Origin of the sequence: Pseudomonas sp. SBT1-2, from assembly GCF_028640875.1 — a bacterium.
Classification (GTDB): Bacteria; Pseudomonadota; Gammaproteobacteria; order Pseudomonadales; family Pseudomonadaceae; genus Aquipseudomonas; species Aquipseudomonas chlororaphis_I.
This window is the reverse complement of the sequence record NZ_JAQZAA010000082.1, coordinates 1-55969: the sequence shown is the minus strand read 5'-3', so window position 1 is coordinate 55969 and position 55969 is coordinate 1. Positions and strand designations below refer to the sequence as shown.

The following is a 55969-nucleotide window of genomic DNA, read 5'->3' as shown; positions in this document are numbered from 1 at the left end:
CCATTCGTCATCCGGCCACTGCCAGGCGAATTCCGGGTCGCCCTCGGCGAGGAAGGCCTCGTAGTCCAGCTCGCTGACCGGCTGGCCCTCGCCGTACTCGGGGTCGTCGAGGTCGATCACCAGCGGAGGCTGGTCGAGCATGGCGACGGCGGCGTGGATCACCTCATGGAACTCACGGTCGGCGATCAGCACCTTGGCCTCGCCATGGGCCAGCATGAAGGCGATGGCCTCGGCGTCCAGGCGCACGTTGAGGGCATTGAGCACGGCGCCGATCATCGGCACGCCGAAGTGGGCTTCGAGCATGGCCGGGATATTCGGCAGCATCACCGCCACCGTGTCGTTCTTGCCGATCCCGCGCCCGGCCAGGGCCGAGGCCAGGCGCCGGCAGCGGCTGTAGGTCTGGGCCCAGGTGCGGCGGATCGAACCGTGGATCACCGCCGGGTAATCGGGGTAAACGGCGGCGGTGCGCTCGATGAAGCTCAAGGGGGACAGGGCGATATGGTTGACGGCCGTCGGCGCGAGGCCTTGCTCGTAGATGGACATGGTTCGGGTACCCGGTGGCTGATTGTTAGCTCTATTGGCCGAGAGGCTTTTTGGCCGCGCTCGGTGACTTATCCGGAGGCTTTTATATACTGCTTGGCAATGGGTATGGAAGTACTACCTGAGTTGTATAGTATTTCTACTATATTAATAATTCGCTGATCCAGCCCGCAGGTTTATCGACAATGCCCACCTCCACCCACTTGAGCCGCTGGCTGCACCTGCAGCGTGAAGGCCGGCTGCCGGATTCGCCCTGGCTCGGCCATGACCCGCAACCCAGCCTGTTGCTGGACGCCGAGGCGCGGCCGCTGGACCTGAATCCGGCGCTCCGGCAATGGCTGGATGCCGAGGCGTCGAGCGAGGTCGCGGCGCTGCTGCCGGTCAATCACCCGGCCCTGGTCCGCGCGTGCCTGGAGCAACAGCGTGCCATCGAAGAGGTCGAGGCCCAGTGGGGCGAGCGGGTGTTGCTCTGGAGCTTTATCCCCGACCCGCACCGGCAACGGGTCCTGGCCCGTTGCCGCGAAGCCACGGCGCAGATCCTCGCCGAGCGCGAGTCGGCCACGGCCCGGCGCCTGTACCGGCTGATCACCGAGAACACCACCGACCTGATTTCCCGGCATACCCCGGACGGCACCTTTCTCGACGCCTCGCCGGCGTCCTGGACCCTGCTCGGCTACTGGCCCGAAGAGCTGCGCGGGCGCCTGGCCCGCAGCCTGTTCCACAGCCAGGACCTGGCCGGGCTGACGCAGCGCACCCGGGACGCCCTGGAGCAGGACGGCTACCACACCATGACCTTCCGCATCCGCCATCGCGACGGCCATTACCTGTGGTTCGAGACCGCCTGCCGGGCGATCCGCGAAACCTACACCGGGGCGGTGGTGGAAGTGGTGGCGGTGTCCCGGGACATCACCTCCCGGGTCCAGGCCGAAGAGAACAAACGGCGCCTGGCGGAAGTGGTGGAGGCCAACCCCGACCCGGTGCTGTTCATCCAGCCGGGCGGCGCGGTGACCTACCTCAACCCGGCGGCCCGGCGCACCCTGGGCCTGGAGGCCGGGCAGCCGATGCCGGACCTGGCGAGCATCCTCACCCCGGAGGTGCTGGACAGCCTGCAACGCGAAGGCTGGCACCGCGCCGAACACACAGGCCGCTGGAGCATCGAGGCGCGCCTGCAACCGCCGGCCGGCGGCGCGTCGGTGCCGGTGTCGCTGATGCTGCTGGCCCATCGCGCGGCCAGTGGCGAGCGCTTCTATTCCCTGGTGGCCCACGACCAGAGCGAACGGGAATTGCGCGAGGCCCAGCAGCGCCATCACCAGGACGAACTGGCCCACACCGCGCGCCTGGTGACCCTGGGCGAACTGGCCTCAGGCATCGCCCATGAGATCAATCAGCCGCTGGCGGCGGTGGTCAATTACGCCAACGCCAGCCAGCGCTATCTGCAAGCCTTGGATACTCAACCCCAGGCTGTGCAAAAGGTCGCCCAGGGCCTGGAGCGGATCGCCGAACAGGCCACCCACGCCGCCGAAGTGATCAAGCGCCTGCGGGCCTTTTTGCGCAAGGGCGGGCGCCGGGTCCAGGCCCTGGACCTCGCCGAGGTGGCCCGGGAAACGGTGCGCCTGTGCGCCTGGGAGGCGCAGGCCTGCCAGGTGACGATCGAGCTGCGCCTGGCGGATAATCTGCCGCCGGTGTACGCCGACCGGATCTTGCTCGAGCAGGTGCTGTTGAACCTGTTGCGCAACGCCATCGAGGCCAATCGCGAGGTGCATCCGCAGCAGGGCTCGCAGATCGTCCTCGGTGCCCAGGCCAGCGGCGAAGGCGGGGTCGAGGTCAGCGTCAGCGACCAGGGCCCGGGCGTCTCCGCCGAGCAACTGGCGCAGCTGTTCACCCCGTTCTACACCAGCAAGGCCAACGGCCTGGGGCTCGGGCTGTCCATGAGCCGCAGCATCGTCGAAGGCTTCGGCGGCGACTTGCAGGCCCAGCCCCAGAGCCGCGGCCTGAAGATGTGCTGCCACTTGCCGGCGACGGCCCCGGCGCAAGCCGATTCACCCACCCATCCGACAACAGGAGCAAGGCAATGACGAGTGCGGCGCAGCAGCTGGTGTATGTGGTCGACGACGACCCGGGCATGCTCGACTCCACCGTCTGGCTGCTGGAGTCGGTGGGCCTCAAGGCGGTGCCCTTCACCAGCGGCCGGGAGTTCCTCGAACACTGCGACCCGAGCCTCGACGCCTGCGTGCTGCTGGATGTGCGCATGCCCGGCATGGGCGGGCTGAATGTCCAGGAAGAGCTACGCCAGCGGGATATCCACCTGCCGCTGATCTTCGTCAGCGGCCACGCTGATGTGCCCATCGTGGTGCGGGCGTTCAAGGCCGGCGCCGTGGACTTCATCGAGAAGCCCTACAACGAACAGTTGCTGCTGGACAGCGTGCAGCAGGCCCTCAGTCGCGCCGACGACCGCCACAGCCGCAACGCCGGGCAGGCCCGGGTCGAAGCGCGCCTGGAGAGCCTCACGCCGCGGGAGAAGGATGTGTTGCTGCCGTTGGTGCAGGGCTACAGCAATCGCGAGATCGCCGAGCAGCTGGGGGTCAGCGTCAAGACCGTCGACCTGTATCGGTCACGGGTGATGAAACGCATGCAGGCCGAACACCTGCCGGAACTGGTGGGCATGGCCATCGCCGTCGGGCTGGTGGACCCGCTGCAATTGCGCTGAGGCTCGGGCCACCGCACTTTTTGCGTTTTTGCGGTTCTATTCAGGGCCAGGCCGCGCCGATCCCCCGCGCGGCCAGAGTCCAGAACGGTGCCGATGGTTTATCCGCTTTCTCGTTGTTTTCTGCGCGTGTTTTGCCTGCGCATGCTGCGCCAGCCGTTGTGGCTGGCCGCTGTCTTGATGGTCTGCGCCAGTGGCTGCAGCCAGCAGCAGGGGCGTGACATGGCCCACCAGTTCAGCAATGGCAAACCCCAGGAGTTCTTCCAGACCAGCGTCGACCGCATGGCCACCCTGAGCATGCGCGACAACCTGCAAAGCCTGTACCTGCTGATGAACAAGCTTTACCTGCGCAACCCCAACCAGTGGCGTGAGTGGGGGTATACCGATGCCACCAGCGCCGCGCGGGATATCCGCCAGGCCATCGAGCAGCAGAAGGACTTGCCGGCCCTGGGCAACCGTCGCGACCTGGCGGCACTGAGTTATGCCTTGAGCCCGGAGTTTCGTGGCGACCGGGTTGGGGCCTTTATCTATGCCATTGGCAGCATGCTGGTGACCGCTCATGGCGGGCGTACCGAGTTTTTCATGACCGACACTATCGATCCGCAGTTCGTCAGCAACGCTGCACGCAATATCGAAAAGGCCACCTGGATGCTCAGCCAGCGGCAGGGTGCCAATGGGGAGTTGTTGCTGTTTTCCAATGAGATCTCGGAGGAGGGCAGCAATCTGAGTTTTGCTGTGGAGTTTGGGAAGATTGTGGCGCGTCTTGACCTGCTGACTCAGATGCTTGACGAGCGTTATCGGCGTATTGGCCTGAACTACGCGCAGAGTTTGTTGTTGATGAATTTTTTGCCGGTGCAGTAGGGGGGACATATCCGTTGCTGCGGTAACGGCTGCTGGGCTCCTGTAGGAGCGAAGCTTGCTCGCGATGGCGCCGGTTCTGACACTGCATTTCTTGGACGGTGTACATATCCATTCCTGCGGTAACGGCCACTTAGGGTTCCGCCCTTACGGCGGGTCACTTTGGAAGATCCGGAAGCCGGCCCAGTCCAAAGTAACCAAAACGCTTTGCCCCACCACTCGGTCCCTCACCTAGGCTCGGCATGCCCTCACTCCGGCATTGATCCGTGGGCCGCCGCCACAGGCCATCCATGGCCTGGGGCGGCTAACCCAGCATCCCTGCCGGGTTACCCACGGCTCAATACCTGCGTTCGGCCATCGTGGTTAACGGGGCTTTCAGATCAAAAGCCAAAGCAAGAGCAGGACGGCGGCCTGCCGGCCGGCCTGAGGGTTGGAGCTGTGCGTAGGGAGCTTTCAGGTTTTTAACGCCCCAGCTTTTCCATCGCCGCATCTGCCAGGAAAGACGATCGGCTCTTGATGTTGTGCTCCCGCACAAAGCGGTCGATTCGTTGAATCACGTAGCCCGGCAGGGTCACATTGACCTTCTCGGTTTTGCCCAGGTAAGGCGTGATGTCGATATCCAGCATGCCCCAGCCCATGCCCTCGAAGTCGGGGTTGGCGCGGTGTGTGCCGGTGGGCGAGGGCAGGGGAATGGCTTGCCCCTCACGGGCCAGCTCTTCGAGCATGACGTGGGCGATCTCGATGGCGGCGCTGTACGCGGCCTCGAAGGTGTCGCCGGCGGTGACCGCGCCAGGAATGTCAGGAATCTGGATGCCGGTAGCAGTGTGCTCGTCGCCCCACTCGATGCAGATGGGATAGTGCACGGGGATCTCCTCAAAAGGTGCGAAGGCTGAAGGGGCTATAACAGCCCGGCCAGTTTCTGGATGGCCCTGACCGTCCCCCGTGGCAGATCCTTCTTCGGGTGAGGCACCGGAACGGTCTCGGGCCGGTAGGGATGCTTGAACAGATGATGGCTGCCGGTAACGCGCTCCAGCACCCAGCCTGCGGCTTCAAGCTCCTTGATCAACTGTCTGCTTTGCACCTCCATCTCCTTATTGGGGTGAGAGGTGCTTTATAACTCCAGGCGCATAGTAGCGCAGGTTGAATTGTGTGTCTGGAGTTATGTTTCGGGGCGTGTCATTCAGAGGGCGCGTCGCTATGGAATGGACGCTCCCTGTAGCCGCTGCCGAAGGCTGCGATCGGGCGCGAAGCGCACGCCAAACCTGGCCACGCGGTGTAACAGATAAATCCAGGGAGGCCGGATGTGCGTCTGCTGCGCAGCCGATCGCAGCCTTCGGCAGCGGCTACAAATAGCGTTTCAGGCAGTGAGGGCTGTGCTGTGGCCTTTGATCAGAGACTCAAGTGTCGGGGCCGCAACGCGGCCCGAACACACCATTCAATAGCGCTCAGGGCTCCTGCGCCGTGCGCCATTGAATCACCTCCAACACCGCACACCCTTCCCGGGTCAGCAGGTGCACCCCTCGGGTCACCCGCGCCAGATCACAGTCGGAAATATCTTTCAGGTTAAGCGTGGACAGGCTGTCCATCAGGTCGCGCACCACGGTGAAACGATGGGCTGCGCAAGCCGCCAGATCGCTCAAGGGCGCGTCGGTATCGAGGTAGAAAACGGGAGCGTCGGCGTCGTGGGTATCGACGGGGGTGAAGCGGGAAGTTTGATGGTCAATCATCGGTGCAGCTCCTATGAATAGAACAACCACCTTTCGCGGCCAAGCGAATAAGGGTGGCAGCTGTACGCGGGTTGGCCGACCGGGCATAGGACACCGGCACACCCGAAGGTGTCCCACGCACAGCCGCCATGACACAAAATCGCAGGCACAAAAAAAGCGCCTGCAATGGTGTTTGGACGCTGAAGCGTTCCTATGCTCGACCGGCCAAGGTCGTTCGCGGATTTTGCCGCGAGGGCGAACTATAGGGGCGGTGCTTGAACTGCGCAACCGGGTATTGGTGAGGATGTTTGAGTGGGTGTGTCGGAGCGTTAGCAGCGACAGCAGCGTGTAACTGCACTGGCTTCAGCAACCGTTGACGTGGGGCCTAACCGGAACTTGAGGACCTTCCGCGGCAAGTGACAGAAATAGGGCGTTAGGACTCATGCGGAAGCTACCTACGTGTTGAAGGAAAAACCTGCCTCCGCTGCAGAGCTCAAGTCGTGATTACCGCCAGTCGAGATGCTCTGCTTCTGTAATTTAGGAACTGAACCGACCTTGGCTTTGCAGGCATATATGAGAGACAGCTTTTTGGCCGGAGGCGGCCATTCGTTTCATCAACAGCTTCCAGCCAGACGCGAGGTACTAACGTCTCAAGGCAGCCTGTGGAAAAGGCACCATCTAACCGAAAACAGCCTATCGCCTGCTTCTTTGGCTAGCTTCCGTGGAGCGGCTCGATGACCGTATAACCCGCTACGCTGTATGAGACTGGCCCAAATCATCACAACGACGCATAGACAGAATGTAGGCAAATCGGTGGCGTCGACTTCTCGCAGTATCTTCAAACTGGAGGAATGGATATGGATGTTTTAAATATTCAGCTAGAGAATTGTTATGGAATACAAAAACTTGAAGCAATACTCACGTTTAAAGGAAGTGCGAAGGTTCCAGCAGGCTCTGCTTTCTCTGTATATGCGCCAAACGGTTTCATGAAGACTTCTCTAGCGCGAACCTTTCTGGATGTCCAAGAGGGGCGGGATAGCCAAGATCTGATATTTCCCGCACGTCAAACCAGCAGGTCAATTACCTCTGACCCAACTACGCCAATCACTCCTGAGTCCTTATTTGTCATCAAACCATATGTTGAACGATATGCTGGGGCAGGGATCTCAACACTGCTGGTCAACCCAAAGTTGAGAGATGAATACGAAGAGGCCGTTCGAAATATTGACTCAACTCAAGAAAGTCTCTTGAAGACGCTGAAGGATATCTCAGGTTGGCCAGGAAGAACATTGCCGATCTCTGAAATTAAAGACACATTTCAGTTTAAAAATCCGTATGAATTCTTTGCGGGTCTAGCTGATAATTTGGATGGTGATACTCGATTTTCAGATTTGATATATTCTGAGATATTCAATGATAAAACAGTCGCGGCATTCAAAGCAGGGACTTTGCATGTGCAACTGCAAGAATATATTTTGAAGTATCAAGAGCTTATTGAAGGATCACCATTGCTCAGTAAAAAATTCAACCATACTGGTGCTGCTGATGTATCCAAGAATCTTCAAGGTAATGGTTTTTTTGACGCAAAACATACGCTGAATATTTCAAGCGGTGGCGAAAGGTTAGAAGTTACCTCAGCAAAAGAATTGGATGAGCTTGTTGTTGCGGAAAAACAACGAATTCTTGGTGATAAAGAGCTGTCTGCAAAATTTGAAGCTGTAGATAAGCAGCTTCAAAAAAATCTGGAGCTTAAGAAGTTTCGCGAGTATCTAACAGAACATCCGGAAATTTTGGCCGAGCTGGGCGATTTTAACGGATTCAAAAAAAAGCTGTGGAACTCCTATTTTAATGTCGCCAAACCTGCTTTGATTTTATTTGCTGCGGCCTATGCTTCAGCAAAGGATGTAATCGCAGAGACGGCACATCAAGCGGAAGTAGAAAAGACAAAATGGGCTGCGGTTGTTACTCAGTTCAATGAAAGATTTTATGTGCCGTTTAAACTGGTTGTTCAGAATCAACAAGATGTTATTCTGAAAGGAGAATCCCCGAAAGTTACTTTTGAGTTTCAGGATGGGCAAGGAGTGTGTGGTATAGAAGAGGAGAAATTGCTTCAGGTTTTGAGTCAAGGGGAAAAGCGTGCTTTATATATACTGAATATATTGTTTGAGATTCATGCGCGGCACGAGTCAAATCAAAGAACATTATTGATAATTGATGATATTGCAGACTCATTTGATTATAAAAATAAATACGCAATAATTGAATATTTTAACGAAATTGCAAAAATTCCATTTTTCAGACTGATTTTCTTAACGCATAATTTTGATTTTCATCGAACGATTAGTAGCAGGCTTCAAATTGCTAGAAGTCGGAGATTGTTTGCAAAAAAAAATCAAGGGATTCTGGACTTTGTAGAAGAAAAATATCAGAAAAATCCTTTCACTACATGGAAGAGTGGACTAGCACAAAATCCTGCATTTCTTGTAGCTAGTATCCCGTTTGTGCGCAATTTAGCTGAATATTGCCATGGTGTTGCGAGTCCGCACTATCTCATGCTCACGTCGTTGTTACATGTCAAGGCAGATAGCGCGACGTTGACCATAAGAGATTTAGAAGCGTCATTCAAAGCTACACTGCTGGATCAGGCCAATTTATCACTTCCAAATCCGACGAACTCTGCTATGCAGCTTATTTACGATGAAACAGAAGCTTTGGCCGTTAAGGCCGATGATGATGTTGAACTGGAATCTAAGGTGATTTTATCAATCGGGATTCGGCTTAGAGCTGAAGAGTTTATGATTTCTAAAATTAATGATCCTAAGTTTGTCAATGATATCAGCAGTAACCAGACCTTTGAATTGTACAGTAAGTTTTCTTTAATGTTTCCTGGCGCAAACGATCAGATAATGGTGCTATCTCAGGTTAATCTCATGACGCCGGAAAATATTCATTTGAACTCGTTCATGTATGAGCCTATTTTGGATATGTCGGCACTACACCTCTACGATTTGTATGGAAAAGTTAAAGCTCTGGTTTGAAAATGGCCTATTGACTGGCCTGGTTTGGCCAAAGCAGGTACTCGATTTTATTATTTACAAGTATTCTAGAGTGGCGTTTGATATGCGGTAATAACCTTATGCGGAATTATCAATAGGCTATCTCTTGGTCAGTGGCTGTCTGAAGCGGGCGGTAAAATTTAGAAAAATGTAAATTTAGTTGAAAAAAGTCCGTAGTATTACACGTTGTTATGGCAGGCTAATGGATCTTATTAAATTTTGGAGGCCCCTATGGATCGGGTGCTGGCTCAGGTAGCAAGGCTGACACGCTCAATTCGTTTGAGACCCAGCAACGAGACAGAAATACCGGCTGTACAGTTTTTTGCAGGCAGAGGAGAACCATTTTCCTTCTCGGGTGGAGTTGGGCTTGCTTGGTGGTATAGCACTGACACATTCAATGCCATTGAGGCTGTAACCGCCCTTATCATCGAAAAAGGACAGGAGTTCAAAGATTGCGATATCGAATCAGTCAAAAATGTCGTCATCTCAACCCTGCAGAAAGTGTGCTTGGATTCACCGCTTTTTAATTGTGATGATGTTGTTTTTGGAGCGAAACCCAACCTCTTCGAGTGCAGAGGTGCGGTATCTGTCATTGAGTTTGCTAAAGTTATTTTGACGGAGATTAAAAAAAACCTTAGAAGCATTATTGGGAAAAGATGCACGGTTTATCCTTTGGCCAGATTTAAAGGGCCGTCTTTTAGTCTGCCTGAAGAGGGGGTGCATTTAATCTCCTGTAGCGATGATGTTGCTTGGGCGAAATTTTCTACTAGAGGGTACGAATTTGATGGGTGGACTCCAAAAACTCCCTTTACAGTTAATAGTAATTTTGCCTTCAATAGTAATTCGGAATTTAACTATATTTTGCTAGCTGAAGAATATGGGACGCAGAAGGGGGCAAAATTTTCAAGTGGTATAAAGTTTAGGATGTTTACTGCTGTGTTTTTTGCATATGCTTCAGAGTTTTCTCAATATGGCTACCATAAGTCAATAGCTCAGCCATTTTCCACCTGTATACAATTCCCTCATGAAACCGCACCTGATCATAGAATAACACTTAGTGATTGCGGTGCTTTTTCTCCATACTATGCATCGGATGTTCTAATAAGCGATGAGGTGGTTGAAAGTTTGATAGGGTGGTATGGTTTGCTTAATGGCTGCCCTGAGGAATATAAGCAGCGCATAAAAAAATCTGCTCATTTTATCAATCGCGGCATGAACTCCGATGATATAGAGTCGTATATCAATTATTTTGTTGCGCTTGATGCTCTGTTTGGTCAGCGTGGATCTGTCGAGGCTTCTATCGTTGCTGGTGTTGGTTATCTTGGGCTAGATAAAAAGTCTGAAGAAAAAACATCTTGGCTTTTTGATCTGAGAAATGAACTTGTTCATGGTGGGAGTCGTTATATTTCTGAGTGGCCAAAATATCAGCGATATATAAGGCATTTTGAGAGCAGGCCTTTGAATGATTTGAAAAGGCTTGCTCAGACGGCCATATTGAGAGCGCCTTCAATATCGCTGTTCAGAACAGTAGCTTGAGTAAGTATTCAGATGCGAGTGCTAGCAATATTCAACTGAAAATCTGAGTGTCGTCTGCAACTGTTATCTGCGATCGATACCGGACGTCTGCTATTGGCTGAAAACGGAGCTGATTCAAGGCCGTTTTTGGCCGTTTGCTACCAGTTGTAATCATTACCGTATGTGGAACACGTTGTGGTTTTGCTCCTGTGGCGACTTCGTGAGTTAGAAAAGCTCTGAAAAGATCTCCTTGATCTGGCGAAACCCACGGACATCTATCACCGAGCCCAGAGAACTCAATCCCCCGCCACCGGGCTTACAAAATGTGCAACATCCACAGCACCCCAAGGTAAACCACACCTATCCCCAACGGCAGCACACAAAGCAGTCGAACCTGCGAAAAGAACGAAGGCACGGCTTCCACCGGAGTCGACTCCTCCAGTTGCTGCAGCGTCATGACTGCGACACCTTCTTCTGCTGGCGCATTGAGCCGGGCCTGGATCAGCGGTTCGACTTCCTCGACTTTGCGCATCAGGGTCCGGCCCCAGGTGAACAGTGCCGCGCCGATGAAGATCAGCAGGTAGATCACCAGGAATTTCCAGTGGGGCGGGTTGCTCAGGTGGATAAAGTCGGGGGTTGGGCTGTTGTCCCAGAACCACTCCAGAGGCCGGGTGTTGTTGTGGACCATGAACACGAAGTCCTTGATCTGGCGGTTGAGGAGCGCCGCGGCGTCGCTGTAGCTGTTCATGCGCCAGTTGAGCATTTTCAGGGTGGAAAACACGGTGGAGATCAAGGCGCCGGTAAACAGCAGTGCGCCTGCGGCGATGGACAGCCGGTATTTCAGTTGGGCCTGGGTGTAATTCATCTTTCGCGTCCTGCGATGAAGAAAAGGGGCGCAATACTAATAGTTCGTCACCCCAGGTCGATAGGGGCGGCGCTGGTTCATGGGGTGGGGCCTCGAAGGTTTCAGCCGGCACGTCTGAGACGAACGTTACCGGCGCCGCGGCCTCTGGAACTGAGCGCCAACTACCGGTACTGAAGGCAAACCTGAGTACAAAGCCCGGCAGCGCAACACTGCCGGGCTTTTTTGTCCGCGCTCACCCGGCCCTGGCGCGTCTCCTATACTGATTCGCGCCGACAGGTTCACGGCGTACCCGAACGCCGTCGCAACAGCCGTCAGTTCCCTGACAACTACCCCTCCCAGTCACTGCAAGGAGACCAACCATGGCAATCCGCATTGGCGACGAAGCACCCGATTTCACTGCCGACACGACCGAAGGTCCGCTGCATTTCCACGAGTGGATCGGCGATAAGTGGGCAATCCTGTTCTCCCACCCCAAGGACTTCACCCCGGTGTGCACCACCGAGCTCGGTTATATGGCCAGGCTCAAGCCGGAATTCGACAAGCGCAACACCAAGATTGTCGGGCTCAGTATCGACCCGGTCAGCGACCATAAGGCCTGGATTGGCGACATCCAGGAAACCCAGGGGCATGCGGTCAACTACCCGATGATCGGCGACGAAAACCTGGTGGTGGCCAAGCTCTACGACATGATCCACCCCAATGCCAGTGGCGGCGCGCGCACCGCAGTGGACAACGCCACCGTGCGTTCGGTGTTCATCATCGGCCCGGACAAGAAGGTCAAGGCCATGCTGATCTACCCGATGAGCGCCGGGCGCAACTTCGATGAGGTGCTGCGCCTGCTCGATTCCCTGCAACTGAATGCCAAGCACACCGTCGCCACCCCGGTGAACTGGCGCCCGGGCGAGGACGTGATTATTCCCACCTCGGTATCCGACGAGGACGCCAGGAAGAAATATCCGCAAGGCTTCAAGACGCTGAAACCCTATCTGCGGGTCGTGGAGCAACCGAAGTAACGCCCACCGACAAGGGCTCGCTCATGGAGCTGGCCTGCGGGGATGACGCGACGCCGGACAGGGTTCACCCGGCAAACCGCCGCGGCGCCGCAGTCACTTCCATGGGATCGCTTTTAGCCAGGATGGGCAGCCACTGCCCATCCGCGGTTCGAACAGTCCGTTTTGCCTTCGACACCGCTGAACGCAGGTTGAACCCTGGGCGCGGCTGGATCTGTTGACGCTGATGCTCGATGAACGCTACCGGCGTATTGGCCTGAACCATGCACAGAATTTGTTGCCGATGAATGCTTGGCCGGTGCAGTAAGCTCGGCCGAGTCCTGGCGACTGCTGATCTCTATAACGCCGTCGTCCTGGGTCCGTGCAAGGCAAGTCGCTTTGGATTGTCCGCCCCCATGCTCTGCATCGGACTTGAAACCGATAAGATTCGCCAGCTCACACGGCATATGACGAGCAATGGCAAGGAGAAAACAGGATGGGCAAGATCAGGATAGCAACGCCGGCCGATGCTCCGGCCATTCAGGCAATTTACGCGCCTATGGTGTCGGATACGGTCATCTCGTTCGAGCTCATCCCGCCAACGATCGAGGAGATGGCGGGGCGGATCGAGGCGACACTGGCGACTTATCCCTATCTGGTAGCGGAGTTGGACGGCGCGGTCGTTGGTTATGCCTATGCCAGTCAGCATCGCGCCAGGGAGGCTTATCGCTGGTCGGTGGATGTCACGGTCTATATCGATCCTGCGGCACACCGCCGTGGCATTGGCCGCGCACTCTACCAGCGGCTCCTGCCGATCCTCGAGCAACAAGGCTTCCATGCCGCTTACGCCGGCATTGCCCAGCCCAACGCCGCCAGTGTCGGTCTTCATGAAGCACTGGGCTTCACCCATATAGGCACTTATCCCGAAGTGGGCTTCAAGCATGGGCAATGGCATGGTGTTGGTTACTGGCGCAAGCCGCTGAATACCGTGACGCCGCCGAGAGAAATCGTCGCGTTCAGCGAGGCGAGAGGATACATGGAGCTGTAGGCCTGGATGAAGTCAGCCCGCGAGCGGGGCGCGCGGGCTGAGAGGCCATAGTGATGCACCGCAAACCCTCATGCTCTGACAAGCGCTATCCTTGAGCCTTCCTTCCGCTGCCAGAGCCCGCCCATGCTCGATGTACAAGCCGTCTGCAAAAGCTACGCCACGCCCCAGGGCCCGTTGACGGTGTTGCAGGGTGTCGATCTGCACCTGGAGCAGGGCGGCAGCCTGGCGCTGATGGGCGAGTCGGGCAGTGGCAAGAGCACCTTGCTGCATTTGATCGCCGGCCTGGACAAGGTCGATCGCGGCAGCATCCGCATTGGCGACCAGCAGTTGGAGCGGATGAATGAAAACCAACTGGCCAACTGGCGGCGGACCGAGGTCGGGCTGGTGTTCCAGCAGTTCAACCTGATCGGCAGCCTGCGGGTGGAGGACAACCTGGGGTTCCAGGCGCGGCTGGCCGGGCGTTTCGATGAACGCTGGCAGGCGCAACTGGTGGAGCGCCTGGGCCTGGGGGATCTGTTGCGGCGCTACCCGGAGCAACTGTCTGGCGGCCAGCAACAGCGGGTGGCCCTGGGCCGCGCCCTGGCCGGCAAACCGCGGCTGCTGTTGGCCGACGAACCCACCGGCAGCCTCGACGAAGCCACCAGCGACGACGTGCTGCAGCTGTTGCTGGAGCTATTGGTCGATACCCCCACCAGCCTGTTGATGGTCACCCACAGCCAGCGCGTGGCCAGTCGCCTGGGGCGGATCGCGGTGCTGCATGGCGGGCGTCTGGCCGGCGCGGGCGAGCACTGAGGTGCGGGTTTTCTGGCACAGCCTGCGGGCGCTGCTCAGCCATTGGCGGCGGCACCCGGTGCAGTTTTTCAGTGTGCTGACCGGGCTGTGGCTGGCCACCAGCCTGTTGACCGGGGTGCAGGCGCTCAACAGTCAGGCGCGGGACAGTTACGCCAAGGCCAGCCAGCTGATCGGCGGCGCGCCCCAGTCCAGCCTGGGCACGACCAATGGCGCGCCGTTTTCCCAGGAGGCGTTCGTCGGCCTGCGCCGGGCCGGCTGGCCGGTGTCGCCGGTGGTGCAAGGCCGGCTGACGCTCAAGGGCCATGAGCAGCAGCGCCTGCAATTGCTGGGGATCGAGCCGCTGTCGTTGCCGGCCGGTTCGGCGGTCGCCGGCCAGGTGCTGGATTCCGCGCGGATGGTCGAATTCGTCAGCCCGCCGGGCAGTACCTGGATCGCCCCGCAAACCCTGCAAGACCTCGGCTATCGCGAAGGCGATCGGCCGACCACCGCGAGCGGCCAGCCACTGCCGCCGCTGCACAGCCAGGCGGACATGGCCCCGGGGCTGCTGCTGGTGGACATCGGTTTTGCCCAGCCGCTGCTGGGTTTGCCGCAGCAGCTCTCACGGCTGCTGTTGCCGGCGGATTTCGCCGCCAGCGCGCCGGCCTTGCCCGATGCATTCAAGGGCCTGCTGGTGCTCAAGCGCGGCAGTGAGGAAAACGATCTGGCGCGCCTGACCGAGAGCTTTCACCTGAACCTCGATGCCCTGGGTTTCCTGTCGTTCCTGGTCGGCCTGTTTATCGTGCACGCGGCCATCGGCCTGGCCCTGGAGCAGCGGCGCGGCCTGCTGCGCACCCTGCGCGCCTGCGGGGTCAGCGCGCGGATGCTGATGGTCTGCCTCTGTGTCGAACTGGGCGGCCTGGCCTTGCTCGGCGGCCTGGCCGGGGTGCTCAGCGGCTACCTGCTGGCCAGCGTGCTGTTGCCGGATGTCGCCGCGAGCCTGCGCGGCCTGTATGGCGCCGAGGTGGCGGGGCAGTTGAGCCTGAGCCCCGGGTGGTGGTTGGGCGGCATCGGCCTGAGCCTGCTCGGCGCCTTGCTGGCGGGGGCCAACAGTTTGCTGCGGGCGGCGCGTTTGCCGCTGCTGGCGCTGGCCGATCCCCAGGCCTGGCACCAGGCGTATGCGCGCTGGCTGCGGCGTCAGGCCTGGGTAGCGACGGCCCTGGCGGGGCTGGCTGGCGCGGCCTGGATCTGGGGCGACAGCCTGGGCAGCGGGTTTGTCCTGATGGCGGGCTTGCTGCTGGGGGCGGCCCTGGGCCTGCCGGTGTTGCTCAACGGGTTGCTCAGCGCGTTGCTTGGGCGCAGCCGTTCGGTGCTTGGGCAGTGGTTTCTCGCCGATTGCCGGCAGCAGTTGCCGGCCCTGAGCCTGGCGTTGATGGCGCTGCTGCTGGCCCTGGCCGCCAATATCGGCGCCGGCAGCATGACCGCCGGTTTTCGCCAGACCTTCGCCGACTGGCTCGACCAGCGCCTGAGCGCCGAGCTGTACATCAATCCGCAGACCCCGGCGCAAGCACAGGCGCTGCAAGGCTGGTTGCCGGAACAACCTGCCATTGCCGCGGTGCTGCCCGTCCGGCAGGTGGCGCTGCAACTGCAAGGCTGGCCGGCGGACCTGTACGGGGTGATCGACCATGCCAGCTACCGTCAGCATTGGCCGTTGCTCGAAGCCCTGGGCGAGCAGCCCTGGACCCAACTGGCCAGCGCCGACACGCTGATGCTCAGCGAACAGACCGCGCGCCGGCTCAAGGTGCGCCTGGGCGATCGGCTGGAGATTCCCGTGCCGGTGGGGCAGTGGGCGCCGCAAGTGGTGGCGATCTACGCCGACTACGGCAACCCCAGGGGCCATCTGCTGGTGAATGCCGAGCACCTGCTGGCGCACTGGCCGCAACTGACGCCCAACCGCTTTAATCTGCGCCTCGAACCGTCCGCCGCGGCGCCGCTGGTAAGCGCCTTGCAGCAGCGCTTTGGCCTCGACGACAGCCGCATCGTCGAACAGGCGCAGCTCAAGGGCTGGTCGAGCCAGATATTCGAACGCACCTTTGCCGCCACCGCCGCGCTCAACAGCCTGACCCTGGGGGTGGCCGGCGTGGCGCTGTTTATCAGCCTGCTGACCCAGAGCCAGAGCCGCCTCGGCCAGCTCGCGCCGCTGTGGGCGCTGGGGGTGAGCCGGCGCCAGCTGATGCTGCTCAACCTCGGGCAGACCTGGCTGCTGGCGCTGCTGACCTTGCTCCTGGCGCTGCCGCTGGGCATCGCCCTGGCCTGGTGCCTGGACACGGTGATCAACGTCCAGGCCTTCGGCTGGCGCCTGCCGTTGCGGGTGTTCCCGCTGCAACTGGCGCAGTTGTTGGCCCTGGCGGTATTGGCTACCTTGCTCGCGTCGGCCTGGCCGTTGCTGCGGTTGTATCGCAGCCAGCCGGCGGATCTGCTCAGGACTTTCGCCCATGAAGATTGAACGGCTGCTTGGCCTGTTGCTGGTGTCAGCCCTGTGCGGTTGCGATAAAGGCGCCGAGCCGGCGCAAGGTTTCGCCGGCCTGGGCGAGGACGCCGCGGCGTTCACCCAGGTGGTGCCGGGGCGGGTGTTCAGCTTCCCGGCGGACCATGGCGTGCATGACGGTTTTCGCATCGAGTGGTGGTACCTCACCGCCGACCTCAAGGCCAGCGACGGCCAGCGCTTCGGCGTGCAGTGGACGCTGTTTCGCAGTGCCTTGCGCGCCGAGCCCGACCAGCCCGGCTGGCAGGCACCCAATGTCTGGCTGGGTCACGCCGCCGCCACCTCGGCCAACAGCCATCACGCCGCCGAACGTTATGCCCGCGGCGGAGTGGGGCAGGCCGGGGTGACGGTGCAGCCGTTCAAGGCCTGGATCGACGACTGGAGTTTTACCAGCCAGTCCGCCGGCGCCGATGCCGATCCTGACCCGCTGGCCCACATGCAATTGCAGGCCAGCGGCCCGGGTTTCGCCTACCACTTGCAGCTGCGCAGCGATAAGCCCCTGGTGCTCCAGGGCGAGGGCGGCTACAGCCGCAAGTCCGAGCAGGGCCAGGCCTCCTATTACTACAGCCAGCCGTTTTTCCAGGCGAGCGGCAGCCTGCAGATCGACGGCCAGACCTATCAGGTCAGCGGCCCGGCCTGGCTCGACCGCGAATGGAGCAGCCAGCCGCTGGCGGCCGGGCAGAGCGGCTGGGACTGGTTCTCCCTGCACCTGGACAGCGGCGAGCGGCTGATGCTGTTTCGCGTGCGGGAAAACCACAAGCCGCCCTACATCACCGGCACCTGGATCGAGCCCAACGGCCACACCCAGACCCTGCACAAGGACGATATCCAGCTCACCCCACTGACGGACTCCAAGGTGGCCGGGCGCACGCTGCCCACCCGCTGGCGTTTGCGTATTCCCGGCCACGGCCTGGATATCAATGCCGAGGCACTCAACCCCAAGGCCTGGATGAACCTGCGCATTCCTTATTGGGAGGGCCCGGTGCAGTTGAGCGGCAGCCATTCCGGCAGTGGTTACCTGGAGATGACCGGTTATTAACGAGGTATTCGTGAGTACCAGTCATTAGTTATTTACCCAATATTCATTTATCTCTCGCGTCAAACTGTGAGTGGTTTTTTGTTGAACTAATAAAGTGTCGATTCATGATTTCGACTCAATATTCTTTTCCCCTGCGCAGCATTTATCTTTTTTCTCAAAGACGGAGAATTCGCTCAACTTAAATATCACTGAGGTTCTCCGTCATGTTCAGCCTGAAAAAATCCGCAGCCCTGTTCCTTGCCTTGCTGGCCTTGTCTTGCGTAGTCGGCGTGCAGGCCGAGGAGTCCGGCGCCTTTGTCGAAAGAAACCGCGCACTGAGCGCGGGCTCGGCACAAAACTGAAGTTTCAAGTTCAAGTGGCGGCTGCTGGAAAGTAGCCGGCCGACTCTTTTGTGTGGCTGAAGACTGGGTTGCAAAGTTGTTCGCCAACCCCGGAGAAAGTTATGAAACCAGGATTATCCGCGATGAAGTCCAAACCCTTGAAGTTTGCCGCGTTGTCCGCGGTCGGCCTGGCGCTGCTGTCGGCGTTGTCCGGCTGCGGTCCGGACCAGGTACTGGCCCCGCCCGCGCCGCCGACGGTTTCGGTGAGCCAGCCGGTGAGCCGGCAGATCATCGATTGGGACAGTTTCACCGGACGTTTCGAGGCCACCGATTCGGTGGAAGTGCGTTCGCGGGTCAGCGGCTACCTGGAAAAGGTCGCCTTCACCGACGGCGCCATCGTCAAGAAGGGCGACCTGCTGTTCGTCATCGATTCGCGCTCCTTCCAGGCCGCGGTGGTCCAGGCCCAGGGCAAGCTGGCCCAGGTCCGTTCGCAGCTGGCCCTGGCCGAGCAGGAATATGCCCGGGCCAAGGTGCTGATCGAATCGAAGACCATTGCCCGCAGCCTGTATGACCAGCGCTTGCAGGCGCGGCAGGCGGCCCAGGCCGAAGTCCTGAGCGCCGAAGGCGCCTTGAGCAATGCCCGGCTGGACCTGGAGTTCACGCGCATCACCGCGCCCATGAGCGGGCGGATCAGCCGCAAGCTGATCAGCGAAGGCAACCTGGTCAACGGTGGCAACAACAACGCGACCCTGCTGACCACCATCGTCTCCCTGGACCCCATCGACATCTACTTCGATATCGATGAACAGAGCTACCTCAAGTACCACCGCCAGGAGCAGGGCGCCGCGGGCCAGAACCTGGTGCGCATCGCCTTGCCGGGGCAGAGCGAGCCGACCCTGAGCGGGCGCATGGACTTCATCGACAACCGCCTCGACCCGTCCACCGGCACCCTGCGCCAGCGCGCCCGGGTGGCCAACCCGGATTTGCGCCTGAGCCCGGGGCAGTTCGGGCGTGTGCAGTTCTCCGGGCGCCCGAGCTATCAGGCGCTGTTGCTGCCGGACACGGCGATCAGCGTCGATGCCACGCGCAAGGTGGTCTATGTGCTCAATGCGCAGAACCAGGTGGAACTGCGTCCGGTGCAGCTGGGCAAGCTGCATGACGGCCTGCGCGAAGTCGCCAGCGGCCTGCTGCCCGAGGACCGGGTAATCGTCGACGGCATCCAGCGGGTGCGCGTCGGCGAGACCGCCACCGCCAGCGAGCAGGCCCTGGCCCTGGCGCCGAAGGCCGCGGCCAGCGAAGGAGCGCCACTATGAACCTGGGGAAAATCTCCGTCGAACAGCCGGTGCTGGCGATCGTGCTGTCCATCGTGCTGATGATCGTCGGCGGCCTGGCCTACCTGGTCCTGCCGACGTCCGAGTACCCGGACATCGCGCCGCCCACCGTGGTGGTGCAGGCGACCTACCCGGGCGCGTCGGCGCAGACCGTGGCCGAGACCCTGGCGATCCCCCTCGAACAGGAGGTCAACGGCGTCGAGGACATGCTCTACATGTACAGCCAGGCGACCTCCGATGGCAGCCTCAACCTGACCGTGACGTTCAAGAGCGGCACCGATGTCGACAAGGCCCAGGTGCTGGTGCAGAACCGCGTGGCCCTGGCCACGCCACGCCTGCCGGAGCCGGTACAGCGCAGCGGCGTGTCGGTGCGCAAGTCGTCGCCGACCCAGCTGTCGACCATCTTCATTTCCTCGCCCAAGGGCACCTACGACCAGCTCTACGTTTCCAACTTCGCTATCCGTACCGTCGCCGATACCCTCAAGCGCATCGACGGTGTGGGTGACATCAATCCGCTGGGCGCCCGTGAATACTCCATGCGCATCTGGCTCGACCCGGAGCGCGTGGCGTCCTTCAATCTGACGCCGGCGGACATCATTGCCGCGGTGCGCGCGCAGAACACCCAGGTGGCGGGCGGGGTGATCGCGCAACCGCCGGTGGCGTCCCAGGCCTTCCAGCCCAACCTGATTTTCGAAGGCCGCCTGAAAGAGCCGGCGGACTTCGACAACATCGTCATCAAGTCCGGCAGCGCCGGGCGCCTGGTGCGCCTGAAGGATGTGGCGCGCACCGAAATCGCCGGCCTGGCCTACGTCAACAACACCTATTACCTGCGCCATCCGGCCATCGGCTTGCAGGTGCTGCAACGTCCCGGCGCCAATGCCCTGGCCACCATGAAGGTGGTCGAGCAGACCATGCAGGACCTGAGCAAGGAATTCCCCGAAGGCATCGAATACAGCATTGGCTACAACCCCACCGCGTTCATCGCCGACAGCATCGGCGAGCTGGGCAAGACCATCTACGAGGCGGTGATCCTGGTAGTGCTGGTGATCCTGGTATTCCTGCAAGGCTGGCGTCCGTCGATCATCCCGATCCTGGCGATTCCGGTGTCGCTGGTGGGGACCTTCGCGGTCATGGCCATGCTCGGTTACTCGATCAACAACCTGACCCTGTTCGGCCTGGTGCTGGCGGTGGGCATCGTGGTCGACAACGCCATCGTCGTGGTGGAAAACGTCGAGCGCCATCTGGCCGAAGGCAAGAGCCCGTTGCAGGCCACGCTGATCACCATGCAGGAAATGGGTGGCGCGCTGGTGGCGATCACCCTGGTGCTCTGCGCGGTGTTCATTCCCACGGCGTTCATTCCGGGGATCTCCGGTGAGTTCTTCCGTCAGTTCGGCATCACCATCGCGGTGGCCACGGCGATCTCGCTGTTCAACTCGGTGACCCTGTCGCCGGCGCTGGCGGCAATGATTCTGCGACGCCACGACCCCAAGGCGCATCAGGCGCCACGGCGCGGTGTGGCCGGCCTGCTCACGCGCGCAGCGGAAGGTTTCAACCGCGGCTTCCTCAAGCTTTCGGTGGGGTATGCCGGCAGCGTGCGGGGGCTGGTGGCGCGGACTCCATTGATGCTGGCGATCTACGCGGTATTGATCGCGGCCACGGCTTACCTGCTGGTGTCCACGCCCAAGGGCTTCATTCCGGCCCAGGACCGCGGTTACCTGGTGGTGATCGTGCAACTGCCGGAAGGCGCTGCGCTGGAACGCACCAACGAGATTTCCCGGCAGATCGAAGCCATCGCCCTGCAGGTGCCGGGTGTCGATCGGGTGCCGACGTTCTCCGGATTCTCCATGGTCACCGGTACCAGCTCTTCCAACTCGTCCGGCCTGGCGCCGGTGTTCGAGCCCTGGTCCAAGCGCAAGCTGCGCGGCCTGACCTCGGACAAGATCGCCGCCGACCTGCGTGAGCGCCTGAAAGTGGTCAGCGGCGCGTCGGTGATTGTCGCCACGCCGCCTCCAGTCCAGGGCCTGGGCAGCACCGGCGGCTTCTCCATGCGCCTGCAGGACCGTGCCGGCCTGGGCAGCCAGGCCCTGGCCAAGGCCACCGAGCAACTGATCGCCGCGGCCAATGCAACCCAGGGCATGAGCGGTGTCTACTCGCCGTTCTCGGCCCGTACGCCGCAGGTGTTCGTCGAGCTGGACCGTGAGCGCGCCGAGATGCTCGGGGTGCCCAGCAGCCAGATCAACCAGGCCATCGAGACCTATTTCGGCTCGACCTACATCAACGACTTCAACCTGGTGGGCCGCACCTATCGGGTGACGGCCCAGGCAGACTTGCCGTACCGGGTCACGCCAGAGGACCTGGCGCGGGTCAAGGTGCGCAACGAGGCCGGTGACATGGTGCCGATCGCCAGCGTCACGCGGTTGCACGAGTCGCTGGGGGTCGAGCGTTTCCCACGCTACAACCTGTTCCCGACCGCGGAAATCAACGGCGACACCTTACCCGGGCTGGGCTCCGACTTCGCCCTGCAAACCATGGAGCGCCTGGCCGAGCAAACCCTGCCACCGGGCATCACCTACCAGTGGACCGACCTGAGCTATCAGCAGACCACCGCCGGCAACATGGGCCTGCTGGTATTCCCGCTCTGTGTGATCTTCGTCTACCTGGTGCTGGCCGCGCAGTACGGCAGCTGGAGCCTGCCGCTGGCGATCCTGCTGATCGTGCCCATGTGTCTGCTGGCCGCCGCCGGTGGCGTGCGCCTGATGGGCCTGGACATCAACATACTGACCCAGATCGGTTTCATCGTGCTGGTGGGACTGGCGGCGAAAAACGCCATCCTGATCGTCGAGGTGGCGCGGCAGCAGGAGCAGGACGGGCAGGGCATCGTCGATGCCGTGGTGGAGGCGTGTCGCCTGCGCCTGCGACCGATCCTGATGACCTCCCTGGCCTTCATCCTCGGTGTGCTGCCGCTGGTGCTGTCCGAGGGCGCCGGTTCGGAAATGCGCCAGGCGGTCGGTTCGGCGGTGTTCTTCGGCATGATCGGCGTGACCCTGTTCGGCCTGTTGTTCACCCCGATCTTCTATGTCCTGATCCGCCGTCTCGCCGGGGGCGAGCGGCGGTTGCAGGCCCCATCCAGCGTCTCTGCTTCGGGAGTGGTCCATGAATAACCTGCTGCGTTTTCCCGCCCTGGCCTTTACCGCGGCGCTGCTTGCGGCCTGCGCCGCGCCGACCTTGCCACCGGCTGTCGAGGCGCCCGCCGGGCGTTTTGTCAATGCGCCGCAAATACCGGCGGCGGGCATTGCCGAGCAATGGTGGACGCTGTACCACGACCCCTTGCTCGACCGCCTGGTGGCGCGGGCGCTGGAGGAAAACCTCGACCTGCAGATCGCCCTGGCGCGGATCGATGCCAGTCGTGCCTTGCGCGGCGTCGCGGCCGCCGGCGCGAGCCCCGAGCTGAACCTGGGGGCCAGCGCCGCCCGGCAACGGATCTCGGCGGACCAGGCCGGGTTCAGCGACCCCTTGATTACCGAGCCGCTGAGCCTGGGTCTCGATGCCTCCTGGGAGATCGACCTGTTCGGGCGGATTCGCGAAGGCGTGCGGGCCGCCGATGCCGAGCTGCAGGCCAGCGCGGAAGAGGCGCGTGGGGTCAAGGTGGCGCTGGTCACCGAGGTGGTGCAGGCCTATGCCCAGGCGCGGGGGCTGGAAGAGCGCCTGAGCATTGTGCGGCAGAACGCCGAGAGCCAGAGCCGCACCCTGCAACTGACCGAGCAGCTGTATGCGGCGGGCAGCAGCCCGCAGGCCGATCTGCTGCGGGCGCGTTCCCAGTCGGAATCCACTGCGGCCCAGGTGCCGGCCCTGCAACTGGAGTGGCAGCGCTCGTTGCACCGCCTGGCAGTGTTGCTGGCGCAGCCGAGCGAGGCGCTGTACCAACAGTTCGCCGCCAGCCCGGCGCAACTGAGCGAGGTGGATCTGGTGGCTGCCGGCACCCCGGCCGACCTGCTGCGTCGGCGTCCCGACATCCGTGCCGCCGAGGCCCGGCTGATCGCTGCCTACGCGCGGGTCGGGGTGGCCAAGGCCGACCTGCTGCCGCGCCTGAGCCTGTCGGCGGCCCTGGGCTCGCTGGTCGATGGTGTCAGTGCCGCGAACCTGGCCAGCTCGACTTTCTGGCTGGCCGGTATCAATGCCAGCGTGCCGCTGCTGGACGGCGGACGCCGGCGCGCGGTGGTGGAACTGCGCGATGCCGAGGGGCGCCAGGCCTTGCTCGGCTATCGCCGTACCGTGCTCGGCGCGGTGGCGGAAGTCGAGTCGGCCCTCGCCGCGGCCCGGCGCAATGCCGAGAGCCAGCAGCATCTGGCCAGTGCCGCGGCGCAGGCCAGTTCGGCGGCGCAGCAGATCCAGCGCTCCTGGGCCGCCGGTGAGGCGCCGTTTCTCGATGTGTTGCAGGCCCAGCGGGTCGAACTCACCGCTCAGAACGCGCTGTCGCGGATCAAGACCGCGCAGTTGCAGAACCAGGCTGTGCTGGTGCGGGCGCTCGGTGGTTGAACAGGGAGCAACGAATCTGTGGTTCGCGGCGGCATGGGCATTTACAGCGTCTATGCTCAAGCGGCACCGCGCACCTGAAAGGCGCGGGTCTTGTCTTCAATTACAAGGATGAATGTCTATGAAGCCGCTTCACTCTCTGGCCAAAGCCGTTGCCTTGGCCACTCTGTTGTCCGCTGCCAGCCTGCATGCCCATGCCGCCGACATTCCGTTGGCCGGTACCGTGGAGGCCGATGAACTGGTGACCAAGGTGCTCTCCGTGGATGCCGCCAAGCATCGCGTGGTGCTGGAAGGCGCCCAGGGCCAGCCGGTGCATGTGCAACTCAGCGACCAGGCCAAGGACCTGGGCAATTTGAAGGTGGGCGATCAGGTCAATGTGCGGGTCACCCACGCGGTAGTGGCGGTGCTGGACACCGATGTGGAAAAAGGCCTGCCGAATTCCGCTGAGCGTGCCGGGGTGGTTCGCGCCACCAAGGACAACCCCAACCCGGGCGGTGAAGCCTATCGCCAGGTGCAGGTGCAACTGAAGATCACCGACATCGACCTGAAGAACAACCAGCTGACCTTCCAGGGGCCGGCGGGCAACAAGAAGGTCCTGGACGTGGAGAAGCCGGAAGTCCAGGCTCGGCTGAAAGACCTCAAGGTCGGCCAGAGTGTGGTGGTGACCTACACCGATGTGTTGCAAGTCACGACACAGCACGAAGGTTGACTGAGACCGGGCGCTGGTCGCTGTGGCGGCCGGCGCGCCGGATCTCGGGAGGTCCGTGCGGGGAGTTGAACGAAGGTGAGCGGAATGACAAATTTTCCGTCAGCTTTGTGTTCAGAATTCTTCAGAATATGTGCACGGACTTTCTTTTCCTGTTCGATTAAAATAGTTCTCGTTCGCCCGGTGCAAGGGCTCTTTACCGGTGCATGGATTGCCAGGCCAGAGCACTGGGCGAACACCCTCTTCGGGGTTCCCGCCCCACGATTTCCGTAACGCCGCTCATGCAGCCCGCACAGGTTCGACGCCTGTTGCCAGCGGTTGCCAGGAGCGCTCGGCTCCCCCTCCAGCAAGACGCCTTAGCGACACAGCCGCCTGCTGCATTGCCTGTGGCCTTGGCCAGCTTCAGCCTCGGGGCACGGTGGTGCACAGCTGCAGGCCCAGCGCGCGCATGACCTTGACCACGGTATCGAAGCGCGGCTTGGCCCCCGGGGCAAAAGCCTTGTAGAGGCTGGCCCGGCCCTGGCCGGTGGTCTTGGCAATCTGCGTCATGCCCCGGGCCCTGGCGACGTGGCCCAGGGCGCGGATCAGTTCGTCGGTATCGCCATCGGCCAGGACCTGGGACAGGTATTCGCTGATCGCCTGGTCGCTGTCGAGCAGGGTGGCGATGTCGAAGGGAACCAGTGTGTCGGACATATCAGAACTCCTTGGCCAGGGAACGGGCCTGGCAGATATCGGCGGGCTGGCTGGACTTGTCGCCACCCAGCAGCAGGACGATGAGGGTATTGCCGCGAACCGTGAAATAGAGGCGGTAGCCGGCGCCTGTATTCACGCGCATTTCCGAGAGACCGCCGCCGAGGTTTTTCACATCGCCCAGGTTGCCCGCCGACGCCCGCTCGATACGCCGAGCGATGGCTATCCTGGCGCGCAGGTCCCGTAGTGTGGTGTGCCATTGGGCAAAGACGGTCGTCTGCAGGATCTCGTAATCCATGAGGACTGTATCCATATAGAGACAAAATAAAAAGGGGTAACGACCCCCAGGCGACTGACGGTGCACCTGAAGGCGTCATGGGAAGGTAAGCAGGAGGGGAGTGGGCGAGGCGGGCTGTTTCGTATCGGCATGTTGTCGATCAGGGCTGGCGAAACACCCTGTAGCCATTGCCCTGCTGTGGCTGCTGGAAAGGGCCAGCATCAGCCGTTCTGGCTGATGCTGTGGGACGCAAAATCAGAGAGTGGGCAGGCCCAGCGCCGCGGCGCATTCCTGGAGCGAGCGCTGTTGGGTGTCGGCGTACAGCTGCAGTTCATCGATGGTCGGGCGCCCCAGGGCCCGCTCGAAAGCCTGCCGGTTGGAGTGGCCGGCGTAGTGGCTTTGCGCATCGTCGCCCAGGTTGGACTGGAAGATCCCGGCGGCGCTGACCGGCAGGAAGTCCTCGTACACCAGCGGCTCGGCCCGCACATGCCCGGCGCGGATCAGCGCCTCCAGGCTCGTCGGCCGATCCGCCTGCTGGCGCGCGGCCAGGCCCTGGTCGCTGACGAAGTAGCGGAAGTACGCCAGGCCCTGTTCACGCATGGCTTCATGGTTGTCGGGAAAGGCGCGGAAGTGCTCGGCCATCAGTGTGTTGTAACGCTGGGCGTTGGCTTCGTTGGGGAAGTCCCCGAGGGCGTCGCGTGCAGCGTTCAACAGTTGGTCGTACAGCGCCCGGCCTTTGGGGGTGAGGGCGGCGCCGCGCTGTTCGATCTCGCCGAAGCGCGCACTGTGGCTGCCGCGGCTGTCGGGCTGGTCGGTGAAGGATACGGCTTCCTCCAGCGCCTTGAAGCTGGTCTGACGCAGCAGGATCGGGCATTCCCGGCGCGGCGGGCCTTCGATCACCGCCTTGGGCGTGATGCCGTGGGCGGGCATCAGCTCCTGCACCTGGTCGATGTCCAGGGTGCGCGGTGTCAGGTGGTTGATATGCGGCCCCTTGAACGCCACCACGTCGGCGATCAGCCGGTGCTGGGCACTCAGTTGCTGGTACTGCCCGGCCGTGACCGTGGCGCTGTGATGCCAGCGGAAGGTTTCCAGGGCCTGCTCGACGAATTCCTCGGCGGCGCGGTCATCGAGGCCGCCCTGGGTTTCGGCCTGCTCGATCAGGGCCAGGGCGCGCGGGGTGAAAATGCTCCGGCGCGCCAGCACCGATTCGGCGAAGTCGCGCAGCTGCGGATTTTCGATCAGCTCCAGGCGCAGCAGCGAGGTGAAGACCCGGAACGGGCTGACCTGCAGGGCGCTCTCATGCACCGCGCGAAAGGCCGTGGAATGCACCGGCACGCCGGCCGGGGTGAGGTCGTAGTAACCCACCGGCTGCATGCCCATCACCGCGAACAGCCGGCCCAGGGTCGCCAGTTCCGTGGCGGTGCCGACGCGAATGGCGCCGTGGCGTTCCAGGTCCAGGCGCTGGATTTCGCCGGTGCTGCGCAGCTGGCGGGCGATCCTCTCGTCGCTGCCCAGGACCCCGGCGTTGACCTGGGCCACCAGCTCCATCAGGGCGCCGTACAGCGGCACTTCCTCGCGGTACATGTCCGACATCGCCCGTGAAAAACGTTGGCGGATCAGGTCTGGGCTGACGAAGCTCTGCAGGCTCATAAACAAGGATTCCCGGCGTAGTGAGACAAAGAGGGTAGCGGTGTTGGCTGGGCCTGATTCTGGTCGGCGCGGGGTGTGCTGACAAACGAAGTTTCTTCCGGACTTCATTCTGCAAATGAATGCAGGCGGGCAGGGCGGCTGCACGGTTTGCCCTGGGCGGGCATGGGCCCTCGCGGCCAGGCGAGCCGTAGCGGTTTCCGGGGGGCTGAGCGGTGATGGCTATTTGCCGTTGCGCTGATAGACTTCTGAACACGACCGCATCCCATGGCTTGCGTACCGTTCAACGGAGGCGACTTGGCCTTGACGCCGCACAATGGAGGAAAGGGACTTTCACTGGCCAGGAGGCTATACAAGACGCGAATTCTGGGGCTGGCCCTCGGTTTCCTTTGCGTGTCCGCGGGCATGTACCCGCTGCACCCGCCGCCCTGGGTCTGGGTGTTCATGCTGTTCAATGCCTTCATCTGGCCGCACCTGGCGTACCAGTGGGCGCGCCGCTCGGCAGTGCCGTTTCGCGGCGAGCATCGCAACCTGTTGATGGATGCCTTCCTCGGCGGGTTCTGGGTGGCGGCCATGCACTTCAACCCGCTGCCGACCACCACCACCCTGTCGCTGATGGCGATGAACAATATCGCCCTGGGCGGCGTGCCCTTTTTCCTTGCCGGTTGCCTGGCGCAAGCGCTGGGGATTGCCGTCGGGCTGCTGCTGTTCGGCACCGGCTTCGTGGCCCAGAGCAGTGCGCTGCAACTCTATGCCTGCCTGCCGATGCTGACCCTGTATCCGCTGGCCCTGGGGTTTATCTGCTACCAGCAGGCCAATGTCCTGTCCCGGCACAAACGCGAATTGCTGGCCCTGAGCCGCACCGACAGCCTGTCGGGCCTGCTCAATCACGGGGCCTGGAAGGACCAGCTGGAAATCGAGTTCCAGCGCTGCCGGCGCCAGGCCTCGACCCAGAACCAGGGCGGCGCCATCGCGCTGATCGACATCGACCATTTCAAGGCCATCAACGACACCTACGGCCATGTCGCCGGCGACATTGTGTTGCGCCAGCTGAGCAAGCTGCTCAAGCAGAACCTGCGGATCAGCGACCAGGCCGGACGCTACGGTGGCGACGAGTTCTGCGTGATCCTGCCGGACGTGCCGCTGGAGCATGCCGCCGAACTGATGGAGGCCTTGCGTTGCCGTTTCGGCGGTTTGGGCTATGAGCAGAATCCGGCCCTGCAGGTCAGCCTGAGCATCGGCCTGGCCGCCTATTCTTCGGACCACAGCGATGCCCTGGACTGGTTGAACGATGCCGACCAGGCCTTGTACGAGGCGAAAACCACCGGCCGCAACAAGGTCAGCTGCCGCCGCGGCGACCACTCGCCAAAGGCCCTGCTGAACTCCTTGTGAGGCCGCTCGCAGAGCATTGCGCCAGCATGGAGGGTGGCGAATTTGTCAGGTAGGGTGGGCGGGCACCTTCCGACACGAAACAAGGACCGATTCATGACGCAGACTTCCCCTCGCTCATTACTGGCCGCCCGTATCGGCCTGACCCTCGCCCTTGGCCTGCTGGCCACCCACGCCAGTGCCGCCCCCCACCCCCAGGTACAGAACGATGCGCAGCAATACCAGGGCGACGCCCTGAAACTGCTGGAGCGCCTGGTGAACATCGACTCGGGCTCCGGCTACGAGGCGGGGCTGAACCAGGTGAGCGACATCGCCATCGCCGAGCTGGAAAAACTCGGCGCCAGTATCGAGAAAGTCCCCAACGGCGCTGCCGGCGGCAGCCATGTGCTGGCCACCCTCAAGGGCACCGGCAAGGCCAGGATCCTGCTGATGGCGCACATGGACACGGTGTTCAAGGAAGGCACCGCGGCCGAGCGGCCGTTCCGCATCCAGGACGGTCGCGCCTACGGCCCCGGGGTGATGGACGACAAGGGCGGCATCGTCGCCGGGATCTATGCGCTGAAGGTCCTGGATAACCTCAAGTTCAAGGACTACGCGCAGATCACCTTCCTGCTCGACGCCAGCGAGGAAACCGGTTCCGAGATCGCTACCGACTTGATCAAGAAAACCGCCAAGGCCCACGACGTGACCCTGAACCTGGAACCGGGGCGCCCGGCCGACGGCCTGGTGGTGTGGCGCAAGGGCAGCGCCACGGCGCTGGTCGAGGTCAAGGGCAAGGCGGCTCACGCCGGCGTCGCGCCGGAGCTGGGGCGCAACGCGGCGATGGAAGCGGCGCACCAGATCCTGCAACTGGGCAAGCTGGGGGATGAAGCGAAGAAAACCACCATCAACTTCACCGTGCTCAAGGCCGGCGACCGGACCAACGTGATTCCCGACCAGGCCACCGCCAAGGCGGATGTGCGGGCGGCGGTGCCGGAGGAGTTCGACCGCATCGAGAAGGACCTGGCGCGGGTGTCGGCCAACAAGCTGATCGCCGACACCGAGGTCAAGACCACCTTGCAACGCGGCTTGCCGCCGATGCCGCAGACCGAGCAGTCCGATGCGCTGGTGGCCATGGCCCAGGGCATCTACGGCGAGCTGGGGCGCAAGCTGACCATCGAGGGCAGCGGCGGGGCGGCGGACTCCAGCCTGTCGGCCGGCGTCGGTACGCCGACCCTGGATGGCTTCGGCATCGTCGGCGGCAATATCCACACCCCCGAGGAGTACGCCGAAGTCGAGAGCGTGGCGCCGCGCATCTACCTGTTGGCGCGGATGATCATGGAGCTGTCGGCCAAGCACTGATCGCAGGAACAGACGCACGGCATTTTCTGCATGGCCGGACCTGTAGCCCTGTAGCCGCTGCCGAGCCCGCGAGGCTGCGATCGACTGCGCAGCAGGCGCAAGGATCTCAAGACCGCTGGAGGACCTGCGGCCCTGTCGCAGCCTCGCAGGCTCGGCAGCGGCTACAGGGGTGGCGACAGGCGCCCCCGATCCCTCTGCCTATACTCGAAAGCCTCGTCCCCCACCGCGGAGCCTTCAATGAGCAGCAACCACCTCACCGAATACTCTGACGCCAGCCCCGAAGTGCGGGCGGTGTTCGATGACATCATGCGTACCCGTCAGGTCGACCAGGTGAACAACTTCTGGAAATGCCTGGCGGCCCATCCGCCGACCCTGCGGCGTACCTGGGACAGTCTCAAGGAGATCATGGCGCCGGGTGCGCTCGATCCGTTGACCAAGGAGCTGATCTACGTGGCGGTCAGCGTTACCAACAACTGCCCGTATTGCATTGCTTCGCACACCGCCGCGGCGCGCAAGGCGGGGATGACAGAGGCGATGTTCGGCGAGTTGCAGGCGGTGGTCGGCATGGCCAACGAAACCAATCGCCTGGCCAACGGCTACCGGGTGCCGCTGGATGATGCGTTCAAGCTTGAATGAGCCTGTGACCCGCAGGGCTGCGGCCCTCGGCGCTGCTCGTATCGGCCAGCGCCGTCATCAGGTTTTCAGGCCGCCGCTGCCTTGGCCTGGGTGGCGAGCAGCGGCACGGCGCGCACCAGATCGCCGGGTTGCAATTGCAGGCGCTTGGCGCTGAGGCGGTCCACCAGCAGGCAGCCGGACACCAGGCGGCCGCGGGCGCTGGTGACGCGGCAGCTTTCCAGGCGGCGGTTGTGGATCAGCCAGGTCGGCGCGTCGTCGTCCGGGGTGCCCACCAACAGCGGCAGCACCTGGCTTTCGCGCACCGCGCGGACTTTGCTCAGCTCGGCCTCGATCACCGGCCCGCCGTCGAAGATGTCGATATGGCCCTGATGGGCAAACCCTTCGTGGCGCAGGATGGCCAGCGCCGCCTCGGCGTTTTCGTGAGCCTGGCCGATCGCGGCCTGGGCCGGTTCGCTGAGCAGGCAGGTGTACAGCGGCTGGCGCGGCAGCAGTTCGGCGATAAAGGGTTTGTGGCCGAGGCTGGAGAGGTGGTCGGCCTGGACGAAATCCATCTGCAGAAAGTGCCGGCCCAGGCTGTTCCAGAACGGTGAGCAGCCGTTCTCGTCGCCCTTGCCGCGCAGCTCGGCGATCAGCTTGTCGCCGAACAGGTGCGGGAACTCGGCGACGAACAGCAGGCGCGCCAGGGACAGCAGGCGGCCGTTGCTGTCACGGCGCTGGTCGGGGCGCAGGAACAGCGAGCAGAGCTCCGATTGGCCGGTCATTTCATTGTTCAGGAACAGGGTCGGGATCTGCCGCCGGATCCCCAGGTTCGGCGCCGAATTGACGGTCATGCCGACCCGGTAGCTGTACCAGGGTTCGCGCAGGCCCACGGCGCCGGTCAGGGCGCTGATGCCGACCACTTGCTGGTCGTCGTCTTCGAGCACGAACAGGTAGTCGGCGTCGGCCCGTTCCACCTGCTCGGCAAAGGTCCGCTGGGCCCAGCGGATCCGATGGGTCAGGCGATCCTGGTTGGCCGGCAGAGTGGTCAGCCCCAGGCCCGCGCGCTGGGCCAGGGCCATCAGCGCGGGCAAGTCAGTCATGCGTACCGGGCGAACGATCATGATGCAGCTCCTTCTGCGCGCCTGTTGCGGCGGCGAATGCAAACGTGTCCGGGATTCTTCATAGGGCGACCAGCCGTACCGGGTCGCCGGTTTGCAGTTGCAGGGCCTGGAAGCTTTCCGGGTCCAGGTTGACCAGGTCCCCCGGCGCTTCGTCCAGGTGCACCAGGGCGGCCCGGTATTGCCCCAGCCGCTCGTTGCTCGCCAGCCAGGCCCGGCCGCTGCCGCTCTGCGGGCCCGGGCAGGCGTTGGCGATCAGGCTGTGGCGGATGGAGCGAACGCCGTTGTGGCGGGCGTACAGCGTCGGGCCGCCGTCGAACAGGTCGACATAGTGGTTGGCTTCGAACCCTTCGCGCAGCAGGATCTCGTAGGCCTCGCGACCCTGTGGGTGGACCTGGCCGATGCAGTCCTGGGCCGCCTTGGGCAGCATCGGGATGTAGATCGGGTATTGCGGCATCAGGTCGGCGAGGAAGCTGCGGCTTTGCAGGCCGCACAGGCGCTCGGCCTCGACATAGGGCAGGTCGAAGAAGTGCTTGCCCAGGGCATCCCAGAACGGCGAGTGGCCGTCGTCGCTGCTGTAGCCGACGATCTCGGTGATGCTGGTGTCGGCGAAGCGCGCGCCATGGGCGGCGATAAACAGCAGGCGGGCCCTGGAGAGCAGCTCCGCCATGGGCGTGTCGACCAGGTCCGGGTCGATATGAAAGCCGCGCAGCAGGCTGTGGTTGCTCAGGTCCTGGCACAGCGACAGGGTCGGCACGCCGTGCTGCACGTTCAGCTCCCGCGAGCTGCTGACGAAAGGCCGGTTGCGCAGGCTGTAGAAGGGCGCGGAAAACCCGGCCATGGCGAGGATTTCCGAGCAGCCGCGCAGCTGGCCGCGGGCCGGGTCGTGCAGGACAAAAAAGTAGTTCTCCGGCCCCGGCGCCTGCACGTTGGCGGCGAAGGAGGCGCAAGAGTCGAGAATCTTGTCCAGCAGGTGCTGTCGATCGTCCGGCAGGGACGTCACCCCCACCAGGCTTTCACGGGCCAGCCGTTGCAACTCCGGCAAATCGTCTGGCGCAACTGGGCGTAAGACCAGCATGGATGTACTCCTGTATCAAAATGATCGACGCCTGGTCGCGAGACCCGGGGCGCCGAACCTGACAATCACTGTCGGTTTCCACGCATTACTGCCACGGCCCGCGAGGGCGGGCGGTGGCACGCAGGCACCTGTCGGCGCCCGCTCGGATTCGCCGGGGCACCTTCATGGTGCCGCGGCGGCCGGGGGTGTTGATTAAAGTGGATCGACCAGCGCCGTATTGGCGCCCAGCTTGTTGAGGAAAAACAGGTAGACCAGGCCGATGGCAATCCAGATGCAACCGAGTTTCTGCGCATCGACCCCCATGTTGTACATGATCGCGCAGACAATTAGGAAGCCGATCACCGGACAAATCAGGTGACGCACCACTTGGGCCGACTTGTTGCGGCGCCAGTAGTGATTGATCACGGTCAGGTGCAGCAGCATGAAACCGCTGAGGGCGCCGAAGTTCACCAGGGAGGTGAGGGTGTCCACCGAGTTGATGAACAGGTAGCAGATCAGCAGCGACAGCACCGCCACCAGGTAGATGCTGACGTGCGGCGTGTTGTGCCTGGGGTGGACCTTGGCCAGGATCTTCGGCAGCTTGCCGTCGCGGGCCATGCCGAACAGCAGGCGCGACACCGCCGCTTGCGAGGTGATGGCGACCGCCACGCCCCAGGCCAGTGCGGTGGCCACCGCGGTCAGGGTCGCCAGCCAGCTGCCGCCGGCGATTTCGGCGATCTCGTAGAAGGCCGTGTCGGCCGACTTGAAGCCCATGCCGGCGGCCAGGTCGGTGGCGATCCAGGTCTGCACCACGAAGATCGCACCCATCACCAGCAGGGTGATCAGGGCGGCGCGGCCGACGCTCTTGCCCGGCTCGCTCTTGATCTCCTCGGCCAGGGTCGAGATGGCATCGAAACCGAGGAACGACAGCACGGCGATCGATACGCCCTGCATCAGCATGCCGAAGTGAAAATGCTCCGGGCTGTACAGCGGCGCCAGGGTCAGCTGGCCGTTACCGGTGCCACCGTGCAGGGCGTTCCAGGCGTAGAACAGGAAGATCCCCAGCACCACCAGCTGCGCCAGGAGAAACACGATGTTCATCCGTGCGGTGAAGGTGATGCCGCGCAGGTTGACGAAGGTGGCGCTGACCAGGAACGCGAGGATGAAGCCGACCTTGGGAATGTCCGGGTACAGGTGGTTCAGCGCCATGGCCGCATAGACGTACAGCAGCGGCGGGATCAGCAGGTAGTCGAGCAGCATCAGCCAGCCGGCGATGAACCCGACATGGGGGTTGAGCCCGCGCTGGGCGTAGGAGTAGACCGAGCCGGCGATGGGAAAGGCGCGGGCCATGCTGCCGTAGCTGAGGGCGGTGAAGAGCATCGCCAGCATGCCGATGATGTAGGCCAGCGGCACCATGCCCGGTGCTTCCTGGTTCACATAGCCATAGACCCCGAACGGGGCGATCGGGATCATGAAAATCATCCCGTAGACCACCAGGTCGCGCAGCGTCAGGCCGCGCTTGAGTTCCTGTTTGTAGCCGAATTCTTCAATCTCCATGAAGAGGTTCTCCTTGTCAGCCAAAGGGGGGGCGGATGCCTGACGCTGATGTCGATGAACGACCTGGAGCGGCAGGCAATGTATTTGAACCTGGCAGGTTTAAAGACACGCCACGGCGGTTTTTTATAGTTGTTGTACCGGTACAGCAAACAGCTTTTTTACAACCACAGCTCCATCCTGGTTCACAGCCTTTTCTACAACAGCGGTGCCAGATAATCCGTCCAGCACTGTATGGCCTGCGGGGTGCGCAGCAGGTCGTTGCGCACTTCGATCAATACCGAATCCAGGCCGCGGGCATCGCCGTGGGCCGGCACGGTCATGTCGCCCAGGGCGTCGATCTTGTACGGCTCGTTGCCGGCGATCTTCACGTCGTGGACCGACATGCCTTCCAGCAGGCGCCGGGCGTAACCCTCGGCGCGATCGAACAGCACGCCCATCTCCAGCGTGCGGCGCTGGCCGTAGTACAGCGGGGTGAAACTGTGGATGCCCACCACCCGCACCGGCCGGCCCGCGGCCAGGCGCGCATCGATCAGCCCGCTCAGGCGCGCATGAAAGGGCCTGAACAGCTGCTTGCGGCGGTACTCGCGGGTGGCTTCGTCGAGGTGCTGGTTGCCCGGGATCTGGTAGATCTCGCTCTGCAACGGAATGCTGTCGTGGGCCTGGCACGGGCGGTTGAGGTCGATCAGCAGCCGCGAATAATTGGCCGTCAGCAGGGTGGCGCCGAGGGTCTGCGAGAGGTTTTCCGCCAGCTCCAGGGCGCCGGGGTCCCAGGCGATGTGCTCTCGCGCTGCTTCCGGGTCCAGGCCGAGGTCGTTGAGCGCCGCCGGGATATAACGGCTGGCGTGTTCGCAGACGAGGATCAGCGGGTGCGCGGAGTCTTCTCGCAGCAGCCGGTAGGCCGGTCGGGTGTACAGCCCCAGTTCAGCGGTTTCAGTACAGGTGTGCATAGTGCTCACAGAGTTGGGCAGGGGTCAGGTGCTCGGTCAGTTTCACTTCCTGGTGTTTGACGGCGAAATAGGTTTCCAGCAGCGGGGCTGGCAGGGCTTGCAGCAGTTCCGGGCAGTTGCGCAGGCAGTCCAGCGCCTGCGGCAACGAGGCCGGAAGGGCGACGATGCCGCGCTCCTGGCGCTGTTCTGCGCTCAGTTCGTCCGGCACTTCGTCGGTCACGGCGCGCAGGGGCAACTGCTGTTCGATGCCCAGGCGCCCGGCGATCAGCACCGCGGCCATGGCCAGGTGCGGCGAGGCGGTGGCGTCCAGGGCGCGAAATTCCAGGTTGTACTGCGGCGCCACGGGCTTGCCGCCGATGCTCACGGTGGGGCAGATGCGCAGCGAGGCTTCGCGGTTGCGCTGGCCCAGGCAGGCATAGGAGGCGCTCCAGTGGTGGGGCTGCAAGCGCGCGTAGGAAATCGGCGTTGGCGCGGTAAAGGCGCAGAGCGCGGGCAGGAACTTGAGCACCCCGGCCGCCCAGAATTGGCCGAGGGACGACAGGCTGTTGGCCCGTCCTTCCTCATACAGCACCGGCGTGCCATCCAATTTCTGCAGGCTCAGGTGCAGGTGCACGCCATTGCACACTGCGTGTTCCGCGGTCTTGGGTGCGAAGCTCAGGCCGTGGCCGAGTTGCCGGGCGATCTCGCGGGTGATCTCGCGCACGTTCACCGCACGGTCGGCGGCGGCCACGCCCTGGGTCGGGCGGCAGGTGATTTCGTACTGGTGCTTGCCGTATTCGGGCAGGAACATTTCCGGCTCGACGCCCGCGGCGCGCAAGGCGCTGAGCAGCCAGCCGCCGAAGTCCGCGCCCTGGCGCTGGGCCTGCAGGGAGAAGGCCAGGCGTTCCGGTTGCGCAGTGGCGCTGTACAGGTTGAATTCGTGCTCGAAGGCGGCGGTGACCTGCAGCCCCAGCTCGCTGGCGTAGCGCTGCACTTCGTTGCGCAGCAGGGTGCGCGGGCAGGCGGCCCAGGGCTGGCCGTCGGTCTCGCAGATGTCGGCGTGGATAAAGTCCAGCGGCGAGGCGCTGGCGTCCGGGCCGTTGCCGACCTGGACCCGGCTGGCCAGGTCGGGGATCAGCCGCAGGTCGCCACGGGCGCCCCAGGGGTTGGGCTCGGCAATGATGTCCTGCGGGGTCAGCGCGCTGTTGGCCGGGACCCAGCCGCAGCCGGCGCTGGTGTAGCTGTCCAGTTCGTCGCTGGGGAACGAGCGGCCACGGCTGACGCCGATCAGGTCGGTGGTGAGCAGGGTGGTCATGGCCACCGGCTGCAACGGCTCGTTGTTCCGGCTCATGCCTGCATCTCCCGCAGGCGGCCGAGCACGGTCCGGGTATCGGTGATCCAGCAGTAGCCCTTGATCGCATTCAGGCAGGCCTGGTGCCGGGCGTCGGTGTAGGTGGCGCAGGCGTCTTCCACCAGGGTCACCAGGTAACCGCGGTCGGCGGCGTCGCGCACCGCCATGTCGACGCACTGGTCGGTGACGATGCCGGCGACGATCAGGTGGCGGGTCTGCAGGTTGCGCAGCACGTAGTCGATGTTGGTCGAGTTGAAGACCCCGGAGGAGGTCTTGGGCAGGACGATTTCGTTCTCCTGCGCCGCGAGTGGCTCGATGATCGCCGCCTGCGGGCTGCCCTTGGGCAGGTGCATGTCCGACAGCTTGTGGTCCAGCGAGCGGTCGCGGCCATCGGCGGTCAGGCTTTCGATAATGGTGTGCAGCACGTTCTGCCGGGCGCCGCGCATGGCCGCCAGGAGCTTCTGCTGGTTGGGAATCACCTGCTCACGGGTGCGCTTGATGAAGTACTCGGCGTCCGGCACCTGCAAATGCGGGTCGAGCTGCGGATCGAGCCAGGCCCGTTGCATGTCCACCAGCAGCAGGGCGGTGTGATCGAGGGTGAATGGCAGGTCGCGAGGCGAGTGGTGGGGAAGGCAGACCATCCTTATTTGTCCTCCAGCAGGTGAGTGGCGAATTCGTTGCGCAGGGCGTCGATGCCTTCCAGGCGTCGGTCCAGGTCGGTGCTGCGCAGGCTCAGGCTGGCGACCAGCGCCTCGACCTGGGCCAGGGCCGGCACCAGGGTGTCGAAGGCCGAGGCCGACTCCACCGGGGCGCTGATGATCAGGTCCGCCAGCTCCCGCAGGGGCGAGGCGTAGATGTCGGTGAACAGCACCACCCGCGCATGCCGCGCCTTGGCCGCGCTGGCCACGCGCAGGGCCTGGCTCTGGTAGCGGCGGTAGTCGAACAGCAGGACGATGTCCTGGCGCTGCACGTCATACAGGCGGTCGGGCAGTTGCGCGTTGTCGTCCAGGGCCATGCAGCCGGGGCGCATCAGGCGCAGGTGATTGAGCAGGTAGCTGGCGAGAAAGTTGCTGAAGCGCCCGCCGTAGCAGTACAGCGCGTGCCGGCTGTCCAGCAGCCAGTCGACCAGGATGCGCACGTCTTCGGGCTGGGTCAGGGCCTGGGTCTGTTCCAGGCTGCGCAGGCTGCCTTGCAGGTAATGGCTCCAGGCATCGTCCCGAGGGACCTGGGCCCGCGGTTGCAACAGGGTGCTGGGCGAACGCAGGCGATCGTCCATGTCGCTGAGCAGCGCTTCCTGGAACTGCGCATAACCGCCGAAGCCGAGTTTTTTCACCAGCCGCACGATGGTCGGGTCGCTGACGCCAGCGTGCTCGGCCAGCCGTGACATGGGCCCCAGGCCGTTGCGCGGGTAATGGTCGAGCAGGGCACGGATGACCTTGCGCTCCGAAGGCGTGAGGTCGAGGGCCGGGTCGGTGATCTGGTCTCTGAGAGACGGCATAAAACGCCTTCGCGAGTGGAATGTCGTTTTTGTTTCACTGAAAGTGAAAACAGTATTTATGTAATTTACGCTACATGTCTAGTGAAAAATGGAAGCGCCCGCGAACGCCCCAAAAGAGGGCGAAAAAGCCCAGGTTTATTGGCTGTTCGAGGTTTTTTGGGGCACGCCATCAGCGCGGCAGGGTGCCGCGAAAGGCCGCGCTCAGGGCGCGCAGGGTTTCCTCGGAGCGGGCGTCGGTGGGCCGCGCAAGCAGGACGATTTCGCTGACCGGCAGCAGCGGCAGGCCGAGGCGTTCGCCAACCTCCACCGCACCGGCCGGCGCCACCCGATGGGCCAGCGCCGCCACCCCGAGCCCGGCGCTGACCGCGGCGCAGACGGCCATCACGCCACCGCCGATAAACACTTCGGTCCAGGGAATGCCGGCGTCGTCCAGTACGCGCACGGCGATATGCCGCACGCCACAGGGCGCGGCCATGGTCGCCAGCCGCAGCGGGGTACCCGGCACCTGCTGCCAGGCCGGCGCGGCGAACCAGCCGAAGCGCTCGACCACCAGCACTTCGCCGTCCTGGCGCGCGCCTTCGTTGCGCACGATGACCGCGTCCAGTTCCTCGCGGTCGAAGGCCGCCGTCAGGTCCCGGGAGGAGGCGATGCGCACCTCGATGATCAGCAACGGATCGTAGGCGGCGATGCGGCTCAGCAGTTGCGGCAATTCCGCGCCGGCCACGTGGTCGCTGATGCCGATGACCAGCCGTCGCGCCGGCGCCGCCTGCATGTCGCCCAGGGCCCGCTCATGGGCGCGCAGCAGGTCGCGGGCGGCCTGCATGAACTGCTCGCCGACCGGGGTCAGGCGCACATGCCGCGGCGTGCGCTCCAGCAGGCGATAGCCGAGGCGTTCCTCCAGGCGCTTGAGCTTGAGGCTGATGGCGGCCTGGGAGGTGTCCAGCGCCTGGGCGGCGCGGGTGAAGCTGCCGAAGTCGGCGATCAGCACGAAGGCGTGCACGGTGTCGATGTCCAACGGCCTGAGGGGTTCGCTCATATCGGATACTTATCGCAGATATATTTGCCGATATCTTGTTGTAATGAATGGCCCTGCGCAAGCTGGCAATACCTTCACGCACAGGAGCATCGCCATGTTGGCCAAACAGTATTCACACCGCCTGCCCGCCGATTACGACATGGGCGTGATCCGCCATCGCGCCGCGGATCGCGGGCCCCTGTGGGACGAGGTCGACGGGTTGCTGTTCAAGGTCTTCGCCGGCCAGGAGCGGGGCGTGCACGGCGCGCGGCATAACCTGTACGCCTCGATCTACCTCTGGGCCGATCCGGCGGGCGCCGCGCGGTTTCTCATGGGCAGCGGTTTCGACAGCGTGATCGACTCGTTCGGCCGTCCGTACATCGAGTCCTGGCTGCCCCTGGACTGGCGCCGCGGTTCCAGCAACCAGGCGCGGACTCTCTATCGCGAACACCTGGCGATCGATCCGCTGGCGGACCGCGCCAGGTTGCTGGCCGAGCAGGTCGAACACAATCAACGGCTGGCCGATGACCCGGACACCTTCGCCGTGTTCGTCGCCCTCGACCTGCAGGCCTGGGAGCTGGTGCGCTTCACCCTTTCGGCCAGCGCGCCCGACAGTACACGCGGCGCCGAGCGCTATGAGGTGCTGTACCTGGCCCGGCCGGGGCTCGCCAGCGCTTAAGTCTGGCGGCGACAAGTTGGGAATCCCCCGGCGACACATGATACAAACGCAGCCACATTGCCCCCTGCGTCCATTCAACGTCGAGAGATTCCCCGTGCCGGCCACCCGCTTGACCCTGATCTGCCATGCCCGGACCGTCGCCCAGAAGCTGGCGTGTTTTCCGCTGGACGAGCCGCTGGAGATGGACTGGCAGGCGCAGACGGGCTCGCGGGCCGCGGCGTTCAAGCGTGCGCCGCGCCTGCTCAGCGCTCCTGAGCAACGGGCGCGGCAGACCGCTACCTTGTATGGCGCCAGCGTGGAAACGGTGCCGGCGCTGCGCGACTGTGACATGGGCCGCTGGCAGGGCCTGTCCATTGACGATCTGCACCGTGAGCAGCCCGAGGCCCTGCAAACCTGGCTGGCCGACAGCCACTCGGCGCCCCACGGCGGCGAGTCGGTGGCGCAGCTGTGCGAGCGGGTCGCGGCGTGGCTGGCGACGCTGAGCGAGCAGCCCGGGCATGTGCTGGCGGTGACCCATCCGCGGGTCATCCGCGCGGCGCTGCTGCACGTCATGCAATGCCCGCTGGCCAGTTTCAATGCCATCGATGTCGAGCCGCTGGCCCAGGTCGAACTGCGCTTCAATGGCCGCTGGAGATTGCGCCTGGATCAGCGCGATTAGCGGGCTTGGCTCGGCGTGGCCTGGGGATTTTTTCGCGAGCAAGCTCGCTCCTACCGGGTTGGCGCAAATCATGGTAGGAGCGAGCTTGCTCGCGATAGGCCGCAGAGCGGCCGCCCTGTGACGCGCCGCCACAACCCAGCCATACTCCATCCCCCGAGCAGCACCCGAGACCCGCTCCCATGAAAACCCTCCTGATCATCGGCATCGGCGCCGGCAATCCCGACTACATCACGATGCAGGCGGTCAAGGCGCTCAATCGCACCGATGTGTTCTTCCTGATGGACAAGGGCCAGAGCAAGAACGCGCTGATCGACCTGCGCCGGGAAATCTGCGAGCGCTACATCGAGCAGCCCGGCTACCGGTTTGTCGAAGCGCAAAGCCCGGAACGGCTGCGCGGTGCCGAGGTGGATTACCGGGCCAGCGTCGCCGAGTTGAACCGCGACAAGCAGCGCACCTTCGAGCGCCTGATCGACGAGGAACTGGCGGACGGCGAAACCGGCGCCTTCCTGGCCTGGGGCGATCCGGCGCTGTACGACAGCACCATTCGCATCCTGCAGGCGATCCTGGCCAGCGGCCGCTGTGCGTTCGAGTTCGAGGTGATCCCCGGCATCACCAGCGTCCAGGCCCTGGCGGCGCAGCACAAGGTGCCGTTGAACCGCATCGGCCGCTCGGTCGAGATCACCACCGGCCGGCGGCTGGCGGCGGGGCAGGTGAGCGATGCCGACAGCCTGGTGGTGATGCTCGACGCCGAGGATGCCTATCGCCAGGTGGCGGACCAGGACCTGCAGATCTACTGGGGCGCCTACCTCGGCACGCCGGAGGAAATCCTGATCGCCGGCCGGCTCAAGGATGTCGCCGGGCAGATCCAGCAGGTGCGCAAGGCGGCGCGGCAGGCCAATGGCTGGATCATGGACACCTATCTGTTGCGCAAGCCGGAGGATTGAGGGGGGCTTCTATAGGTGCGAGGCTTGCCCGCGATAGGGTATTCGGTCGGCGAGGTACAGGTTCGACGCTCTCTGCCCAAGACGTTCTCCACACGACTTGCAGGTCGCAATCCAGGCACGAAAACCCGAAAACATGCAGGGATCGGCGGGGTTTTCCGCGGTCATTGCACCAGCACAGGGCGGGCTCGGCGTCGTCCTGATCGGGAAGTGGTTTTTCTGTAAGTATTTGTCGCATAAACACAATTTGCCGCCCGGGCGCCGCTCTAGACTGCTGGCCACTTCGATTTCCCCCAATCGAACCTTTCTGCCAATAAGAGCCTCCGTCTACGGGAGTTATAAATGAAGAAGCTTGTGATGTTCGGTGCCCTGGCACTGTCCATGCTGTCCCTGACCGCCGTGGCTGACGATGCCAAGCCGATCCGCATCGGTATCGAAGCCGGCTACCCGCCATTCTCGATGAAGACCCCCGACGGCAAGCTCACCGGTTTCGACGTGGATATCGGCGATGCGCTGTGCGAGCAGATGAAAGTCAAATGCACCTGGGTCGAGCAGGAGTTCGACGGCCTGATCCCGGCGCTGAAGGTGCGCAAGATCGACGCCATCCTGTCGTCCATGACCATCACCGACGACCGCAAGAAAAACGTCGACTTCACCATCAAGTACTACCACACCCCGGCGCGCTTCGTGATGAAGGAAGGCACCGAGGTCAAGGACCCGCTGACCGAACTCAAGGGCAAGAAAGTCGGGGTGCTGCGCGCCAGTACTCATGACCGTTTCGCTACCGAAGTGCTGGTGCCGGCCGGGATCAACCTGGTGCGTTACGGCTCCCAGCAGGAAGCCAACCTGGACATGGTGTCCGGTCGCATCGACGCGCTGCTGGCCGACTCGGTCAACCTCGACGACGGCTTCCTGAAAACCGACGCCGGCAAGGGCTTCGCCTTCGTCGGTCCCGAGTACAACGATCCGAAATACTTCGGTGGCGGCGCCGGCATCGCCGTGCGCAAGGGCGATACCGCCCTGGCCGAGAAATTCAACACCGCCATCACTGAGATCCGCGCCAACGGCAAGTACAAGGCCGTGCAGGACAAGTACTTCAAGTTCGACGTCTACGGCGAGTAATTCGCTGCGCTGAAAAAGGCGGCTACCGTGAAGACGGCGCCGCCTTTTTTGTGGGTGCGATTTGCCGGTCCGAACAGGAGCAGGGCGATCCCTGTAGCCGCTGCCGCAGGCTGCGCCAAGGTCCGCAGGACCTTCAGCGATCTTGAGGGCGTCACGGCCGTGCCAGCCGAACGCAGCCTGCGGCAGCGGCTACAGGAAGCTCGCGCCGCCTGGCAGCGGACGACGACCTTTTCACGGCCGCGCAAATGCCTCAGGCTACGGCCCCCGCCGAACTCCATTTTTCTTCCGGAGCCCTTCATGCAACGCATCGACCATTCCTTGCCCTGGAGCCACCTGGGCACCCAGCGCCAGCTCAGCGTGTTCCGTTTTGGCAGCGGCAGCCGCAAGGTCTATATCCAGGCCAGCCTGCACGCCGACGAGCTGCCGGGCATGCGCACCGCCTGGGAACTGAAAAAACGCCTGAGCGAACTGGAAGCCCAAGGGCAGCTCAAGGGCGTGATCGAACTGGTGCCGGTGGCCAACCCCATCGGCCTCGACCAGCATTTGCAAAGCAGCCACCTGGGGCGTTTCGAAAGCGGTAGCGGGAAGAATTTCAACCGCGCCTTCGTCGAACTCAGCGGTCCGGTGGGCGACCTGATCGGTGACCGCCTGGGCAGCGATGCGGCGGCCAACGTCGCCTTGATCCGCCAGACCATGGGCGAAGTCCTCGACCGCCTGCCGGCCCCGGCTTCGCAACTGCAAGCCCTGCAACGCCTGTTGCTGCGCCATGCCTGCGACGCCGACATCACCCTCGACCTGCACTGCGATTTCGAGGCGGCGATCCACCTGTACGCGTTGCCCCAGCACTGGCCGCAGTGGCAGTCCCTGGCTGCGCGGCTGAAGGCCGGGGTGGCGCTGCTTTGCGAAGACTCCGGCGGCAGCTCGTTCGACGAATCCTGCTCCACGCCCTGGCTGCGCCTGGCCCGCGACTTCCCGCGGGCGGCGATTCCAGCGGCCAACCTCGCCACCACCCTGGAGCTGGGCAGCATGGGCGACACCCGGGTCGAACAGGCCCAGGCCAACTGCGAAGCGATCCTCGGTTTTCTCGCCGAGCAAGGGTTGATTGATGGCCACTGGCCGGCCACTCCGGACGCCTGTTGCGAGGGCATGCCGTTCGAAGGCACCCAATACCTGTTCGCCCCGCACCATGGGGTGGTCAGCTTCCTGCGCGAGGCCGGCGAGTGGGTGGAGCGGGGCGACGCGATCTTCGAGGTGGTCGACCCGCTGAACGACATCGTCACCGTGGTGCGCGCCGCCACCAGCGGCGTGCTGTTCGCCCTGGACCGCAGCCGCTACACCGAGCCGGGTATCTGGCAGGCCAAGGTCGCCGGCCGCGAACCTATCCGTAGCGGCAAGCTGACCAACGATTGAAGCCGGCCTTGATATTCAGGTGGTTCCCTGTAGGAGCGAGCTTGCTCGCGATGGCCGCTACGCGGCCAAAACAACCAGGCAACGGGCGCTTTCCCCCGGTGTCATCAGAAGGACATCCCATGTTCAAGTTCCTGGCCCTGTTGCTGCTGTGCGTGTCTGCCTCCGTCCAGGCCCAAGGCGCACTGCACGACGACCTGCCACTGCTCTATCTGGAACAGGCCCCGGCCGACGCGCGCGACCGGCCGTTGGTGATTTTTCTCCACGGCTACGGCAGCAACGAAGAGGACCTGTTCGGCCTCAAGGACGGGCTGCCGGCGGATTACACCTACCTTTCGGTCCGGGCGCCGCAGACTGTGGAAGAGGGCAGTTACCAGTGGTTTCACAAGCAGGGCGAAGGGGCTTATGACGGCGTGACCGCCGAGCTGGCCGACGGTGCGAAGCTGATCGACGCGTTCGTCCGGCAGGCGGTCGCCAAGTACCACACCCGCGCTGACCGGGTATTCCTGGTGGGCTTCAGCCAGGGCGCGATCATGTCCTACGAGCTGGGCCTGCGCCATCCCCAGGCGGTCCGCGGGATCGCCGCGCTGAGCGGGAAGATCCTGCCGGTGCTGCGCTCGCAGCTCAAGAGCGGCGCGGGCCTGGAGCGGTTGGCGATCTTCATCGCCCATGGCACCGCGGACATGCGCCTGCCTTACAGCGACGGTTCCGAGGCCGACAGCCTGTTGCGCGGGCTGGGCCTGGCGCCGCAATTCCATGCCTACCCGGGCGTCGGCCATACCATCAGCGACACCGAGCTCCAGGACCTGAACCGCTGGTTGCTCAGCCTCAACCCTTGAAGCGGGTGAGCCCGTAGCGGCCGCTGTCGCTGCGAGTTCCTGAGGGCTTACTGGCCGACGATCTGGCTGACCAGCTTGTCGTGATTGGCCTTGTCGTTGATCCGCGAAATCACCTGCACCACCGCCATGCGGTTGCCGGAGCCGGCGAGCAGGGTGGAGCTCTGGGTCATGCCGCCGCCCTGGGTCGCGGTGCTGTCGATCTGGCGCAGGCCGAGGCCGCCGCGGGTCATGCTTTTTTCGCTTTGCTTGCTGAAATCCGGCAGGGCCGCCGCCTGTTGCGAGAGGAAGCCCGAGACCGCGCTGTCGAGGAACTGCGCGTCGTTGTCCTTGGCCTGCACCGCATCGGGGATCAGGTTCTCCGCGGCGATGACCACGGTCTTGGTACTGGCGTTGGTGTACATGGTGCCGGTGGCGCCGGCGGTGCCGCTGGCTTCGTCGCCGGCCTGCAGCGGGTTGGCGATGAAACCCTTGGGCAGGCTGAACTTGAACTTGCCGCCGAGCATCGAGACGGTCTCGACCTTGGCCTTCTTGTTCGTCGGCTGGGCCGCGGACACGTCCAGGGCGCTGAAACCGGCCAGCGCCGCCAGGACCAGGACCGCGGCGTGTTTACCGAACAGGGACATGCAGATTCTCCAGAGTGAACGCGTTGGGGGCGCGCATCTTCCCACGGCTGTCGCGGGGCACTCCAGCGGGATATGCGGTGGCACGGAATTTCGGATAAAAGGGAGCGGGAGCGGCCTTCGTGGCGCTTGTCGGACGCTCCTCAACCCTGGGTAGAGCGCGCGCCCGAGGTCGCCAGCACCGCCCCGGCGATGATCAGCAACGCCGGCACCAGCAGCCACACACTGGCCGGGCTTTGCCCGATGACGATCAGCAGCAGGGTGGAGATCAACGGCGCCAGGTACGACAGCGCGCCGAGCGTGGCCAGGTTGCCGTGTTTGGTGGCGTGGTCCCAGGCGAAGAAGGCCAGGCCGACCGGGCCCAGCCCCAGGCCGAGGATCGCCAGCCATTGCTTGAGGTCCGGTTGCACCGGGTTTTCGAACATCAGGTGGCAGAGCGCCCCGGCCAGCGCCACCAGCCCGCAGATGCCGCCGATCAGGCTGCTGGGTACGCTGCTGAAACGGCGGTTGAGCACCGAGTAGCCGGACCACACCAGGGCACAGCCGAACGCCGCCAGGTAACCCGCCACCGGCATCGCGCCAACCTGGCTGGCAGCGCGCTGCTGCATGATGAACGCGGTGCCGGCCAGCCCCAGCAAGGCGCCGGTCAGTTGCCGGCCGCGCAGCGGTTCGCCGCCGGCCCGGGCCGCCAGCAGGACGATCAGCAACGGCCAGAGGTAGGCGATCAGGCTGGCCTCGGCGGCCGGCGCGGCTTTCAGGGCGAAGAAATACAGCGCGTGGTAGGCAAAGATCCCGCCGAACCCCAGGGCCCAGATCGGCCAGGGCTGGCGCCAGCCACGAAAACCGGCGCGCCCCCGCAAGCCGAGCAATACCAGGCTGGCGCCGCAGGCCACGGCAAAGCTCAGGGCCAGCAACTGGAAGGGGGGAATGCCGGCGGTGAGGGTGGTCAGCAGCGCCAGGCATGACCAGAGAAACACCGCGATCACGCCGATGGCGGTGGCGGCGCCGCTGCGGGAGGGGGCGAGGCGGGTTGAGTGGATGGCGGTCATAGGCACACCGAGGCAAGGGCGGTGTGGCCAGCATAGAAGCCGCCGCGACGGCGGTATTGATCAGGCCTGCCGAACTCTTGTCGCAGCCTGCGCCTGGGTGTCGCGAGCGGCCTTGCGCAGGGCGGCCGGGGTCTGGTTGCGGGCCTTTTTCAAGGCGTGGGTCAGGGCGCTCTGATCGGCGTAGCCGACCCGCTGGGCGATCTCGCTGATGGGCAGCAGGGTACGGCCGAGCAGGTCGATGGCGCGGTCCAGGCGCAGGGTCGAAATGTAGGCGAAAGGCGTGCTGTGCATGTCCCGCTCGAACAGCAGGTACAGGCTGCGCTCGCTGACCCCCGCGGCCTGGGCGATGGCGCGGGCGCTCAGCGGGCTGCCCAGGTGCTGTTCGATATAGGCCAGGGCCCGCGCCAGTGCCTGGCGTTGCGGCGCGCTTGGCGTCGGGCGGGCCAGGCAGGCCAGCAGCAGGGCGCTCCAGGCGCTGGCGACCGGGCTGGAGGAACTGAGCAAGGCGCCGCTGTGGCTGGCATAGCCGAGCAGGTGGCGGATCTGCGGGTCGATGGCGAAGAAGCGGCTATCGGCCAGGGACGGCTCGCTGCCGGGGCTATCCAGGTCGAGCACCAGAAAGGTGTTACGGCGCTCGGCCAGGAAGCTATGCCGGGCGCCCGGCGCGATCAGCACGCCCTGGCTGGCATCGACCTTGCCGCCGCGGCCGTCCACCTCGATCTCCATTGCCCCCGACTGCGGCAGCACGATCTGCGGAAAATCGTGGTCGTGCAGCTCGACCTGCCCGGAATACGAACGCATCGCCAGGGCGACAGAGGGTTGGGCTGGAGTGTTCATGGCGCGGCTCCGCGGATGGCTGCCCCGCATCATGCCTGAAAATGCGGGTGCTGTAGGAGTGGTTGGGCGGTGTGGGATGGTTGGGGAAAAGGGGTCTGGCTCAGCTGTTGTGGTGATTGACACACCGCTATCGCGAGCAAGCTTCGCTCCTACAGAAGCGGGGCTGCATAGGCTGGGGCAGGGCGCTATCAAGGCTTGGGCCGGTCCGCTGAAACGTCTAAGCTGGGCCACCGTTCCAGCCTTCCGGATGCCCGCGTGAAATTCACTCTCCCCAAAGTCGGTACTGCACCCTTCTGCCCGCCGGAAGTCGCCGGCACCATCGTTGTCGATCCCACCGCGCCGCTGTTCAAACGGATCCTGCGCTTCGCCGGCCCCGGCCTGCTGATTTCCATCGGCTACATGGACCCGGGCAACTGGGCCACCGCCATCGAGGCCGGCTCGCGCTATGGCTACAACCTGCTGTTCGTGGTGCTGCTGGCGAGCCTCGCGGGCATGGCGGTGCAGTGCCTGTGCTCGCGCCTGGGCATCGCCACCGGGCGCGACCTGGCGCAGCTTTGCCGGCAGCGCTACAGCACCCGCACGGCGCGGACCCAGTGGCTGCTGGCGGAGGTGTCGATCATCGCCACCGACCTTGCCGAGGTCCTGGGCTGCGCCCTGGCGTTCCACCTGTTGCTCGGGGTTTCGCTGACCACCGGGATAGTCATCACCGCCTTCGACACCCTGTTGATTCTCGCCTTGCAGAACCGCGGCTTCCGCCGCCTGGAGGCGATCATGCTGGTGCTGGTGGGCACTATCGGCCTGTGCTTTTTCGTCGAGCTGCTGCTGATCAAACCCTACTGGCCGGACGTGGCGCGAGGCTTCACGCCATCGCTGGCGGCGATCGGCGAGGCGGCGCCGCTGTACCTGGCGATCGGCATCCTCGGCGCCACCGTGATGCCGCATAACCTGTACCTGCACACCTCCATCGTGCAGACCCGCCTGGTGGGCCAGGACGAGGCCAGCCGGCGGGATGCGATCAAGCTGGCGCGCATCGACACCATCGGCTCCCTGGCCTTGGCGCTGCTGGTCAACGCGGCGATCCTGATCCTCGCCGCCGCGGCCTTCCACGGCACCGGGCACACCGAGGTGGTGGAGCTGCAGGACGCCTATCACCTGCTCGATCCGCTGGTGGGCGGGGCGCTGGCCAGCGTGCTGTTTGGCGTGGCCTTGCTGGCCTCGGGGCAGAGTTCTACCTTCACCGGCACCATCGCCGGCCAGGTGATCATGGAGGGCTACCTGAACCTGCGCCTGCCGTGCTGGCAACGGCGCCTGATCACCCGCGGCCTGGCGCTGGTGCCGGCCTTCGTCGGCGTATGGCTGATGGGCGACGGCGCGGTCGGCCAGCTGCTGGTGCTGAGCCAGGTGGTGCTCAGCCTGCAACTGCCGTTCGCCTTGTACCCGTTGATCCGCATGACCAGCGACCCGCAGTTGATGGGCGTGTTCGTCAACCGCTGGCCGACCCGCATCCTCGCCTGGAGCCTGTTCGCCATTATCAGCGGCGCCAACGCCTGGTTGATTGCGCAACTGGTGGTGTAGGCACGCTTCTGTAGGAGCGAAGCTTGCTCGCGATGGACCGCGCAGCGGTCCCGATCTTCAATCCAGCGCCTGGGCGGCGAACAACGCCACCTGGGCATCCTCCCCGGACTTGACCCCGGACACACCGACGGCGCCGATCACCTGGCCGTCGAACACCACGGGCACGCCACCTTCCAGCGAGGTCAGCAGCGGCGCCGAGAGAAACGCGGTGCGTCCGCCGTTGACCATCTCTTCATAACCCTTGGACTCGCGTCGGCCGAGGGCGGCGGTGCGGGCCTTTTCCACGGCGATATAGGCGCTGATCGGCGAGGCGCCGTCCAGGCGTTCGAGGGCCAGCGGGTGGCCGCCGTCGTCGACGATGGCGATGCTCACCGGCCACTGGTTGCGCTCGGCCTCGTCCCGCGCGGCGATAAGAATGCGCTGGACTTCGCGATGACCCAGGATGGCTTTGCTGTGCATGGCGTGCTCCTTTCAAGGGGTATTGGGTTGAGGGGAAGAATCCAGGGGCGGCAGGGCGGCCTCGACCAGCTCGATCCAGTGCCGCACCGGGGTGCGTCCGGCGCCGTCGAGGTGGGTCTGGCAGCCGATATTGGCGGTGACTATGAGCTCGGGGCGGCCGCTTTCCAGGGCATTGAGCTTGTTGTCGCGCAGTTGTCGCGCCAGCTCGGGCTGGGTCAGCGAGTAGGTGCCCGCCGAGCCGCAGCACAGGTGGCTGTCGGGCACCTCGGTGAGTTCGAAACCCAGGCGCTTGAGTACCGCCTCCACCGCGCCGCCGAGTTTCTGCGCGTGCTGCAGGCTGCACGGACAGTGGAAGGCCAGGCGCTGGTCGCTGTGGGCGTGCAACTGTTCCAGCGGTTCGTCGCGCAGCACTTCCACCAGGTCCCGGGCCAGGGCGCTGACCCGCTCGGCGCGGGCGGCATACCGCGGGTCGTGGGCCAGCAGGTGGCCGTAATCCTTGATAAAGGCGCCGCAACCGCTGGCGGTCTGCACCAGGGCTTCGGCGCCGTTTTCCAGGTGCGGCCACCAGGCGTCGATATTGCGCCGGGCCCGTTCCAGGCCGGCGTCCTGGGCATCCAGGTGGTAATCCACGGCGCCACAGCAGCCGGCCTCGGCCACGGGCTCCACGGCGATGCCCAGGCGGTCGAGGACCCGCGCCGTCGCCGCGTTGGTGTTGGGCGACAGGCTCGCCTGCACGCAACCTTCCAGCAGCAAGATACGTCGCGCGTGGGCCGTGGCCGGACGCGCCTTGGCCGGCTGTACCTGGCGCGGCAGCTTGCCCTGCACGGCCTCGGGCAGCCAGGGGCGCAAGGTGGCGCCGGTGCCGATCAGTGCCTTGAACAGCGCCGGGTTCGGCGCCAGGGCGCGCAGGCCCTGGCGCAGCAGGCGCTGGCCGAGGGGCCGGGGGACGGCGGCATCGACCACGGCGCGGCCGATGTCCAGCAGGTTGTGGTAATCCACCCCGGACGGGCAGGTGGTTTCGCAGTTGCGGCATGACAGGCAGCGGTCCAGGTGCAGCTGGGTCTTGGCCGTGGCCTCGTGGCCTTCCAGCACCTGCTTGATCAGGTAGATGCGCCCCCGCGGCCCGTCCAGTTCGTCGCCCAGCAGCTGGTAGGTGGGGCAGGTGGCGTTGCAGAAACCGCAATGCACACAGGTGCGCAGGATGCTTTCGGCTTCCGCGGCGCGGGGCAGCTGGCGCGCCTGTTCGCTCAGGGTGGTTTGCATGCTGCGGGTCTCCGTTCAGAGCTCGGCGTAGAGCCGGCCGGGGTTGAAGATCCCTTGCGGGTCCAGTTGCGCCTTGAGCTGGCGGTGGTAGCGCAGCAGCACCGCCGGCAATGGCTGGAACGGGCTGTCCAGCAGGCCGTGGCTGTAGCAGGTGGCGTGGCCGCCGACGCGCTCCACCAGGCTACGGATGCGCTCCGCGGGCGCCGCGGATTTCAGCCAGCGCTGGGCGCCGGCCCAATCTATTAACTGCTGGCCGATCAACTGCTGGCCGGGCAGCTCCAGGACGCCGGTGTTATTGGGCAGTGACAGGCGCCACAGCGGCAGGCCTTCGTCGAAGAACGCCAGGCGTTGCTCGTTGAGGTCGGCCCAGTAATCGGCGGCCAAGGGCTCGCCACCCAGGCGATCGCGGGCCGCGGCCACTGAACCTTCGCCGCCCTCCAGGCGCAGGTGCAGGCGCTGGCCGTCATGGCTGGCGGCGCTGATGGGCAGCGGTTGCTGGCCCCAGTCGGCGAGCCAGGCCAGGGCCTTGGCGCTGTCCATTTCCAGGCTCAGGCTGAGGCACTGGCGGGGTTTGGGCAGGACCTTGAGCGACACCTCGGTAAGCACCCCGAGGCAACCGTAGCTGCCCACCAGCAGGCGCGAGAGGTCGTAGCCGGCGACGTTTTTCATCACCTCGCCGCCAAAGCGCAGGAGCTTGCCGGTGCCGGTGATGACCCGGCTGCCGAGGACGAAATCCCGCACCGAACCGGCCCAGGGCCGCCGCGGGCCGGACAGCCCGGCGGCGACCATGCCGCCAACGGTGGCGCCGTCGCTGAAGGCCGGCGGCTCGCAGGCCAGCATCTGCCCGGCAGCGTCCAGCGCGGCCAGCAGTTCCTGCAATGGCGTGCCGGCGCGGACCGTCACCACCAGCTCGGTCGGGTCGTAGCTGACGATGCCGCGATGGGCGCGGGTGTCGAGCACCTCGCCGGCAGTCATGCGGCCGAGAAAGGCCTTGCTGTTGCCGCCCTGGATCAGCAGCGGCGTGCCGTCGGCCAGCGCCTGCCCGACCTGTTCCAGCAGTGCGCCGCTGGCATCGTTATCCGCGTGTGCCGTCATCAGAAACGCTCCAGCTCGGGGAAGGGCAGTTGCCCGGCGTGCACGTGCATGGCGCCGAATTCGGCGCAGCGGTGCAGGGTCGGGATGTTCTTGCCGGGGTTGAGCAGGCCGCCGGGGTCGAAGGCCGCCTTGACCGCGTGGAACAGGGTCAGCTCGTCGCTGTTGAACTGGGCGCACATCTGGTTGATTTTCTCCCGGCCGACCCCGTGTTCGCCGGTGATGCTGCCGCCGACCGCGACGCACAATTCGAGGATCTTGCCGCCCAGGGCTTCGGCGCGGTCCAGTTCGCCGGGCTGGTTGGCGTCGAACAGGATCAGCGGGTGCATGTTGCCGTCGCCGGCATGGAATACGTTGGCCACCCGCAACTGGTATTCGGCGGCCAGCGCGGCGATGGCCTTGAGCACCCCCGGCAGTGCGCGGCGCGGGATGGTGCCGTCCATGCAGTAGTAGTCCGGCGACAGCCGGCCCACCGCCGGGAAAGCGTTCTTGCGCCCGGCCCAGAAACGCACCCGCTCGGCTTCGTCGCGGGCCTGGCGGACCTCGGTGGCGCCGGCCCGTTCGAGCACCGCGCGGACCCGGTCGCAGTCGTCATGGACATCGGCTTCGACGCCGTCCAGCTCGCACAGCAGGATGGCCTCGGCGTCCACCGGGTAGCCGGCGTGAATGAAGTCCTCGGCGGCGCGGATCGCCAGGTTGTCCATCATCTCCAGGCCACCGGGGATGATGCCGGCGGCGATGATATCGGCCACCGCGCGGCCGGCTTTTTCCACCGAGTCGAAGGCCGCCAGCAGCACCTTGGCCAGCTGCGGCTTGGGCAGCAGCTTGACCGTGACCTCGGTGATGATCCCGAGCAGGCCTTCGGAACCGGTGAACAGCGCCAGCAGGTCGAAACCGGGCGCATCCAGGGCGTCGCTGCCCAGGGTCAAGCGTTCGCCTTCGACGCTGAGAATCTCCACCTTGAGCAGGTTGTGCACGGTCAGGCCGTATTTCAGGCAGTGCACGCCGCCGGCGTTTTCCGCGACGTTGCCGCCGATGGAACAGGCGATCTGCGAAGACGGGTCGGGGGCGTAATACAGGCCGAACGGCGCGGCAGCCTGGGAGATCGCCAGGTTGCGCACTCCGGGCTGGACCCGCGCGGTGCGGGCGGCGGGGTCGATATGCAGGATCTGGTTGAAGCGCGCCATTACCAGCAGCACGCCTTGTTCCAGGGGCAGGGCGCCGCCGGACAGACCGGTGCCGGCACCCCGGGCGACCACCGGCACGCGGCGTTCATGGCAGATCCGCAGCAGTTCCTGCACCTGCTCGATATGCCGTGGCAGGGCTACGAGCATCGGTGTGGTGCGGTAGGCCGAAAGGCCGTCGCATTCGTAGGGTTTGAGGTCTTCGCTCTGGTGCAGGAGGTCCAGGTCGGGCAGGCGTTGGCGCAGTACCTGGAGCAGTGCCGTTTTATCGACTGTGGGCAGCGCGCCGTCGACGCGTTCGTCGTAGAGGATATTCATGGGTGGCTAACGACCCTGAGTTGTTTTTATGGGCGCTCGGCGGACAGGCCGCTCAGTTGCATCATTGGCCCGGCTGGCCTTACTGTCCACGGGACCGGGGACTGGTCGAACCAGTTTGTTGCGCCAGCGATGCCGGGATTTTTATAAAAACTTAAGTATTTCAGCGGGATGGCCTGGCGGTCCGTTTGATCGGGTTTTTTCTTCACAGCTGGTCATACCAGTGGAGGACGCATGCACAGCAAGGATTCGACCCGGCATCAGGTGGCGGATGTGGTCTGTGAACGCATCGAACGCCTGATCGTCGACGGCGTACTGAAGACCGGCCAACTGCTGCCCTCGGAGCGGCGCCTTACGGAAAAACTTGGGGTGTCGCGCACGGCCTTGCGCGAGGGCCTGAAACTGCTGCGGGCGCGGGGCATCATCGAAACCAAGCAGGGCAAGGGCTCGTTTGTCGCCCAGTTGTCGGGGCAGGGTGCGACCTCGGCGCTGATGCATCTGTTCAGCTCCCAGCCGCGCACCCTCTACGACCTGTTCGAAGTGCGCAGCCTGCTGGAAGGCGAGTCGGCGCGGCTGGCGGCGTTGCGCGGCACCGATGCCGATTTCGTGCTGATCGGCCGCGCCTATCAGGCGCTGCTGGACGCCCATGGCCAGGAACTGGAGGCCTCGGCCCACGCACGGCTGGACCACGCCTTCCACCTGGCGATCTGCGAGGCCTCGCACAACCCGGTGCTGGTGCAGACCCTGCGCTCGCTGACCGACCTGCTGCTCAACTCGGTGTTCGCCTCGGTCAACAACCTCTACCACCGCCAGGCGCAGAAACGCCAGATCGACCGCCAGCACGCGCGGCTCTACAACGCCGTCACCGGGCGCCTGCCGGAGCAGGCGCGCAAGGCCGCCATCGCGCATATCCAGGGTCTTTGCGACAACCTGCGGGAGATCGAAAACGAGGAGCAGCGCCTGGTGCGGGCGACCTTGCGCCTGGAAGGCTGGAACTGACGCCGCCGCGACCAGGGGCCAATGGCGGCGACGGGCAGCCACTACACTGCTAGAGACGCGGCAACATTCGCGTCGTCGACGACCACCACAAAGGAGTCACCCCATGTCCAACGAGACTTGTGCCTGCCCGGGCTGCACCTGCAAGGTCGGCGCCCATGCCATCGTCCGTCACGGCAAGCACTACTGTTGCCAGGCCTGCGCCAGCCACCACGCCAACGGCGAACCCTGCACCTCTACCGAAGGCTGCGATTGCGCCAAGGGTGCGCACCACTGACGGGTTGAAGTTGTCGGGTGGAAAAGCAGTGGAGCCGCTCAGGGCTCCACTTTCCAGTTGCGAGCGTCCTGTTTGCGAGCGTCGATCCAGTTGCAGGTGGCCGCGCTCGGCATGGCTCGATCATCCAACGCCGTGGCGTATCACGCCCTACGCCCAAGGCCTCGGTTGGATCAGGTCGACGGTCGCCAGGTGACGTTCTCGATACCGAATTTTTCCGCCAGGGGTTTGCTGGTCTTTTTCACCCGTTCCAGGCCGAAGCGACCGATGCGGCCGACACCGGCGTCGCAGCTTGCCCAATGCCACGCCTCGGCGTTGTCCATCTTCTCCGAGCGGATGATGAAGGACTTGGGGGCGCCGTGCAGGGTGTATTCGATGACGAAAAGTTTTGCGTTGTTCATAAAGCTATCAATCCTCCCTGTGATGGTTTAGTGACCCGCGCGGGCAGGGAAAAATTCACTCGGATTGTCGAGCAAGGGGCTCAGCGGTCGGACAGCGGTCGGGCAAGCATCCGAACGGGTTATTGCCTGGCCCTGTGGCGTCCGTCCGGATGCTTCTTCGCGGTTTTCCAGGCGGATCGGCGGGGTTACCATGGGCCCCCCTGCTTGACGACGATGCCCGGCCATGGCCCTTGCCGCACCTCCCGACCTCAGCGACACCGATGTGCCGGTACAACCCCTGGCGCGCACCTATCCGCGTGGCCTGTTCATCGAGCCCCACGAACATGCCTGGGGGCAACTGCTGTATGCCATGAGCGGGGTGATGTGGGTCGAGACGCCGAACGAGGCGCTGGTGGTGCCGCCGCAACGGGCGGTGTGGCTGCCGCCGGGCGTGCCCCATGGGATCCGCGTGGTCACCGACCTGCAGATGCGCAACATCTATCTGCGCCCGAGCCTGGCGGCGACCCTCGACAGCCAGGTGCAGGTGCTGCAGGTGGACAACCTGCTGCGCGAGCTGATCGTGCGTCTGGTGGAGCATGAGGGAGCGCCGCAGCCGGAGTACTACGATGCGCTGGTGAACCTGGCCCTGCTGGAACTCAAGCGCGCCCGGCGCTCGCAGTTGAAGATCGTACTGCCGGACAGTTCCGACCGGCGCCTGATCAATCTCTGCCAGGCGGTGATGGCCGCGCCTTCCCTGGACATTCCCTTCGAGCGCCATGCCGAGGCGGCGGGCGCCAGCGTGCGCACCCTGGCGCGGCTGTTCAAGGACGGCCTGGGCATGGGCTTCGCCGAGTGGCGCCGCCAGGTGCAACTGGCCACGGCCGCCGCCGAGCTGATCCAGGGCGTGCCGGTCAGCACCATCGCCCGCGAACTGGGGTATTCCCCCGGCAGCTTCAGCGACATGTTCCGCCGCGAGCTGGGGCTGGCCCCGTCGCAATACGCGGCCGGAGAAGCCCGCGCCTGAGCGTCAATCATCCCTGTAGCCGCTGCCGAGCTCCGCGAGGCTGCGACCGGGCCACCGCGTTTATCCAGGCCCACTGCATTCTCAGGCTTTGCGCCTGCTGCGCAGTCGATCGCAGCCTCGCGCGGCTCGGCAGCGGCTACGGGGCTTTGCGCACAGGCACTCATTGTGTGGGCGCCGCAATACCCGTAGGAGCGAAGCTTGCTCGCGATGAACGGTAACGCGGTCCGCCAGACATTCCGCGCCGGGGCTAT

The 55969-nt window shown here is 64.0% G+C and carries 52 protein-coding genes (1 of these 52 cut by a window edge); 28 read left to right on the top strand and 24 right to left on the bottom strand.

Annotated elements, in window-relative coordinates; translation table 11 throughout:
• Positions 1-543, bottom strand: partial view of an acyl-CoA synthetase gene (locus tag PVZ78_RS15485; protein WP_038580397.1) — the start only. It extends 1080 nt beyond the left edge of the window; only the first 543 of its 1623 coding nucleotides appear in the window; the start codon lies at positions 541-543; its stop codon lies beyond the left edge, outside the window.
• A gap of 182 nt (positions 544-725) precedes the next feature.
• Between PVZ78_RS15485 and PVZ78_RS15480 the strand changes: the two genes are divergently transcribed.
• The 3 genes from PVZ78_RS15480 (at position 726) to PVZ78_RS15470 (ending at position 4105) form a co-directional block, all read left to right on the top strand.
• Positions 726-2615 carry a PAS domain-containing sensor histidine kinase gene (locus tag PVZ78_RS15480; protein WP_273828920.1) on the top strand — a complete coding sequence of 630 codons (1890 nt, stop codon included), beginning with the start codon at positions 726-728 and terminating at the stop codon, positions 2613-2615.
• On the top strand, positions 2612-3247 hold the full coding sequence (locus PVZ78_RS15475; protein WP_273828919.1) for a response regulator transcription factor: 636 nt from the start codon (positions 2612-2614) through the stop codon (positions 3245-3247). The genes PVZ78_RS15480 and PVZ78_RS15475 overlap by 4 nt, the downstream gene beginning before the upstream one ends.
• 93 nt (positions 3248-3340) lie before the next feature.
• Complete coding sequence (locus tag PVZ78_RS15470; protein ID WP_051423542.1) at positions 3341-4105, top strand: hypothetical protein; 765 nt, start codon at positions 3341-3343, stop codon at positions 4103-4105.
• A 458-nt stretch (positions 4106-4563) separates the two neighbouring features.
• On the opposite strand, the gene PVZ78_RS15465 is transcribed toward PVZ78_RS15470, so the two are convergent.
• The 3 genes from PVZ78_RS15465 to PVZ78_RS15455 form a co-directional block, all read right to left on the bottom strand.
• The gene (locus PVZ78_RS15465; RefSeq protein WP_092418556.1) at positions 4564-4965 is read right to left on the bottom strand and encodes a type II toxin-antitoxin system HicB family antitoxin; all 402 of its coding nucleotides are present in this window, start codon (positions 4963-4965) and stop codon (positions 4564-4566) included.
• A gap of 35 nt (positions 4966-5000) precedes the next feature.
• On the bottom strand, positions 5001-5183 hold the full coding sequence (locus PVZ78_RS15460) for a type II toxin-antitoxin system HicA family toxin (RefSeq protein WP_053278351.1): 183 nt from the start codon (positions 5181-5183) through the stop codon (positions 5001-5003).
• Between the two features lie 364 nt (positions 5184-5547).
• A complete protein-coding gene (locus tag PVZ78_RS15455; protein WP_273828918.1) occupies positions 5548-5829 on the bottom strand; it encodes a hypothetical protein in 282 nt (93 codons plus the stop codon).
• Between the two features lie 836 nt (positions 5830-6665).
• On the opposite strand from PVZ78_RS15455, the gene PVZ78_RS15450 reads away from it, so the two are divergent.
• Positions 6666-8846: a hypothetical protein gene (locus PVZ78_RS15450; protein WP_226304884.1), complete on the top strand. Its 2181-nt coding sequence runs from the start codon at positions 6666-6668 to the stop codon at positions 8844-8846.
• Positions 8847-9095: 249 nt separating this feature from the next.
• Positions 9096-10400, top strand: coding sequence for a HEPN domain-containing protein (locus PVZ78_RS15445; RefSeq protein ID WP_226304883.1), 1305 nt, complete (start codon positions 9096-9098; stop codon positions 10398-10400).
• A 295-nt stretch (positions 10401-10695) separates the two neighbouring features.
• Here the strand turns inward: PVZ78_RS15445 and PVZ78_RS15440 are convergent, their stop codons facing one another.
• Positions 10696-11244, bottom strand: a complete 549-nt coding sequence (locus PVZ78_RS15440; RefSeq protein WP_273828917.1) for a YniB family protein — start codon at positions 11242-11244, stop codon at positions 10696-10698.
• 359 nt (positions 11245-11603) lie between these two features.
• On the opposite strand from PVZ78_RS15440, the gene PVZ78_RS15435 reads away from it, so the two are divergent.
• The 10 genes from PVZ78_RS15435 (at position 11604) to PVZ78_RS15390 (ending at position 24526) form a co-directional block, all read left to right on the top strand.
• Positions 11604-12257, top strand: a complete 654-nt coding sequence (locus PVZ78_RS15435) for a peroxiredoxin (protein WP_009048161.1) — start codon at positions 11604-11606, stop codon at positions 12255-12257.
• 472 nt (positions 12258-12729) lie between these two features.
• Entirely contained in the window at positions 12730-13281 is a 552-nt protein-coding gene (locus tag PVZ78_RS15430; RefSeq protein WP_273828916.1) for an arsinothricin resistance N-acetyltransferase ArsN1 family B, read from the top strand.
• A 123-nt stretch (positions 13282-13404) separates the two neighbouring features.
• Positions 13405-14073, top strand: coding sequence for an ABC transporter ATP-binding protein (locus PVZ78_RS15425; RefSeq protein ID WP_273828915.1), 669 nt, complete (start codon positions 13405-13407; stop codon positions 14071-14073).
• Positions 14039-16555 (top strand): FtsX-like permease family protein, encoded by a 2517-nt coding sequence (locus PVZ78_RS15420; protein ID WP_443218358.1) that lies wholly within the window; start codon positions 14039-14041, stop codon positions 16553-16555. Before PVZ78_RS15425 ends, PVZ78_RS15420 begins: the two co-directional genes overlap by 35 nt.
• The gene (locus PVZ78_RS15415) at positions 16545-17633 is read left to right on the top strand and encodes a lipocalin-like domain-containing protein (protein ID WP_273828914.1); all 1089 of its coding nucleotides are present in this window, start codon (positions 16545-16547) and stop codon (positions 17631-17633) included. Before PVZ78_RS15420 ends, PVZ78_RS15415 begins: the two co-directional genes overlap by 11 nt.
• 203 nt (positions 17634-17836) lie before the next feature.
• The gene (locus tag PVZ78_RS15410; protein ID WP_273828913.1) at positions 17837-17974 is read left to right on the top strand and encodes a hypothetical protein; all 138 of its coding nucleotides are present in this window, start codon (positions 17837-17839) and stop codon (positions 17972-17974) included.
• A 101-nt stretch (positions 17975-18075) separates the two neighbouring features.
• Positions 18076-19266, top strand: a complete 1191-nt coding sequence (locus PVZ78_RS15405; RefSeq protein WP_036984542.1) for an efflux RND transporter periplasmic adaptor subunit — start codon at positions 18076-18078, stop codon at positions 19264-19266.
• Entirely contained in the window at positions 19263-22445 is a 3183-nt protein-coding gene (locus PVZ78_RS15400; RefSeq protein WP_273828912.1) for an efflux RND transporter permease subunit, read from the top strand. Before PVZ78_RS15405 ends, PVZ78_RS15400 begins: the two co-directional genes overlap by 4 nt.
• Positions 22438-23820, top strand: coding sequence for an efflux transporter outer membrane subunit (locus PVZ78_RS15395; protein ID WP_009048175.1), 1383 nt, complete (start codon positions 22438-22440; stop codon positions 23818-23820). Before PVZ78_RS15400 ends, PVZ78_RS15395 begins: the two co-directional genes overlap by 8 nt.
• A 118-nt stretch (positions 23821-23938) precedes the next feature.
• On the top strand, positions 23939-24526 hold the full coding sequence (locus PVZ78_RS15390) for a hypothetical protein (protein ID WP_028682910.1): 588 nt from the start codon (positions 23939-23941) through the stop codon (positions 24524-24526).
• 399 nt (positions 24527-24925) lie between these two features.
• On the opposite strand, the gene PVZ78_RS15385 is transcribed toward PVZ78_RS15390, so the two are convergent.
• From PVZ78_RS15385 to hglS, 3 genes are all read right to left on the bottom strand, one after another.
• The gene (locus PVZ78_RS15385) at positions 24926-25216 is read right to left on the bottom strand and encodes an addiction module antidote protein (protein WP_009048177.1); all 291 of its coding nucleotides are present in this window, start codon (positions 25214-25216) and stop codon (positions 24926-24928) included.
• Between the two features lies 1 nt (position 25217).
• Positions 25218-25511, bottom strand: a complete 294-nt coding sequence (locus PVZ78_RS15380) for a type II toxin-antitoxin system RelE/ParE family toxin (protein WP_016705075.1) — start codon at positions 25509-25511, stop codon at positions 25218-25220.
• A 234-nt stretch (positions 25512-25745) separates the two neighbouring features.
• Positions 25746-27140 carry a 2-oxoadipate dioxygenase/decarboxylase HglS gene (gene hglS / locus PVZ78_RS15375; RefSeq protein ID WP_273828911.1) on the bottom strand — a complete coding sequence of 465 codons (1395 nt, stop codon included), beginning with the start codon at positions 27138-27140 and terminating at the stop codon, positions 25746-25748.
• A gap of 264 nt (positions 27141-27404) precedes the next feature.
• On the opposite strand from hglS, the gene PVZ78_RS15370 reads away from it, so the two are divergent.
• From PVZ78_RS15370 to PVZ78_RS15360, 3 genes are all read left to right on the top strand, one after another.
• Positions 27405-28529 (top strand): diguanylate cyclase, encoded by a 1125-nt coding sequence (locus PVZ78_RS15370; protein ID WP_273828910.1) that lies wholly within the window; start codon positions 27405-27407, stop codon positions 28527-28529.
• Between the two features lie 93 nt (positions 28530-28622).
• Positions 28623-29867 carry a M20/M25/M40 family metallo-hydrolase gene (locus PVZ78_RS15365; RefSeq protein ID WP_273828909.1) on the top strand — a complete coding sequence of 415 codons (1245 nt, stop codon included), beginning with the start codon at positions 28623-28625 and terminating at the stop codon, positions 29865-29867.
• Between the two features lie 237 nt (positions 29868-30104).
• Positions 30105-30503 carry a carboxymuconolactone decarboxylase family protein gene (locus PVZ78_RS15360; protein WP_009048182.1) on the top strand — a complete coding sequence of 133 codons (399 nt, stop codon included), beginning with the start codon at positions 30105-30107 and terminating at the stop codon, positions 30501-30503.
• A gap of 65 nt (positions 30504-30568) precedes the next feature.
• Here PVZ78_RS15360 and astA read toward each other — a convergent pair whose 3' ends face one another.
• The 8 genes from astA to PVZ78_RS15320 form a co-directional block, all read right to left on the bottom strand.
• The gene (gene astA, locus PVZ78_RS15355) at positions 30569-31603 is read right to left on the bottom strand and encodes an arginine N-succinyltransferase (protein WP_009048183.1); all 1035 of its coding nucleotides are present in this window, start codon (positions 31601-31603) and stop codon (positions 30569-30571) included.
• A 58-nt stretch (positions 31604-31661) separates the two neighbouring features.
• The gene (locus PVZ78_RS15350) at positions 31662-32678 is read right to left on the bottom strand and encodes an arginine N-succinyltransferase (RefSeq protein WP_273828908.1); all 1017 of its coding nucleotides are present in this window, start codon (positions 32676-32678) and stop codon (positions 31662-31664) included.
• Positions 32679-32870: 192 nt separating this feature from the next.
• Positions 32871-34214, bottom strand: a complete 1344-nt coding sequence (locus tag PVZ78_RS15345; RefSeq protein ID WP_016702750.1) for an APC family permease — start codon at positions 34212-34214, stop codon at positions 32871-32873.
• 194 nt (positions 34215-34408) lie between these two features.
• On the bottom strand, positions 34409-35161 hold the full coding sequence (locus PVZ78_RS15340) for an N-formylglutamate amidohydrolase (protein ID WP_028682915.1): 753 nt from the start codon (positions 35159-35161) through the stop codon (positions 34409-34411).
• On the bottom strand, positions 35145-36491 hold the full coding sequence (locus PVZ78_RS15335; RefSeq protein ID WP_273828907.1) for a glutamine synthetase family protein: 1347 nt from the start codon (positions 36489-36491) through the stop codon (positions 35145-35147). The genes PVZ78_RS15340 and PVZ78_RS15335 overlap by 17 nt, the downstream gene beginning before the upstream one ends.
• Positions 36488-37132 (bottom strand): isochorismatase family cysteine hydrolase, encoded by a 645-nt coding sequence (locus PVZ78_RS15330; protein ID WP_081362122.1) that lies wholly within the window; start codon positions 37130-37132, stop codon positions 36488-36490. The genes PVZ78_RS15335 and PVZ78_RS15330 overlap by 4 nt, the downstream gene beginning before the upstream one ends.
• Positions 37133-37134: 2 nt before the next feature.
• The gene (locus tag PVZ78_RS15325; protein ID WP_009048189.1) at positions 37135-37989 is read right to left on the bottom strand and encodes a MurR/RpiR family transcriptional regulator; all 855 of its coding nucleotides are present in this window, start codon (positions 37987-37989) and stop codon (positions 37135-37137) included.
• A 169-nt stretch (positions 37990-38158) separates the two neighbouring features.
• Complete coding sequence (locus PVZ78_RS15320) at positions 38159-39025, bottom strand: LysR family transcriptional regulator (RefSeq protein WP_273828906.1); 867 nt, start codon at positions 39023-39025, stop codon at positions 38159-38161.
• A 94-nt stretch (positions 39026-39119) separates the two neighbouring features.
• Here PVZ78_RS15320 and PVZ78_RS15315 point away from each other — a divergent pair, with 94 nt between their 5' ends.
• From PVZ78_RS15315 to PVZ78_RS15290, 6 genes are all read left to right on the top strand, one after another.
• A complete protein-coding gene (locus tag PVZ78_RS15315) occupies positions 39120-39683 on the top strand; it encodes a DUF4865 family protein (protein ID WP_016702754.1) in 564 nt (187 codons plus the stop codon).
• A gap of 94 nt (positions 39684-39777) precedes the next feature.
• Positions 39778-40341 carry a histidine phosphatase family protein gene (locus PVZ78_RS15310; protein WP_273828905.1) on the top strand — a complete coding sequence of 188 codons (564 nt, stop codon included), beginning with the start codon at positions 39778-39780 and terminating at the stop codon, positions 40339-40341.
• A gap of 179 nt (positions 40342-40520) precedes the next feature.
• Positions 40521-41285 (top strand): precorrin-6A synthase (deacetylating), encoded by a 765-nt coding sequence (gene cobF, locus PVZ78_RS15305; RefSeq protein ID WP_273828904.1) that lies wholly within the window; start codon positions 40521-40523, stop codon positions 41283-41285.
• A 339-nt stretch (positions 41286-41624) separates the two neighbouring features.
• Positions 41625-42404, top strand: a complete 780-nt coding sequence (locus PVZ78_RS15300; protein WP_009048194.1) for an ABC transporter substrate-binding protein — start codon at positions 41625-41627, stop codon at positions 42402-42404.
• Between the two features lie 297 nt (positions 42405-42701).
• Positions 42702-43814 (top strand): succinylglutamate desuccinylase/aspartoacylase family protein, encoded by a 1113-nt coding sequence (locus PVZ78_RS15295; RefSeq protein WP_009048195.1) that lies wholly within the window; start codon positions 42702-42704, stop codon positions 43812-43814.
• A gap of 119 nt (positions 43815-43933) precedes the next feature.
• Entirely contained in the window at positions 43934-44650 is a 717-nt protein-coding gene (locus PVZ78_RS15290; protein ID WP_273828903.1) for an alpha/beta hydrolase, read from the top strand.
• Positions 44651-44697: 47 nt separating this feature from the next.
• Here the strand turns inward: PVZ78_RS15290 and PVZ78_RS15285 are convergent, their stop codons facing one another.
• The 3 genes from PVZ78_RS15285 to PVZ78_RS15275 form a co-directional block, all read right to left on the bottom strand.
• Complete coding sequence (locus tag PVZ78_RS15285) at positions 44698-45273, bottom strand: hypothetical protein (protein ID WP_096373691.1); 576 nt, start codon at positions 45271-45273, stop codon at positions 44698-44700.
• A gap of 140 nt (positions 45274-45413) precedes the next feature.
• A complete protein-coding gene (gene yddG / locus PVZ78_RS15280; RefSeq protein ID WP_273828902.1) occupies positions 45414-46319 on the bottom strand; it encodes an aromatic amino acid exporter YddG in 906 nt (301 codons plus the stop codon).
• A 60-nt stretch (positions 46320-46379) separates the two neighbouring features.
• Entirely contained in the window at positions 46380-47156 is a 777-nt protein-coding gene (locus tag PVZ78_RS15275; RefSeq protein ID WP_273828901.1) for an AraC family transcriptional regulator, read from the bottom strand.
• Positions 47157-47411: 255 nt separating this feature from the next.
• Between PVZ78_RS15275 and PVZ78_RS15270 the strand changes: the two genes are divergently transcribed.
• Positions 47412-48731: an Nramp family divalent metal transporter gene (locus PVZ78_RS15270; protein ID WP_038580317.1), complete on the top strand. Its 1320-nt coding sequence runs from the start codon at positions 47412-47414 to the stop codon at positions 48729-48731.
• A gap of 57 nt (positions 48732-48788) precedes the next feature.
• On the opposite strand, the gene PVZ78_RS15265 is transcribed toward PVZ78_RS15270, so the two are convergent.
• The 4 genes from PVZ78_RS15265 to glcD are packed head-to-tail and all read right to left on the bottom strand — an operon-like array spanning position 48789 to position 53047.
• Entirely contained in the window at positions 48789-49190 is a 402-nt protein-coding gene (locus PVZ78_RS15265) for a heme-binding protein (RefSeq protein WP_009048202.1), read from the bottom strand.
• 12 nt (positions 49191-49202) lie between these two features.
• The gene (gene glcF, locus PVZ78_RS15260) at positions 49203-50453 is read right to left on the bottom strand and encodes a glycolate oxidase subunit GlcF (RefSeq protein WP_053268647.1); all 1251 of its coding nucleotides are present in this window, start codon (positions 50451-50453) and stop codon (positions 49203-49205) included.
• A 15-nt stretch (positions 50454-50468) separates the two neighbouring features.
• A complete protein-coding gene (glcE, locus tag PVZ78_RS15255; protein ID WP_273828900.1) occupies positions 50469-51548 on the bottom strand; it encodes a glycolate oxidase subunit GlcE in 1080 nt (359 codons plus the stop codon).
• Positions 51548-53047: a glycolate oxidase subunit GlcD gene (gene glcD, locus PVZ78_RS15250; protein ID WP_009048205.1), complete on the bottom strand. Its 1500-nt coding sequence runs from the start codon at positions 53045-53047 to the stop codon at positions 51548-51550. The genes glcE and glcD overlap by 1 nt, the downstream gene beginning before the upstream one ends.
• A 231-nt stretch (positions 53048-53278) precedes the next feature.
• Here glcD and glcC point away from each other — a divergent pair, with 231 nt between their 5' ends.
• Together glcC and PVZ78_RS15240 are read left to right on the top strand one after the other, a co-directional pair.
• Positions 53279-54043, top strand: coding sequence for a transcriptional regulator GlcC (gene glcC, locus PVZ78_RS15245; protein ID WP_273828899.1), 765 nt, complete (start codon positions 53279-53281; stop codon positions 54041-54043).
• 103 nt (positions 54044-54146) lie between these two features.
• Positions 54147-54317: a metallothionein gene (locus tag PVZ78_RS15240; RefSeq protein ID WP_016702767.1), complete on the top strand. Its 171-nt coding sequence runs from the start codon at positions 54147-54149 to the stop codon at positions 54315-54317.
• Between the two features lie 170 nt (positions 54318-54487).
• On the opposite strand, the gene PVZ78_RS15235 is transcribed toward PVZ78_RS15240, so the two are convergent.
• Positions 54488-54715 (bottom strand): DUF6555 family protein, encoded by a 228-nt coding sequence (locus PVZ78_RS15235; protein ID WP_009048208.1) that lies wholly within the window; start codon positions 54713-54715, stop codon positions 54488-54490.
• Positions 54716-54938: 223 nt separating this feature from the next.
• Between PVZ78_RS15235 and PVZ78_RS15230 the strand changes: the two genes are divergently transcribed.
• Entirely contained in the window at positions 54939-55718 is a 780-nt protein-coding gene (locus PVZ78_RS15230; protein WP_009048210.1) for an AraC family transcriptional regulator, read from the top strand.
• Positions 55719-55969 lie beyond the last annotated feature (251 nt).

Coding starts and splice junctions, on each gene's coding strand:
- PVZ78_RS15340 (WP_028682915.1), bottom strand. CDS start 35,161: ATGCACACCTGTACTGAAACCGCTGAACTGGGGCTGTACACCCGACCG.
- PVZ78_RS15365 (WP_273828909.1), top strand. CDS start 28,623: ATGACGCAGACTTCCCCTCGCTCATTACTGGCCGCCCGTATCGGCCTG.
- PVZ78_RS15370 (WP_273828910.1), top strand. CDS start 27,405: ATGGCTTGCGTACCGTTCAACGGAGGCGACTTGGCCTTGACGCCGCAC.
- PVZ78_RS15470 (WP_051423542.1), top strand. CDS start 3,341: ATGGTTTATCCGCTTTCTCGTTGTTTTCTGCGCGTGTTTTGCCTGCGC.
- glcD (WP_009048205.1), bottom strand. CDS start 53,047: ATGAATATCCTCTACGACGAACGCGTCGACGGCGCGCTGCCCACAGTC.
- PVZ78_RS15235 (WP_009048208.1), bottom strand. CDS start 54,715: ATGAACAACGCAAAACTTTTCGTCATCGAATACACCCTGCACGGCGCC.
- hglS (WP_273828911.1), bottom strand. CDS start 27,140: ATGAGCCTGCAGAGCTTCGTCAGCCCAGACCTGATCCGCCAACGTTTT.
- PVZ78_RS15445 (WP_226304883.1), top strand. CDS start 9,096: ATGGATCGGGTGCTGGCTCAGGTAGCAAGGCTGACACGCTCAATTCGT.
- PVZ78_RS15265 (WP_009048202.1), bottom strand. CDS start 49,190: ATGCACAGCAAAGCCATCCTGGGTCATCGCGAAGTCCAGCGCATTCTT.
- PVZ78_RS15330 (WP_081362122.1), bottom strand. CDS start 37,132: ATGGTCTGCCTTCCCCACCACTCGCCTCGCGACCTGCCATTCACCCTC.
- PVZ78_RS15415 (WP_273828914.1), top strand. CDS start 16,545: ATGAAGATTGAACGGCTGCTTGGCCTGTTGCTGGTGTCAGCCCTGTGC.
- yddG (WP_273828902.1), bottom strand. CDS start 46,319: ATGACCGCCATCCACTCAACCCGCCTCGCCCCCTCCCGCAGCGGCGCC.
- PVZ78_RS15335 (WP_273828907.1), bottom strand. CDS start 36,491: ATGAGCCGGAACAACGAGCCGTTGCAGCCGGTGGCCATGACCACCCTG.
- cobF (WP_273828904.1), top strand. CDS start 40,521: ATGAAAACCCTCCTGATCATCGGCATCGGCGCCGGCAATCCCGACTAC.
- PVZ78_RS15380 (WP_016705075.1), bottom strand. CDS start 25,511: ATGGATTACGAGATCCTGCAGACGACCGTCTTTGCCCAATGGCACACC.
- PVZ78_RS15390 (WP_028682910.1), top strand. CDS start 23,939: ATGAAGCCGCTTCACTCTCTGGCCAAAGCCGTTGCCTTGGCCACTCTG.
- glcC (WP_273828899.1), top strand. CDS start 53,279: ATGCACAGCAAGGATTCGACCCGGCATCAGGTGGCGGATGTGGTCTGT.
- PVZ78_RS15405 (WP_036984542.1), top strand. CDS start 18,076: ATGAAACCAGGATTATCCGCGATGAAGTCCAAACCCTTGAAGTTTGCC.
- PVZ78_RS15480 (WP_273828920.1), top strand. CDS start 726: ATGCCCACCTCCACCCACTTGAGCCGCTGGCTGCACCTGCAGCGTGAA.
- PVZ78_RS15440 (WP_273828917.1), bottom strand. CDS start 11,244: ATGAATTACACCCAGGCCCAACTGAAATACCGGCTGTCCATCGCCGCA.
- glcF (WP_053268647.1), bottom strand. CDS start 50,453: ATGCAAACCACCCTGAGCGAACAGGCGCGCCAGCTGCCCCGCGCCGCG.
- PVZ78_RS15295 (WP_009048195.1), top strand. CDS start 42,702: ATGCAACGCATCGACCATTCCTTGCCCTGGAGCCACCTGGGCACCCAG.
- PVZ78_RS15350 (WP_273828908.1), bottom strand. CDS start 32,678: ATGCTGGTCTTACGCCCAGTTGCGCCAGACGATTTGCCGGAGTTGCAA.
- PVZ78_RS15435 (WP_009048161.1), top strand. CDS start 11,604: ATGGCAATCCGCATTGGCGACGAAGCACCCGATTTCACTGCCGACACG.
- PVZ78_RS15300 (WP_009048194.1), top strand. CDS start 41,625: ATGAAGAAGCTTGTGATGTTCGGTGCCCTGGCACTGTCCATGCTGTCC.
- PVZ78_RS15345 (WP_016702750.1), bottom strand. CDS start 34,214: ATGGAGATTGAAGAATTCGGCTACAAACAGGAACTCAAGCGCGGCCTG.
- PVZ78_RS15290 (WP_273828903.1), top strand. CDS start 43,934: ATGTTCAAGTTCCTGGCCCTGTTGCTGCTGTGCGTGTCTGCCTCCGTC.
- PVZ78_RS15320 (WP_273828906.1), bottom strand. CDS start 39,025: ATGAGCGAACCCCTCAGGCCGTTGGACATCGACACCGTGCACGCCTTC.
- PVZ78_RS15410 (WP_273828913.1), top strand. CDS start 17,837: ATGTTCAGCCTGAAAAAATCCGCAGCCCTGTTCCTTGCCTTGCTGGCC.
- PVZ78_RS15230 (WP_009048210.1), top strand. CDS start 54,939: ATGGCCCTTGCCGCACCTCCCGACCTCAGCGACACCGATGTGCCGGTA.
- PVZ78_RS15325 (WP_009048189.1), bottom strand. CDS start 37,989: ATGCCGTCTCTCAGAGACCAGATCACCGACCCGGCCCTCGACCTCACG.
- PVZ78_RS15475 (WP_273828919.1), top strand. CDS start 2,612: ATGACGAGTGCGGCGCAGCAGCTGGTGTATGTGGTCGACGACGACCCG.
- PVZ78_RS15450 (WP_226304884.1), top strand. CDS start 6,666: ATGGATGTTTTAAATATTCAGCTAGAGAATTGTTATGGAATACAAAAA.
- glcE (WP_273828900.1), bottom strand. CDS start 51,548: ATGACGGCACACGCGGATAACGATGCCAGCGGCGCACTGCTGGAACAG.
- PVZ78_RS15430 (WP_273828916.1), top strand. CDS start 12,730: ATGGGCAAGATCAGGATAGCAACGCCGGCCGATGCTCCGGCCATTCAG.
- PVZ78_RS15395 (WP_009048175.1), top strand. CDS start 22,438: ATGAATAACCTGCTGCGTTTTCCCGCCCTGGCCTTTACCGCGGCGCTG.
- PVZ78_RS15360 (WP_009048182.1), top strand. CDS start 30,105: ATGAGCAGCAACCACCTCACCGAATACTCTGACGCCAGCCCCGAAGTG.
- PVZ78_RS15285 (WP_096373691.1), bottom strand. CDS start 45,273: ATGTCCCTGTTCGGTAAACACGCCGCGGTCCTGGTCCTGGCGGCGCTG.
- PVZ78_RS15455 (WP_273828918.1), bottom strand. CDS start 5,829: ATGATTGACCATCAAACTTCCCGCTTCACCCCCGTCGATACCCACGAC.
- astA (WP_009048183.1), bottom strand. CDS start 31,603: ATGATCGTTCGCCCGGTACGCATGACTGACTTGCCCGCGCTGATGGCC.
- PVZ78_RS15385 (WP_009048177.1), bottom strand. CDS start 25,216: ATGTCCGACACACTGGTTCCCTTCGACATCGCCACCCTGCTCGACAGC.
- PVZ78_RS15425 (WP_273828915.1), top strand. CDS start 13,405: ATGCTCGATGTACAAGCCGTCTGCAAAAGCTACGCCACGCCCCAGGGC.
- PVZ78_RS15315 (WP_016702754.1), top strand. CDS start 39,120: ATGTTGGCCAAACAGTATTCACACCGCCTGCCCGCCGATTACGACATG.
- PVZ78_RS15400 (WP_273828912.1), top strand. CDS start 19,263: ATGAACCTGGGGAAAATCTCCGTCGAACAGCCGGTGCTGGCGATCGTG.
- PVZ78_RS15420 (WP_443218358.1), top strand. CDS start 14,039: ATGGCGGGCGTCTGGCCGGCGCGGGCGAGCACTGAGGTGCGGGTTTTC.
- PVZ78_RS15275 (WP_273828901.1), bottom strand. CDS start 47,156: ATGAACACTCCAGCCCAACCCTCTGTCGCCCTGGCGATGCGTTCGTAT.
- PVZ78_RS15240 (WP_016702767.1), top strand. CDS start 54,147: ATGTCCAACGAGACTTGTGCCTGCCCGGGCTGCACCTGCAAGGTCGGC.